Below are 57,671 nucleotides of genomic sequence, written 5' to 3'. Positions count from 1 at the left end.
CTTACTCTCACATACTAGAGGCTGAACCCTGTGATAGAGATATCCTTACTACTACCTTTATTATAGCCTTCAATTGTTGATTGGGCTCTTTCACCACTACCGTCCGGTACTACCCCTTTGTTCTCTTCGGTTGCTTGTGGATTATAAATTTGTTCGTTTTTCACTAAATTTACCGCTGTTCCTAACTTTGGATTATTTGAACAGGCGGTTAAACCTAAGATAAACAACATCACAAAAACGGGCTTAAAATTCATAACTTGCTCCTTGCTGTTATAAGGAATGTCCAAATTGACCTTCTGAGCCACCGCTTGCCGTAGAGGCTTGAACGCGTTCTGTTGATTGCTCCTGTTGTTTTGGTTTTACTCTTTCATTGTCTAAATAAGCACCCTTACCTAGTAAGTAAAACTCTATATCGGTAGGTTCCACAAACGCATCGGTAGGCAGAGCAATCTTGTCTCTATCCACAGGTTTTGCTAAACGAGGAGTAACTAAAATAACCAGCTCTGTTTCACCTGATACGTACTGCTTACTTTTGAAAAGATTACCCAGTACAGGAATATCCCCAACACCAGGAACTTCGTTGGCTACATCACGACTGTTCTCATTCAGCAAGCCCGCAATACCAATTGTCTGTCCATCGGCTAGCTCTATCGTTGATGACGCACTACGTTTTGTTAAAGGTGGCACGATATAAGCTGCATTAATATCGCCGGGGTTATAAGAAAGAGCACCCGAGGTTGCAACTTCACTGACATCCACTGCTAACTCTAGATTTATTTTCTTATCGCTGAGAACAACAGGAGTGAAATGAACACTGACACCGTACTCTTTATATTCAATACCAATACCATCATCGCTAGGGATAGGGATTGGAAATTCACCACCGGCTAAAAACTTAGCCTCAGAACCGCTTAGGGTTGTTAAGTTAGGTTCTGCTAGCACTTTAGCAACGCCATTTTCTTTGGCGATATCCAAAGCAAAAGTAAACAGCGTATTGCTATCAACTAAGCCACCCAGCAAACCGAAATCATTCACACCAACACTGTCGACGATAGGCAAAATACTGCCACCAGCTTCACCAATACCGCCTCCCGCACTCGTTAAGCCCCAAGTGAAGTCGCCACTTTGTTGGAAAAAACGAAAGTTAGAATCAAAACGACGCACTAATGAACGTTGCACCTCAGCAACCGTAACCTCTAGCATTACCTGCTGTGCTCCGCCAATAGTCATAAGGTTAATCACGCCTGACTCTGCTTGTCCTGCATCACCATCAGAAGCATTAACAGCTTGACCACCAGAGAAGGTTTGAGCAACCTTCACCGCTATATTCATATTTTCTTGGCTACTCACTAAACCACTAAGTATCAATTTATCTTGAGCACTATGAACTTTTATTTCTTCGTCGGGCAAGAAGTCATACAGCTTAGATTTTAAATTGTTAAGGTCATGCGTAACCTCAATATTTAAAGACTCAATCAATCGACCTTGAGCATCCCAGGCAGATAAATTAGTAGAACCTAATTTTTTACCAATCAGAAAAAGCTCATCAGCTTTAAGCATCACGATATCAAGAACCTCGGGATCTCCTAGTGAGACTTTTTTAGCCTTTCCAGAAATCTTCACATGAGTTGACTTGTGATGAGGAATAGTAATGGTGTTCCCCGACTGCGTGGTTGCTTGAACCGAAGGTACTAGCAAGGCAATCAAAGCAAATATTGCAAAAATCCGTTTCATGATAAGCCTCAATTATTTACGCGAACGTTAGATTGGGTTGTGCCTTTGATAATAGTGACGCTTGGAGGAGCAACGTACCGCCTAACTGGTGGATCTATAGCTTGAGGGTTACGAAGCGCTAGCTGTATCGCACCTCTACTGTTTTCCGATAACAGTTTTTCTGCTTCACGAGGAGTCACTTCTAAAGTCACTGCGCGCACAATAATAGGTTTGTTCTCACTGGTTTTAGCTGTCTGATCGACCGCAAGCACCTTAATATTTTTAAGAACCGTTTTAGTGCGATTATTAACGGTATTTAAAATATCGACTTTATTTCCAGGAAGTAGAAAACCTGCAACACCCACAACGTCATTAACACGTATTGTTACTGCGCGTTTATTCTCAGGAATCAATACCGCCAAACTGGCACCTTCGTTAGGGCCACCAAAGTGCGACTTGTGTATCAACTCGCCTTCAAATACTGGTGATTTGGCAACCATTCCCACTAACTCAGAATAATTCTGTACTTGATTCGCATTTTGCCATGCCGATTCAAGTTGCTTCTTAGTGAGATGCTTTTCTTCAATGACAGTGCCTTCAGGAATATCTACCGCAGCGATAACTGTAGGACGTCTTTCTACCGTCTCCACTTTAACCTGAGGCTTGGTTTGACCTTCCATCCACTGCTTAGCGACCATGACGGCCCCAAGGCCAAATACTACTGACAGAATTAATAAAAATATTACCGTTCCTTTACTCATAATACTGATTCTCCCTGTTCGTCAGCAGTGAAATAAAGATCCCATGCCCTTTGTAATATAGTCGAGTCTACCTGAGGTGCAATTTCTTCAAACTGAATAATATCTAGACTGATTCCCAATATATCTTTTGGAAGACAAGGAAAATAACCGACTTTATGTAAGCTATGCAGGTTTAATAAGGTCTCTACGGCACTTGGCAATATTTCTAATTTCTTACTTTTTGACAGATCCGACCATAAATTTAAATAATCGCTTTCAATAAGTGGTTGAAACTGAATTTTATAGCCTAAGCGTCTTAAAAAAGCAGGATCGGCAATCGTTTGTGGGTCTAAATTAGTGGAAAATGCCATTGTTAATACAAATGGGATAGTAATTTGCTGACCATTTGGCAGAGATAAATGATCGTAGCTATATTCCATAGGCACGATCCATCGATTGAGCAATGTAGCCACAGGCATAGGTTGACGCCCCAAATCATCAATAACGAGAATGCCGTTATTTGCAATCATCTGTAAGGGGGCAATCCAAATTCGGTTGTGCTCAGTATGGTTGACTTCCAGCATATCCATTGTCAACTCACCACCAACTTGAACATTGGGTCTTTCACACAATACCCAACGTTTATCGTAGTGACTCTTTAAACTGATCACATCTCTGTTATGACTACTATCAACAGGGGTATGATGCTGCTCAGAAAAGACTTTTATAATATTTCCTGCTGCATAAACAGAATGGGGAACGTATACAGAGGTATTAAGCGAATTGAGTATTCTAGCCGCAACAAAGCTTTTCCCTGTACCGGCATGTCCGTAAAGCAATAAAGCTCTTCCAGAGTTTATAGCAGGCCCTAATACTGGCACTAACCTTTCAGCACCATAGACATCATTTAATGCACGCTCGACATCAGGCCTAGTCACCAATTGCGCACGTAAGTCCTGAGCTTCAACCATGCTGTTGTAAGCCTTTAAAGACACAGGAACAGGACCAATATAAGCATCTTTTTTAAATGCTAAATCTGCTTTATTATGCCCTTGCTCCGATAATGCATATCTAACATGACTTTTCGCCGATTCAGAGAACAGAGATGTTGAAGATGGTTGAAATACTTCTACAAATGCTTTTTTTCTTAAATCTGCCAATATATCTTCGATTAAATGAGTTACGATCCCAAGATATTTAGCCAACTCTAAAATATCGGACTTAGGATAGGCAGCAAGATGCTTGAGTATCAGATTTTCAACAATGACCTGCGGTATTTCTAACTCATCAAATGATGAAATAATAGGAGGAGCACTGACCTGAGGGGTTAGCTTACAAAAATGTTCCTTTTTTTCTGCAATCGTCATTGCCTCCTCCTTTTAATTAAAATAGTAGAACAACGCCAGCCCTATCATTACTGATGGAGCAAATGGCATTGTTAATTTATCTCCATAGCGCCATGGATTTGTATTTCCTACATTACTATTAACTCTTGTGTATAACTTTGGTTCATTAATCAAAATCATAGGATTATTAATACCTAGAAAACTAAAGTTATACAGGACAAATAACCCACCAACTAAACCTGATGCAAGTATTATCCAAAATACGCAAGTACCTAAGCTATCAAATCCTACACAGAAACCAACCACCCCTAGCAACTTAACATCCCCAGGCGACATAGCACGTATGTAAAATAAAGCAAACGCACCACTAAATAGAACAACCCCACCTAATATGAAATTAAGTATTGATATTTGAGTCGTATATAGGGTCAGCACCTGAAAGGTAAATAATAGAATTAATAACACATTAGGTATCTTATTCTCTTTCAAATCAACTATTGCAATAAGAAAAAGTAGTGACCAAAAAAAAATATATATAGGCATAAAGACCATAAAACCGCACTAAGAATATCTTTAATGCGGTTATGTTTAGTAAAATTAAAATAAACCCTAACTTTATAAGTTATGAAATAGCAGTTTCTAGTTTATTCTGTAGTTTTGTACCTAAATTAGTAAAAATAACGCCTATAGCAGCAACCAACAACGCAGCACCAATTACATACTCAACAACAGTTAGTCCTTCTTCGTCTTTCGCGAAACTTTTAATGTTTGAAATAAATTTGTCCATAAATTAACTCTCCAAAAATGTAAGTACCTATAAAATTTAGGTGGCATTACTAAATGTAATGGTATGTTAGGTTTAGTGTTAGGATTATTTTGCCCATGTATTGCACTTTCATTACCTAGAATAAGGCATACTTATCCTATCCAACACTATCTATAGCATCATTAAACTTACTAGTTAAGCCGGTCTGCAACGTTAAGAAAACAGTCGAGATTACTGCCACCAACAATGCTGCAGCAATGACATACTCTACAACGGTTAATGCTTCTTCGTCGAAAAAGAATTCGATTGTAGTAGGAACCCATTGAGTGCTCATCTGCGTACCTCCATAGAATATACACCTTCATTCTAGTCTATGAACACGATAGACGCCTCACAAAGGTTAATTAAATGTTGCAAAATCATACCGTATGACTATACACTTTAGTAGCTAATAATTTATTAGCAAAAGTTAATATAGTAGTTTAAGGATTTAACATGCAGTCAAAAGGATATTGGCTCGGGAAATCTATGCAACAGTTGCCAGCATGTACCGCTGAGCAGGTTAAAATAGATTCAAACTTCTCCGAATTTGGTTCAGACATCTCTATTCTTAGTCGAAAAGAGGTGAAAGTAGCTCATTTTTATTACTCTGAAGAATTCAAATTCTTATTCGAGTTATCACTCAAGATCTGCCAAAACCTAGGTAAGAAGATTATCGCTATTTATGATAAAGAAAAGTCATTAGCCAATTATTACGATACCTCCCATGTGACCTTTGTTTGTAGCAACTCGGAATACCAAAAGGAAGCTTTTTTTCAAAGTCTATCTTATGATGAGAATGATGCTCTCACCTCTCCAACTTTAGACTATAGGATGAAAAAGATTGAAGAATATATCTCAGTAAATATTAACAGAGATATTAGAGAAGAAGAGGTAGCTGAGCTATCTAACTTATCTATTAATTATTTTTCAAGATTTTTCAGAAAACACCGTAAGGTAAGCTTTCAAGATTATATTACGTTAAAAAGAGTGAATATTGCTCAGCAACTTCTGGTTGATTCTCCAGCCGAAAAAGTATCTTCTGTCGCTTACCAAGCAGGTTATTCTGATGTTTCTTATTTTAACCGAGTTTTTAAGAAGCACACTACCATGACTCCCACTCAATATAGAAAGTTAAATATATAACTTATTTTAAAGAGTAAAATATTTACACAATGCTCATATTATTTTTAGCATTGTGTAATAACCCACAGTTATATGCTGTTGTTAATTTAAGAATTAATAGAATTTTTCTATACAAAATAAAAAACCTGCTAAGCTTCTGATAAATGTCACGCAACCAATGGAAGGCAGTTTATGGAGATAGCTTCAGGGAACGGAGCGCAGGAACACGTTTACACTAATCCACCTTGTACACTCCCCCCACCCAACGAGCTGATTTTGAAATGGGCTCAGGAACGACCAGACGAGGTTTACCTCAAACAGATCATTGATCGAGAGTTTGTCAGTTATACCTACTCTGAAGTCGCTGATATGGCGTTAAAATTTGTCGGAGCCTTAAAAGAATTAGGCTTAAAGCCTCGTGATAAAGTTGCCTTCATTTCTAAAAACTGTGTGGAATGGTTTATTACAGACCTTGCGCTCATGCTCGGTGACTTTATTAGTGTGCCTATTTTCCCTACCGCAGGGGCGGACACCATTGAATACTGCTTAACTCACAGCGAAAGTACTGTGCTGATTGCAGGTAAACTTGATGATGCAGCAGCCACTTCAGAGGTCATGCAACGTCTTCCATCCCTTATTACTATCTCTTTTCCTTACGATTCAGCACCAGAGTGTCAGTATAAGTTTGCCCAGCTGATTCATGACGCTCCAAATACGCAGGAACGGCCACAGCACCACGATGATAAGTTAATGTCCATTGTCTATACCTCTGGAACATCAGGCGTACCCAAAGGCGCTATGCTTACTTATGGGGCTTTTAGTTGGTCAGTGAAGAACCTTGTTGATCATATTGGCATACAGCCTGGTGATAGGATGTTTTCTTATTTACCACTGGCGCACATTACTGAACGAGTGTACATTTTTGGATCTTCAATTCAGGCGGGGCTTGAGACTGCCTTTCCGGAGTCTTTGGATACCTTCATTGAAGATGTCAAAATGCATCGCCCAACGTTGTTTATCTCTGTTCCTCGTTTATGGACTCTATTCCAACAGCGAATTCAAGATAAACTGCCACCGAAAAAGCTGAACTTACTATTAAAAATTCCAATTCTTAATTCCATCATTAAAAAGAAAATTATCGATGGTTTAGGATTAGATCAAGGGAGAGTCCTTGGTTGTGGTTCTGCGCCTATTAGCCCTGCAATACTTGAGTGGTATCACAAGGTTGGCATTGATATAACCGAAGCGTGGGGAATGACTGAAACATTCGCCTATAGCACCCTAAACTACCCATTTAACCCATCTAAAATTGGTTCTGTCGGTAAAGTAGGGCCAGGAATCGAGTTAAAAATTGCCGACGATGAAGAAATACTGGTTCGCAGTAAGGGGATGTTTTCAGGGTACTACAAAAATGATGAAGCGACCGCTCGTACCTTTAATGAGCAGGGTTGGCTACACACTGGCGACATAGGTTCGATAGATTCTGAAGGTTATCTCACCATTCAAGGGCGTAAAAAAGATACCTTTAAAACAGCCAAAGGAAAATTCGTTGCGCCTGTTCCTATCGAAAAATCGATTATAGAAGTTGCACGTGTCGAAATGCTTTGTTTAGTAGGATTGGGCATGCCGGGACCTATACTACTAATAGTTCCACATAACTTCCCTAACTTTGACAAAAAACGCTATGAAAAAAGTATTCATAGATCCATCCAAGGTATTAATGAAACTCTTGAAGGACATGAGAAAATCAAAGGTGTGCTACTCATAAAAGAGCCTTGGAGCATAGAGAACCAGATACTGACCCCAACCCTAAAGATCAAACGTCATATTCTAGAAAAGAAATATCATGACACTGGCGCTAATTGGCCAAAAGATCAATTCGTGGTGTGGGAGGAGTAACAAGCTAGTTTGCAGTACCTAGTTTGCAGTACATGGCAAGCAACGCTAAATAACAGGCTACACTACATAACAAAAAGCCCCGATAGTTTGCACTATCGGGGCTTTTTTAGCTATTTAAGAACAAACAATTACTTGTTGTCTTTCTCAGCTTTAGCTTTAGCAATAACTTCTTCAGCAACGTTCATTGGACATGCTGCGTAGTGTGAGAACTCCATAGAGAACTGACCACGACCAGAAGTGATTGTACGTAGGTGACCGATGTAGCCGAACATCTCAGAAAGAGGTACGTCAGCTTTAATACGAACACCAGTTACGCCAGCTTGTTGATCTTTGATCATGCCACGACGACGGTTAAGGTCACCGATAACATCACCAACGTGATCGTCTGGAGTAAATACGTCAACGTGCATGATAGGTTCAAGCAGTTGCGCACCAGCTTTAGGCATTGATTGACGGAATGCGCCTTTCGCTGCGATTTCAAATGCGATTGCAGATGAATCCACTGCGTGGAAGCCACCGTCGAATAGTTCAACTTCAACGTCTAGAGTTGGGAAGCCAGCAAGAACACCGTTTTCCATCATAGATGCAAAACCTTTCTCAACTGCAGGCCAGAATTCCTTAGGAACGTTACCACCAACAACTGTTGATTTGAAGCTGAAGCCAGAACCTGGTTCACCTGGTTTGATACGGTAGTCGATTTTACCAAACTGACCAGAACCACCAGACTGTTTCTTATGCGTGTAGCTATCTTCAATTGCTTGAGTGATAGTTTCACGGTAAGCAACCTGAGGAGCACCAACTGTTAGGTCAACACCGTAAGTACGCTTAAGGATGTCAACTTTAATGTCTAGGTGAAGCTCACCCATACCTTTCAGGATAGTTTCGCCAGTCTCTTCGTCAGTCTCAACTTGGAAAGATGGATCTTCTGCAACCATTTTACCGATTGCGATACCCATTTTCTCAGAACCGCCTTTATCTTTAGGAGATACAGCAATTGAGATTACTGGAGTTGGGAATACCATTGGCTCCAAAGTAACAGGATGCTTAGGATCACATAGAGTGTGACCAGTTTGAACATTCTTCATACCAACGATCGCAATGATGTCACCAGCTTGTGCGCTAGTTAGTTCGTTACGGTCATCAGCTTGCATCTCAACCATACGGCCAACACGCTCTGTTTTACCAGTGAATGAGTTCATGATGGTGTCACCTTTGTTCAATTTACCAGAGTAAATACGAACGAAAGTTAGTGCACCGAAGCGGTCATCCATAATTTTGAATGCAAGCGCTTTAAATGTTTCATCTGCAGAAACGATAGCGTGTTCGCCAGTTTCGTTGCCTTCTTCGTCCATTAGAGGTTGAGGATCAACTTCTGTTGGAGAAGGTAGGTAATCAACTACTGCGTCAAGAACGATTTGTACGCCCTTGTTCTTAAATGCAGAACCACAGAAAGTAGGGAAGAACGCTAGGTCACGAGTACCTTTACGGATACAACGTTTGATGTCTTCGATAGAAGGCTCTTCGCCATCCATGTATGCCATCATTAGTTCATCGTCTTGCTCTACAGCAGTCTCGATTAGTTCTTCACGGTATTGTTCTACGTCATCAACCATGTCCGCTGGAACATCTTTGATTTCGTAGTTTTCAGGAAGACCAGTGTCATCCCAAACGTATGCTTTACGGCTTAGAAGGTCTACAACACCCACGAAGTCATCTTCGCGGCCGATTGGTAGAACCATAACTAGAGGAGTCGCACCTAGAACGTTTTTAACTTGGTCAACAACGTTGTAGAAGTCTGCACCCATACGGTCTAGTTTGTTAACGAAGATCAGACGAGATACTTCTGATTCGTTAGCGTAACGCCAGTTAGTTTCTGATTGTGGCTCAACACCACCAGAACCACAGAATACGCCGACGCCGCCATCAAGAACTTTAAGAGAACGATAAACTTCAACTGTGAAGTCAACGTGTCCAGGAGTATCGATAACGTTTAGGCGGTGGCCTTTCCAAAAACAGCTTACTGCTGCTGATTGAATTGTAATACCGCGCTCAGCTTCCTGTTCCATGAAGTCAGTAGTTGATTCACCATCATGAACTTCACCAGTTTTATGGATCTGGCCGGTAAGCTTTAGGATACGCTCAGTTGTCGTGGTTTTACCCGCATCAACGTGCGCGAAAATACCAATATTTCTGTATTTTGATAAATCAGTCATCGTTTTACTCTATCAATAGGATATAAAATGCGCGCAGAGTATATCACAATCTGCATAGACTGATAGCTCTGTGTGCTTGTTGAGCGAAAATTTCGCCTTTTATTTTCAATCCAAGAACTATAGATGAGAATCAAGCCCGTGAAAAGAGCCTTTAATCACCTGTTGCGAATATATTTTTACAACTAATGATTACATCTCATCAAATGCCTGAATTGCTTCGGATAAATTTTTCACGGCATGTATCTGCATGCCAGCGATACCGCCCTTAGGCATATTTGCACTTGGTACGATAGCTTTTGTGAAACCATGCTTAAAAGCTTCGTTAAGACGCTCTTGACCACTAGGAACAGGGCGAATCTCCCCTGCAAGCCCTACTTCACCAAACACTACAACATCTTTTGGCAGTGGTCGGTCTCTAAAACTAGAGAGCAGTGCCATCAACAATGCAAGGTCAGCACTGGTCTCGGTGACTTTTACGCCGCCGACCACATTGACAAAGACATCTTGATCAGCCATTTGCATGCCGCCGTGCTTGTGCAATACGGCCAATAACATAGATAAACGGTTTTGCTCTAGCCCAACAGCCACGCGTCGAGGATTAGCCAATTGTGAGTAATCCACCAAGGCCTGAATTTCGACAAGCAATGGTCTTGTCCCCTCCCAAATCACCATTACAGAGCTGCCTGAAGTTTGCTCTTCACCGCGAGAGAGGAAAATAGCAGAAGGGTTAGAGACTTCTTTTAGTCCCTGTCCTGTCATGGCAAAAACGCCAAGCTCATTGACTGCGCCAAAGCGGTTTTTATGACTACGTAACGTTCTAAAACGGCTGTCCGCGCCACCATCGAGCAATACTGAACAATCGATAATATGCTCTAGCACTTTTGGTCCCGCTAAAGAACCGTCTTTAGTTACGTGGCCGACAATAAAGATGGCGACATTATTTTGTTTGGCATAACGGGTTAGCGTAGTGGCTGATTCTCTTACTTGCGCCACTGTGCCCGGTGAGGATTGCACATCAGACACATGCATTACCTGAATGGAGTCGATAACCATGATTTTAGGCTGCTCTTTTTCGGCAACCTGACAAATTTTATCGACATTCGTCTCAGATAGCATTTTCAGGTTATCTTTCGGCAAACCTAAACGAGATGCCCTCATTGCCACTTGTTGTAACGACTCTTCGCCCGTGACATAAAGCGTTGGCATATCTGCGGCAAGTCGGCACATGGTTTGTAGCAATACCGTTGATTTACCCGCGCCAGGACTGCCACCAATTAAAATAGCCGCTCCCGGCACAATACCGCCACCAAGCACACGGTCAAACTCTTTAAACGTACTGCTAAATCTTGGGACATCTTGTAAGTCGATATCGGCCAGCACTTGTACTTTTGACTGTTCGGCGTTGCCTGCATATCCCGTCAAACGCTCGTTACGAGCCACTTGCGGAGAAGCGGCTAAACGAACTTCTGTCACTGTGTTCCATGCACCACATGCGCTACATTGCCCTTGCCAACGAGGAAAATCCGCACCGCAATCGTTACATACGTAAGCCGTTTTTACTTTTGCCATTAATTATTCTTTATTTAAAGTGTGTAATACGTGGCTTGCCGATAAGATACATAGCACGCCACCAAGATCGGCATAGTTTACCGCAGCTTGGGCTTGCTCGACTACCTTAGGCTTAGCATGATAGGCAATGCCCAATCCCGCCACCGCCATCATAACTAAATCATTGGCACCATCACCCACGGCAATACAATTACTGCGCTCTAGCTGATACTCCACTCGAAGCTGCTCTAAAATATCCGCCTTAGTTTGCGCTGAGACAACTTCGCCCAACACGGCACCGGTTAATTTACCCGACTCTATTTCAAGTCGATTTGAGCGAGCAAAATCTAAATCTAACAGCTCTTTCAGATGATTAGAAAAATAAGTAAAACCGCCCGATGCCACTGCAACTTTCCAGCCAGCTTGTTTTAAGCCATCGATTAACAGCTTTGCTTCTGCCATCAAAGGCAGTTCACTACGCACTTCCATCAAAATAGATTCATCAGCATCAGCGAGCTTTGACACTCTTTGTCTTAGGCTTTGTTCAAAGTCGAGTTCACCTTGCATCGCGCGCTCAGTCACCTCGGAAACTTCTTCACCCACACCCGCCAGTTTTGCTATTTCATCAATACATTCAATCTCAATTAAGGTTGAATCCATATCAAAAAGAGCCAAACCCGGTTCCGCCATATTTGGCAAATCTTTAAGGTGCGCAAAATCGATATTAGCATTCGCCAATGCTGTAATGTGCTTTTCTATACTTACACTACTGGTGAGCAATACCTGATAACGCCCCACAGTCCAGCTAGCAAATAACTCTTCATTATTAAATACTTGGCTTAATTGCTCATTGCTTTGCTCAGCAAAAACAACCGCTAACTGCTGCTGAGATGCATTGCCTAAAGCACTGATGCGTTGTAATTCTTTAACTTCCATGAAAATTCAAATCCGTTTCGAAGAAAACATTCCCCTAAACTTACCCTATTGCAATTTGATTGCGCAAGTATCACTATGCAATGGCATACATTAATTACGTTTGGTGAAATGAAAGAATCTTTATTTTCTCTACGTCTGTTTATTAAAGTGATCTTTATCGGGTTACTAGTACTGATGCTTCTGACCATAGTGCGCAATAGCGTCAACATAAGCCAAGGCAATCAACAGATTCAAACTAAGCAACTGCAAACTCTAACCAAGCTTCTAATATCGCAAGCTGCGTTGAGTGCCAGTGACTTTCTTGTGACAGAAGATCAAGAAAAGCTACGTCATCTTGCAAACCAATTAGCCCGCGACACCTTAGTTGCAGATGCGACTGTCTATGATAATAGTGGGATAAAAATAGCCTCTAGTACCAACGCTAAGACAGTACGTGAATCCCTTGGTATGGATACACCACTGGCCTCAGCAGGAATAGGTAAACAACAACTTATTGAACCTATTTTCTCCCAAGATGCCATTATTGGTTATGTCAGAATCACCTTTGAAAAAGGGCGTGTCGTTGCCTTTTCTGATCATCATTATCGCAATAGCGATCGCACTATGTACCTGATGATATTGATGAGTTTTCTCTCTGGTGTATTGCTTACATTGGTTCTGAGAAGAAAATAATACCAATCACACTAAGTAAGTGATCAGTTATTTAGTACGATTGGTATAACTCCCATAAAAAAAGCTTGGTTCTTACATTAAGAGCCAAGCTTCTTTATTAAATAGAGATCCGAACGTAACAAACTATTCTGTAAGGAAATATGTTCTTATTCTGCATCACCCAACAAAACAGATTCTAATGCAATTTCCATCATTTCATTAAATGTGGTCGCACGCTCATCAGATGTTGTTTGGTCACCCGTTTTAATGTGATCCGATACAGTACAAATCGCTAATGCTTTTACGCCGTATTCCGCTGCCACACCATAAATGCCCGCTGCTTCCATTTCTACGCCCAAAATGCCGTATTTATCCATCACGTCAAACATCTCTGGATCTGGAGTATAGAAAAGCTCAGCAGAGAATAGGTTGCCCACTTTAGCTGCAATACCCAGTTTCTCAGCCGCACGCTCTGCATTGCGTACCATGCCGTAATCAGCAATCGCTGCAAAATCATGATCTTTAAAACGGATGCGGTTCACTTTTGAATCTGTACACGCGCCCATACCAATCACAACGTCACGCAGTTTCACGTCGCTGCGAACCGCGCCACAACTGCCGACACGAATTACTTTTTTAACGCCAAAATCTTTGATTAGCTCTGTGACATAAATAGAGCAAGATGGAATACCCATGCCGTGTCCCATTACTGAGATTTTACGGCCTTTATAAGTTCCAGTGAAACCATACATGTTACGGACATCACACACTTGAACTACGTTTTCTAGAAAGGTATCCGCAATGTACTTAGCTCGGATTGGGTCACCTGGCATCAATACCACGTCAGCAAAATCACCCATTTCTGCATTAATATGAGGAGTAGCCATTTTATCTTTCCTTTTCTGTTTTAATGAGGGTCTAAGCCCTATTAGCGCATTAATCTATTGACTTCTTTTATTTCAAGAAGCTAGTTCCATAATCCATCTCTGAAGTACCAAAATAGTGAGCTAAGCTCTGACCTATATCGGCAAATGTTGAGCGGCGACCTAATGAACCCGCTTCTATTTTATCCCCATACACCAATACTGGAATATGTTCACGGGTATGATCTGTACCTTGCCATGTTGGATCGCAGCCGTGATCGGCGGTTAAGATCAGGACATCATTAGGCTCTAATATCGCCAAAACCTCAGGTAGACGTTGATCAAAATATTCTAGTGCCCCCGCATAACCTGCCACGTCACGGCGATGACCGAATGAAGAGTCAAAATCCACAAAGTTAGTGAACACAATACTGTTGTCTGGTGCTTGTTTAACTTGCTCAAGAGTTAAATTGAACAGATCTTCAAGACCGGTAGCTTTCTCTTTTTTGGTAATACCGCAGTTGGCATAGATATCCGCAATTTTACCAATAGAGATCACTTCGCCTTGCTTTTCATCAACCAGCTTTTGCAGCACAGTTGCCGCTGGCGGCTCAACCGATAGATCGCGACGATTACCGGTACGCTTAAATTCACCGGCTTTATCACCAATAAATGGACGCGCAATCACTCGACCAATGTTGTAGTCCTCAAGTTCTTCTCGAACAATCTGACAAAGTTGTAACAGGTTATCTAAGCCGTAGGTTTCTTCATGACAGGCGATCTGGAAAACCGAATCAGCAGAGGTATAGAAAATAGGCTTTCCTGTCTGCATGTGCTCTTCACCGAGATCATCAAGCACTTGAGTCCCTGACGCATGGCAATTACCTAAGTAACCTTTAAGACCTGCTCGTTCCACGATTCGATCAAGCAATGGTTGCGGGAAGCTATTTTCTAGATCAGTGAAATATCCCCAATCAAATAACACAGGAACACCAGCGATTTCCCAGTGACCTGAAGGAGTATCTTTGCCTGATGAAATTTCCGCAGCATGCCCGTAAGCGCCAATAATGTCGGCATTGCTATCTAAACCAATAGGAAATGTTCCCGTTGATTCTTGAGCGGCTAACCCTAAACCTAAGCGAGACAAGTTCGGTAACGTTAAAGGACCACTGCGAGTGTCATTATCCGCTAACCCTTTTGCACATTGCTCAGCAATGTGACCCAAAGTATCAGAACCCACATCACCAAATTTATCGGCGTCTTGTGTTGCGCCAATACCAAATGAATCTAAAACTAAAATTATGGCTCGTTTCATTGTTGTATCCTTAGCCTATAAATCTTCGGCTCTTATCTGGGCATACACCACAGGTGTTGCTTGATACTGAGATGGGTCACCAATATGGATAGCGGCTTGCAAAGCATTTGCAGCCTCTTGCCACTGCTGCTCGTTACGCGCATGAATGAAAGCCAGCGGCTTTTCAGCATCCACGGCGTCACCAAGTTGTGCAAACTTATCAAAGCCAACGGCGTAGTCGATGCTATCTGTCGCCACCCGACGACCACCGCCCATGCCCACAACCGCCATACCAATTGCTCTAGTATCCATGTGAGTAATAACGCCGGCTTGTTTAGCAAACACAGGTTTGATGATCTCAGCCTCGGGTAAATATTGAGTATAGTTGCTCACAAAGTCTGATGGCCCGCCAAGACCCGCCACCATTTTATTAAAGCACTCAGCCGCTTTGCCGTTATCAAGCACTGTCATTAGCTTTTCGTAAGCTTGCTCAGTGGAATCTGCCAACTTACCAAGCACTAACATTTCACAGCAAGAAGCCATAGTCACTTCAAGCAAACGAGGGTTTCGATATTCGCCCGTTAAAAAGCGCACCGCTTCTCGCACTTCAAGCGCATTACCTGCCGACGAAGCTAACACTTGGTTCATATCCGTCAGTATTGCAGTGGTTTTTGTGCCAGCGCCATTCGCAACTGCCACGATAGAACGAGCTAACTCTTCTGATGCTTCGTATGTTGGCATAAATGCACCAGAACCCACTTTTACGTCCATGACTAACGAATCTAGGCCGGCGGCCAGTTTCTTAGAGAGGATTGATGCGGTAATCAAAGAGATATTGTCTACTGTTGCGGTAATATCTCGCGTGGCATACACGCGTTTATCGGCAGGTGCTAAGTCTCCAGTTTGACCAATAATGGCCACACCGGCATCTTTAGTCACTCGACCAAAAACTTCATTGTCTGGAGTAATGTTGTAACCAGGAATAGATTCAAGTTTGTCTAATGTTCCGCCGGTATGACCTAAGCCACGGCCTGAAATCATAGGAACATACCCGCCACATGCCGCCACCATTGGCCCTAGCATTAAAGAGGTAACATCGCCGACTCCGCCTGTAGAATGTTTATCTACAATCGGACCATCAAAATTCATATAGCTCCAATCAATCACCATCCCAGAATCACGCATTGCACAAGTGAGCGCGATACGTTCTGGCATGGTCATTTCATTGAAAAAGATAGTCATTGCAAATGCGGCTATCTGCCCTTCAGAGACAGTATCGTTCGCCACACCTTGAATAAAAAAGTTGATTTCATCCGTCGTGAGGGTTTCACCATCACGTTTTTTACGAATGATTTCTTGAGGTAAATACATAAGCCCTACCCTAAAATTTAATATTTAAAAATAAAGGCTTACCGTTAAGTAAGCCTTCTTTCAGACTATTAATATGCAGCAGGGTCTGCTTTTTCGTCAGTCACTTCTAACGTATTGAGTAGGTTTGTCAGTAGGCTTGATGCGCCAAAACGGTAGTGACGGTTATCCACCCAAGAATCACCTAAGATCTCATCGGCCATCGCAAGGTACAACGCCGCATCTTCCGCAGTACGTACGCCACCAGCAGGTTTAAAGCCAACGCTCTGTGCAACGCCCATATCGCGAATCACTTCTAGCATCATACTCGCGTACTCTGGTGTTGCGTTTTCTGGCACTTTACCCGTAGAGGTTTTGATAAAGTCCGCACCCGCTTTGATGCAGATTTCAGAGGCTTGTTTGATCAGTGCTTCTTCTTTTAGCTCGCCAGTTTCGATAATCACTTTAAGTAAGGTATCACCACATGCCGCTTTACACTGTTTCACCAACTCAAAACCCACTTCAGCATTACCTGCCATTAGTGCTCGATAAGGGAATACAACATCCACTTCGTCGGTGCCATAAGCAACCGCAGCTTTAGTTTCTGCAACAGCGATATCAATATCGTCATTACCGTGAGGGAAGTTAGTTACAGTCGCAACTCTAACGTCTGGTGTGCCTTGCTCACGCAATGTTTTCTTAGCAATAGGAACAAAACGAGGGTAAATACAAACAGCAGCCGTATTACCCACAGCTGACTTAGCCGCATGACAAAGATCAATAACCTTTTGATCAGTGTCGTCATCGTTAAGAGTGGTAAGATCCATTAATTTAAGTGCACGCAAAGCTGCAGCTTTCAAATCGCTCATTTTTTTCTCCGAAAAGTTTGAATAGTTTTGGAGGCAATTTACAAAGCACTTTCGTTATAGATAGGGCTTTTGTTATTGCGCATCCAGACTCAATGAACGGACTTGGTTCCATGAAGACTTGGTGAAATAACCAATTGCTTTCCTTGTCACCGCGCGGTTATAAATCCTAAACCGCAGACCGTTGTTTTTTGCAACGGAAGTACATCTTTATATTCATATCGATAAGTATTGAACTCTAGGTATTACCCAGTACCTCATACTTACCCACACAGATATTATTGAAAAAATCTCTCTACTAACCAGTGATAGCAATGCCCACCTAAGTACACACCAACAATCCCCATCACTCCAGACAACACCGGAGGCGCTGGAATTGGCAGTTTTATTGCTGAAAACAATACTCCGACGATAAAACCGGCAAATACGGCTAACAAAACCTCACTCATAATCATTGTCCATCCTATTAACTTCGTTGAATAGTATAGTCGGAAGTTAGATCTCCGTGGCATTAACAATGAACGCAAACGGTTTGCATCTCAAAAAAAAGTGATATTCAGCAAACCCGAGAGTAGAAAGAAAAAAACGCTCTAGTGAATATCACTAGAGCGTTTAATTACTTTGTTTCTAATTGCTTAGAAAGAAAGGAAGAAGCCAGCGATTGTCGCCGCCATTAGGTTTGAAAGCGTACCAGCAATAACCGCTTTAATACCCATGCGAGCAATATCACCACGACGTTTAGGAGCAATACCACCTAAACCGCCTAATAGGATTGCGATAGAAGAAAGGTTAGCAAATCCACACAATGCGAATGAGATAATTGCTTTCGTCTTCTCACTTAGAATAACCGGAGCAGCATCGCCTAGGTAAGGTGCGAAGTTAGCGTAAGCGACAAATTCGTTCGCTACCGTCTTCATACCAATGAACTCACCAGCAACTTGTGCTTCGTTCCATGGTACACCGATTAGGAATGCTAGTGGTGCAAACAACCAACCTAAGATCATTTCTAGAGTTAGGTGTTCAAAACCAAACCAGCCACCAACGCCAGCTAGAAGACCGTTGATAAGTGCAATAAGACCGATGAAAGCGATAAGCATCGCACCAACGTTTAGTGCTAGGCTTAGACCCGCAGATGCACCGGTTGCTGCTGCATCAATAACGTTAGCAGGCTTATCTTCACCTTCGCCATGTATATCAGGAAGTTGTTCAATAGGCTCATCTGTTTCAGGTTTCATGATCTTAGCGAACAATAGACCACCAGGAGCTGCCATGAATGATGCCGCAACTAGGTACTCAATAGGCACGCCCATTGATGCGTAACCCGCTAGTACACCACCAGCGATAGAAGCCAAACCACCACACATGATTGCGAATAGTTCAGATTGAGTCATGCGCGGCACAAAAGGACGAACTACTAAAGGTGCTTCCGTTTGACCAACAAAGATGTTAGCCGCTGCAGACATTGATTCTGCGCGAGAAGTACCTAGTGCCTTTTGTAGACCACCACCAAGAATGCGAATAACCCACTGCATAACACCCAAGTAGTAAAGTACAGAGATTAACGCAGAGAAGAAGATCAATGTTGGTAGCACTTGGAAAGCAAAGATAAATCCAATGCCATCTACTGAAAAGTTAACTAGGCTACCGAATAAAAAGCCACTGCCGTCGGCACCGTAGCTAATTACACTCGAAACACCATCTGAAATACTTTTCAGAAGATCTTTACCCCAAGGTACGTAAAGTACAAATGCACCCAATATAAACTGAATAGCAAAAGCACCCGCCACTGTACGGATGTTAATTGCTTTACGGTTATCTGATAATAGTACTGCGATAAGAATCAGTACCAGCATACCTACTATGCTCATAAACAGGCTCATAGTTTATGGCTTCCTTATTTTAAAATGTTTAAAAAAAAGTGTAAAAATGTTGTAGAAAATGTTCATAACGAAATGGATTATACAGTCCATCCCTTTGTAAAACTAGTTAATGATCACGTTTGAAGTAATTTTCAATGCAAACATTCATTTTATTAGTGATAACCGTCACATTTATACGTAAAAACCTTCATTTATCATAGATAAATGAAATTATCTACTAAACAAGTTAACACTATTTTTCCATATCCTATCAGCCAGTATAGAAGCACTTTCTTCTCTTAGTAAAACTAACTGATTAAATATTTTAGGTAAAAAATGAGGGGAATTAGGTAGTTGAGAAAAGCCTGTGATTCTCATATCAGGAGCATCAGTTTCTAGCACAATACAATCTAAAGGTAACTTTGCTATTGCTTCACGCGTTTTTTGTGCTGTTGGCCAAGTAATCACCCCTCCAACACCAATTTTTAACCCTAGATCGAGCAATGATTTTGCTTGTTGATAGTTACCACTAAATGCATGCACTACCCCAAGATTGTCGCGAGTCCTCATTTGTAACGATGCATGAATATTATGATGTTGCTGAACAGAATGGATAACTAAGGGAAGTTGTAATTGCTCAGCTAACTCTATCTGAAAATGAAAGGCCGATAATTGGGTGGCAATTGGGACATCGATACGCTTATCTAATCCGCACTCACCGATAGCAGAAAGAGAATTTTGATTTTGCAAAGCTAACGCATGCAACTCATCCAAACTCCGCTGTAAAATATTCTCATCAATAAGAGGCTGTAAAAAACAAGGGTGTATACCAAGCCCTACTTGATGATTACGCTGTTTTTTAAGTTGCAGCACATCCTGCCAATTATCAGGCCCAACACTAGGTACAAAAAAACGTGCAATCTCATGCTCAGCAAACAGTGCGTTGTATGCCTGACGATGAGAAGTAAATTCTGCAAAATCTAAATGACAGTGCGTATCAAACCACATTAATTGTATTCCTCACTACTTATCGTTAGAAAATAAGAAATACTATATCTAACGATAGCTCTACTCTATGCCATAGAATAGACAACAAAAAAGCCAGTTGCATGCAACTGGCTTCTCTTAATTACGCGTATTCATTGTGCTGTAAAGTGAATTAGTGCTCGCGAGTGGCGCGGAATTCAACTTCAGGGAAACGCTCTTTGGCTAGGTTTAGGTTAACCATAGTTGGCGCAACATAAGAAAGGTTGTCACCACCATCCAAGGCTAGGTTGGTTTGGTTCTTACGTTTAAACTCTTCTAGCTTCTTAGCGTCGTCACACTCAACCCAGCGAGCGGTTGCAACGTTAACGCCTTCATAGATAGCTTCTACGTTGTATTCCGCTTTAAGACGCGCTACTACCACATCAAACTGCAGTACACCTACCGCGCCAACGATCAAATCGTTGTTTTGTAATGGACGGAATACCTGCACCGCACCCTCTTCAGAAAGCTGTACTAGACCTTTGAGTAATTGTTTTTGTTTCAATGGATCTTTTAGGCGAATACGACGGAACAATTCTGGCGCAAAGTTAGGAATACCGGCAAATTTCAGCCCTTCACCTTGGGTGAAGGTGTCACCAATTTGGATGGTGCCATGGTTGTGTAGACCGATAATGTCACCCGCATACGCTTTTTCAGCGCGAGCACGATCGCCAGCCATAAAGGTAACTGCGTCAGAAATGCTGACGTTTTTACCAGTACGCACATGGTTCATTTTCATGCCTTGCGTGTACGTGCCTGACACGATGCGCATAAATGCGATACGGTCACGGTGTTTAGGGTCCATATTGGCTTGGATTTTAAACACAAAACCCGAGAACTTCTCTTCTGTGGCTACAACTTTACGCTCGTTGGCTTCACGATCTTGCGGGCCTGGTGCCCACTTAGTCAAACCATCAAGCATATGGTCAACACCAAAGTTACCCAATGCGGTACCAAAGTAGACTGGCGTCAGCTCGCCCGCTAGGAACAACTCTTGATCAAACTCTGGACAAGCACCAATCACAAGCTCAAGCTCTTCACGAACGCTTTCCGCTAGGTCTTCACCTACCGCAGCATCTAGCTCTGGGTTATCCAGACCTTTGATGATGCGCACTTCTTGGATTTCATGACCGTGGCCTGATTCGTACAAGATAGTTTCATCACGATGAATGTGGTAAACACCTTTAAACTCTTTACCACAACCGATAGGCCAAGTGATTGGTGCACATGCCATGCTCAATTCACTTTCCACCTCATCAAGCACTTCCATTGGATCGCGAACATCACGGTCTAATTTGTTCATAAAGGTTACGATAGGCGTATCGCGTAGACGGGTTACTTCCATCAATTTACGAGTACGATCTTCGACACCTTTCGCGGCATCGATCACCATCAAACAAGAGTCAACAGCAGTTAACGTACGGTAGGTATCTTCCGAGAAATCTTCGTGTCCCGGAGTATCGAGTAGGTTTACCAAACACTCATTGTATGGGAACTGCATTACGGAGGTAGTCACCGAGATACCACGTTCTTTTTCCATCTCCATCCAGTCAGATTTTGCATGCTGGTTCGAGCCACGACCTTTTACCGTACCTGCTTTTTGGATCGCGTTGCCGAAAAGCAATACTTTTTCGGTAATGGTTGTCTTACCCGCATCCGGGTGAGAGATAATCGCAAACGTACGGCGCTTGCTCACTTCTTGCTGAAATGGACTATTGGTCATATTCGAATTCTTTAGGTTGGTGCACTGGCGAAAATTGGCGCTATTTTCGCTGATTCTGCGCCATTTCACAATCTATCTATAAAATAAAGGCCCAACCTTAGGTTGAGCCTTCGTTAAATCAGTCTAAAAACTAGCCGATTTCGACAAACATATCATCTTTAACTTGGCTGGCACAGGCAAGGAAGTAACCTTGCTCTATGTCTTCTTCGCTAAGCGGGCCAGTTGTCGCGCTCACCAACTTATCTTTATCGCCTTTACAGCGACAGCTGCCACACACACCTGCGCGACAAGCGGCAAAAATAGGTAACCCTTCTTTTTCTAGCGCATCGAGCACTGATTCATCACCGGCAATAGACACTTCAGAGCCATTCACTGTCAAAGTGTGCGATTGTACATCCGAAGCATTCGTCGCTAAATCAATTGCTGCTTGAAACTGCTCGTTATGAACCTGAGTAGGTGCAATACCTAGCGCTGCAAACCATGCTTTTGCTGATTCCATATATGCTTCAGGACCGCACATAAGTACGGTTCTAGAAGCCACATCAGGCACGACAGACTGCAAAAGCGCTTGGCTTAAACGTCCATGATAAAGAGTTTGGTCATGCTCACGGCTTACCGCCCAAACCAGTTTTAAATTACTGTGCTTTTCCGCCAGTGCTTCAAGCTCTTGCACGTAAATGCGATCACTTGGAGTGCTTGCACTGTGAATGAACACGATATCAGCGTCTGCATCGGCAGCTAAACGAGCTTGCAGCATAGAGTAAACTGGAGTCACACCAGAACCGGCACTTAACATCAGCAAAGGTTGCTGATCGACAAGGTTAAGGTGGAAGTCACCCGCCGCATTGCTACAACGCAGTGAATCGCCTACCGCAAAGCTGTCTGCAAGGTAGTTAGATACCAGTCCACCCGCCACACGCTTAATGGTCAAACTGCACTTTTTTTCACCCGGCAAAGACGCTAGTGAGTAGCATCGCTGGTGTGTGGTACCTTCAATATCCACTTCCAAAGGCAGAAATTGTCCGGGGATAAAATCAAACGCATTGTCAGTTTCAAACCAGTAGGTGGTTACATCAGAAGTGTCGTGTCGAATATCAGTGCAGGTCAGTTGCATCTTTAAAACTCATTATTTGCAGTCAAAGAAGAGGAGCCTATGGCTCCTCTGTGTGATTGGTTTATTTAGGAATTAACCTAGGATGTCAGCAAGATCTTGTTCAACAGTTGTGATCAAACGTAGACCTGTTTGCTCGTGTAGGTGGTTCAGAAGGTTCTCAGTTAAGAACGCTGGAGCCGTAGGACCTACGCGGATATCTTTAATGCCTAGAGCAAGTAGAGTAAGCAGTACAGCAATCGCTTTTTGCTCAAACCAAGATAGGATCAGAGATAGAGGTAGTTCGTTTACACCACACTCAAATGTATCAGCCAGTGCAAGAGCTAGCTGAATTGCAGAGTATGCATCGTTACATTGACCCACATCTAATAGACGAGGAATGCCGTTCACATCGCCGAAATCTAAATCGTTAAACTTAAATTTACCACACGCTAGAGTCAGGATTAGTGTGTCTTGAGGTGCTGCTTTAGTGAATTCAGTAAAGTAGTTGCGCTCTTTTTTGTCACCATCACAACCGCCAACAAGGAAGAAGTGACGAATGTTGCCTGCTTTCACTTGCTCGATTACTGCAGGTGCCGCTTCCATTAGAGCGTTACGTGCGAAACCAGTGGTTGTGTAAAGAGGGATCTCATCAAACTTGAAGCCTTCACACTCAAGTGCTTTCTCGATAACTGAAGAGAAGTCATGACCAGTGTGATGCTCAACGCCAGGCCAGCCTACGATGTTACGAGTGAACATGCGATCCGCATAACCATTTGTTTCTGGGTTAATCAGACAGTTAGATGTCATTACGATTGCGCCAGGGAAGTTAGCAAATTCTTTTTGTTGATTCTGCCATGCGCTACCGTAGTTACCTACTAAGTGAGGGTGTTTACCACCAAGCTCTGGGTAGGCGTGTGCAGGAAGCATTTCACCGTGAGTATAAACATTGATGCCTTTACCCGCAGTTTGCTCAAGGATGTATTTAAGGTCGATTAGGTCGTGACCAGAAACTAGAATCGCTTTACCTGCGATTGGCTTCATGTTGACTTTAGTCGGTACCGGGTGACCAAATGCTTCTGTCTCACCTTGATCTAGCATTTGCATAACGCTGTAGTTCAAGTGACCACATGCCATTGCAAGTTCAAGTAGTTCGTTCATTTCAGTTGGGTTCTCACCCAGACGAGCCATGATGCGGTGGAATTCAGCCGAAACGTCTTCTTTTTGTTGACCAAGAATACGTGCGTGTTCCATGTACGCAGCTACACCTTTAAGGCCGTATAGTGCAAGTAGACGTAGACCAAGAATGTCTTCACCCACTTCAGTTACGTCGTGGTTTAGCGCTGCGTCAGCGGCTTTGTTTAGTAGCGTTACTTTTTCTGCTTCAATGGTAAATTGAGCCGCACCTTCAAGAACTTTAGGTTCTACGTTTTGCGTTAGACACGCTGCTTCATAAGCTGCTTTTAGGCGTGCTTTGTAAGAAAGCGCTTGTTCTGTGTATTCGATTAAACGTGCATCATCAAAGTTCACGTTTGTGAGTGTTGCAAAGAATGCTTGAGGTACGTAAGCATCGGCTTCTACATCAACCACACCTAAGCTACGAGCTGCATTTGCGTATGCGCTGACACCTTGAAGAATATAAATCAACACGTCTTGCAAGTCAGAAATCTCTGATGTTTTACCACACATGCCCATTGCATACTGACAACCACTAGCAACAGGAGTTTGCATTGTTTGCTCGCACTGAATACAGAACATTTAACCTTCCTTAAGTAATATTTAAAATATATGTTTACAGGCGCAAAATGTTAGTCGTAAGCGCCACTCAAAAGAAGCATTTAAATTGCAACTTAAAGATCACTTGATCTAGATCAAATAAATTCAGCAGTAGATGATAAGTGTTTGCATTTACTTACAAAAAATAGAAATGAGCAAGAAAAAAGTGGCGGATTTTTCAGCAATGAGAGAAGTGCTAAAGTGGCTATTTGTTGATGAATTTTAGAAAAGAAAATGGTGATTCAATATAAGAAAAAACAGGTGAATAAATTCACCTGTTTCATGTCATTTTGAGAAATATAAAAGCTCAATTACAAGCAGAGGTAGCTCATAATAATGGCATCTTCTCGACCACTCGCTGTTGGGTAGTAATTGGTGCGTCTATCAACTTCGTTAAAGCCTGCGTTTAAATACAGAGTTTGTGCTTTTTTGTTAGAATCTCGCACTTCTAGCCAGATGCTCTCTACATCTTGGCTTTCGCATAATTCAATGAAAGACTCTATCAACTGCGTACCAATCCCCTGCCCTTGTTTTTCTGGGGCAACCGCAATATTAAGTAGTGTCACTTCACCGACAATATTCTGCGCATAGAAGTAGCCAACCAACTGCTCATCGTTTTCAAAAGCAAAATGCATTGCGCCACGACTGGCAAGATCATCGATCATTGAGCGCTTCCACGGATGAGTGTGCGCTGTGGATTCTATCTGCCATACACTGTCTAAGTGTGTTGAAGCTAACGGGATAAGATTAGGCATTATTTTGTATTTGATTCCATAGTTGGCGACGGTTTTGGTTGTGACCATCAATCTCTGACAAGGCAGGAGAATGGATCTCCTTTACACCTTCAACAGCGATAGGGGCACAGGCACTAAACCACACCCACTGTAATTGGTGCTGGCTAAGTTGGGACACTTGATTGGGATAAAGGTGGCGACAATCACTCAGTTGCAACTGCATTGCCTTTAACACCTTTTGTAAGAATTCGGCGTCTTGAGCTGCTGGAATCAATGGTGAGACAAACAGCAGTTTCACCGAATCAGGCAAAGAGATGGCAGGTTGCTGATAACCTTCAAGGCGCTCAGCATGTTGTAATTGCCACTGCTCAATATCCATTTCGGCCAGTAGTTTTGCTCTTGAGTTCAAATTCGGCATAGTCTTAGAACTGATCAAACTCTTGGCAGTATTCGATAAGGCCAGATAAGCCTGCAAAGCTTTCTCCAGTTAAATCGAGCACTTGGAAAACATCTTCAGGTAAATCCCACTGACAGCGAAAACGCTTTCCTTCCGAATGGGCAAAACCAAAACGAGAGTAATAAGCGGGATCGCCTAACACGACACAAGCGCTATAGCCAAACTCTAGTAGCGAGTCTAAGCCTTCTTTAATCATGCGCTCCGCAATGCCTTGATTGCGATAATCTTCATGCACAGCAACCGGAGCCAGCCCTTGCCAGCCGTAATCATTACCAGACAAAGTAACAGGCGAAAATTGCGCACAACCAATCACGCGGCCTTCATCATCGCTAGCCACAATACTTAAAGTAATATTGCCGTTCTCACGCAATGTGTTGACTAAATTTGCTTCAGCATCAGTAGGAAACGCATGCTTTAACAGTGCAAGAATTCCTAAATTATCTGCTGGTGCTTCTGTTCTAATAAGCATTTTCAGTCTCTCTTGCCGAAGTGGTCGCGTTGGCAGTAGTCTGCACCCCTTTTGCTACAAAAGTGGCTAATTGCTCTAAGGCCGTTTTCACCGCTTTCGGTAGTGCATCAAGATCAACACTGTCCATTAAGTTCTTAACTTCTAACCCTAGTTCAGTATCGCCTTCAATGCTCAAGCGACGTTGGAAAAATAGCGTGTCAGGGTCTTCTTTTCTGCCCGCAATGAGAACAAGATCATTTAATGAACCACTAAAGCTCACCTGATGCTCTTTTGCCTCAGTGCTCACCATTAAGTCACCTTCTTCACAGCTAATAAACCAACTTAAGTCCATATCACTAACAGAAACTTTCAGCCATTTACCTTCAAGAAACTCAAAATCGCCATCTTCTAATGCTTCTTTAAATACCAGTTTCAAACCTTCTAGTAAGGTGAAACTCTGCAGTTTAGCGGGCATTAACTTGGCAGGAATACGAAAGATATTCGCGGCATTCACTACTAATTGTTGTCTTACTTTCTCAAGCACAGTTATGTCTCTCATCCGTATAATGTCGCTCATGATACTGAATAAATGACAGAAATGAACTGAGTTTAGTCAAACTCCAAGATATGCCGTTCAAAAAACAACCAACTGGCTATTAAAACTGCCCCATATCAATTCTCATTCCGCCATCAATCGTTACACTGCTCTACTATTTGCTCAGTGAATTACTCAGAATTATGGAACTACTCTGCCCTGCCGGTAACTTACCGGCACTGAAAACTGCTATTGATTGCGGTGCTGATGCGGTTTATGTCGGCTTCAAAGACGACACTAATGCACGCCACTTTGCCGGACTCAATTTCAACGGAAAAAAGTTTGAAAAAGCTGTTCAATATGTGCATAACGCCAACAAAAAAATTCATGTTGCCTTAAATACCTTTGCTCAACCCTCTGGTTTTGAGCGTTGGACTAATGCTGTCGATATGGCTGCGCAAAATGGCATTGATGCCCTAATTGTTGCAGATATCGCCGTATTGGAATATGCCGCCACTCACTATCCAGAATTGGAGCTACATCTCTCTGTACAGGCGTCTGCCACCAATGTAGCTGCAGTGGACTACTATCACAGCAACTTCAATGTGAAACGCGTGGTATTGCCGCGTGTATTGTCGATTCATCAAGTGAAACAGCTTTCTCGTAACCTCACCTCAGATGTAGAACTAGAGGTGTTTGCCTTTGGCAGTCTTTGCATCATGTCCGAAGGTCGCTGTTATCTCTCTTCCTATTTAACTGGGGAATCTCCTAATACAGTGGGCGCTTGCTCCCCTGCCAAATATGTACGCTGGCAAGAAACGGACTCTGGTCTTGAATCACGCCTCAATGAGATCTTAATTGATCGTTATGCCGCAGGCGAAAACGCAGGTTACCCAACCTTATGTAAAGGCCGTTTTAATGCCGAGGTTGACGGCGAGAATAAGCTGTATCACGCCTTAGAAGAACCCACTAGCCTGAACACTTTATCGCTATTGCCAGAGCTGTTTGCCGCAAACGTCGCATCGGTAAAAATTGAAGGTCGTCAACGTAGCCCAGCTTATGTAGAGCAAGTTACTCGCACTTGGCGCGCGGCAATTGATGCTTACCAAAGAAACCCAGAAAACTATCAAGTACAGCCTGAGTGGGACAGAGCATTAGCCAATGTCTCAGAGGGAACACAAACCACCCTTGGTGCCTACCATCGTAAATGGCAGTAGTCGGAGAATTAATATGAAATATTCATTAGGGCCACTACTCTATTTTTGGCCAAAACAAGACGTTGAAAGCTTTTATGAGCAAGCAAAGCAATCTAGCGCGGATATCATTTATTTGGGTGAGTCGGTGTGTTCCAAACGCCGCGAACTCAAACCGCAGCATTGGTTTGATATTGCTAAAGATCTTTCTAACTCGGGTAAGCAAGTGGTGCTGTCAACCATGGCATTGCTAGAAGCGCCAAGCGAAGTCAATATCATGAAAAAGTACATCGACAATGGCGACTTTGCCATTGAAGCCAACGATGTATCAGGCATTCAGTTAGCGCACGAAAAAGGCGTACCTTTCGTCGTTGGCCCAGCGGTCAACACTTACAATGCACGCACCCTTAATCTATTCCTAAAACAAGGCATGATTCGTTGGTGTATGCCGGTAGAGTTATCTCGTGATTGGCTAAACAACACCTTGTTGCAATGCGATGAGCTAGGTATTCGCAATAAGTTTGAAGTGGAAGTCTTCAGTCACGGCTATCTGCCACTAGCGTATTCCGCACGTTGCTTTACCGCTCGCGCCGAAAACAAAGCGAAAGACGACTGCCAGACTTGCTGCATAAAATACCCAACCGGTCTTAAAGTAGATAGCCAAGAGGGTCAAACCGTATTTAATTTAAACGGCATCCAGACTCAGTCAGGCTATTGCTACAATTTAGGCAATGACATTCCATCAATGCACGGTTTGGTCGATGTGGTGCGTTTGAGCCCACTAGGCTTAGACACTTTCGACAATATCGACGCCTTCAAAGCCAATGAGCAAGGCTCTAAACCTCTGCACATTCAAGACCGTCAATGTAACGGCTACTGGCATCAAATTGCCGGGCTTGAACTGCGCTAATATTCAGCTTCAATAGAGAATAAAATGCTTAAATAAAAAATACCGCCCTCATTAATTTGAATTGAGGGCGGTATTTTCATATTGAGCTTGTTTTTTTGAAGCTTAGTTTTTTAGCTTAGTCTTCAAACTAAAACTATTCTTTCTCGCTTTCTTCTTTTAACTGCTCTTGCCTTTCAGCGCGTACCTCTGAAAAGATGCGACCTAGCTCCAAGAAAGCGTATCTATGTTCAACATATTCATACACGTTAAAGCTCAAAGACAATTTATACAAACTGACAGCTTCGTTATATTCGCCGGCTAATTGATAACGCTTCGCCATATAGAAATAAGTTTCTGTTAGACGTTGCGCCAACATGACGTTGTCTTTGGCACCAGAGGCTATGTCTAAAATCACTTCATCATTGGAGATTTTATTTAGCATCATTGCCACTAAAGCCCAGCCCCATTGCTGATCTCTTTTAGCGTAACGTTGTTCAAGTTTGGCTAGCGCATCCTGTTGGTCAGACTTCATTTCGATGATGTACAACCACATAGCGCTGAAAGGATCGCTAGGATCATCCTCATAGTGCTTGGTCATATCATCCAGCGCTAAATCAATTCTATCCCCATAGTAGAGTGCAATCGCTCTGTTACGCTCTGCATATTGGTTTCCAGGATCTAACTCCAGTGTAGAATCAAATGCTTCGTAAGCGGCGTCATACTGCCCTATCTGGGTAAAGTACACACCAAGCAGATTAAATATCTCAGCTTGCGCGGGGTTAATGGATAAGCTCTGATTAAAGTCATAACGAGCCAGTTCACGTAAGCCTAAGCTGTCGTAGTACACACCGCGTTGTAAGTGCAGTTCAGCTCTTTGCTCTTCGGTAATATCACTGCGCAGCAGTAACTGTGAAGCGCGAGCAATTTGCACTTCTTGTTGAATTGATGGCTGTAAGGGGACGGCCATTGGTGGCGGTGCCCATTCTTTATCTTTACCGCCCATGCTTGAACAGCCAGACATAATCAGCACTAGCCCTGCTATTAGCACACTAAACCATTTCACTAAATACTACCTCCCTGTGAGCCATCGAATTCGATGGGGATTCCTTTAGCATAGAAAAAGAGGAGCTAAAAAGCTCCTCTTTATTTATGCATTTATCGATTTTTTCTTAAAAATCAATATTATTCAGCTGCTGGTGCTGCGTCATCTGCTGCAGGAGCTTCAACCGCTTCCTTCATGCTTAGACGTACACGACCTTGACGGTCGATTTCTAGAACCTTAACTTTAACTTCTTGGCCTTCAGTTAGGTAGTCAGATACTTTCTCAACACGCTTGTCAGCGATTTGAGAGATGTGTACTAGACCATCTTTACCAGGAAGGATAGTTACGAATGCACCGAAGTCAGCTAGACGAGCAACTTTACCCATGTAGATAGTACCTACTTCAACTTCAGCAGTCAGTGCTTTGATGCGGTCGATTGCATCTTGCGCTTGCTCACCAGAAGTTGCAGCAATTTTCACTGTACCGTCATCTTCGATTTCGATAGTTGTGCCAGTTTCTTCACAAAGTGAACGAATTACTGCGCCGCCTTTACCGATAACGTCACGGATCTTCTCAGGGTTGATCTTCATTTGGTGGATACGTGGAGCGAATTGAGAAATCTCTTCACGAGCACCAGAGATAGCGTTATCCATTACAGATAGGATGTGCTTACGTGCACCTTGCGCTTGGTTAAGAGCAATTTGCATGATCTCTTTAGTGATACCTTCGATTTTGATATCCATCTGCAATGCAGTGATACCGTCGTTAGTACCGGCTACTTTAAAATCCATGTCACCAAGGTGATCTTCGTCGCCTAGGATGTCAGAAAGAACAACAAAGTCGTCGCCTTCTTTAACTAGACCCATTGCGATACCCGCAACAGACGCTTTGATTGGCACACCTGCATCCATAAGAGCAAGAGAAGTACCACATACAGAAGCCATAGAAGAAGAACCGTTAGATTCTGTGATTTCTGATACTACGCGAACTGTGTATGGGAATTCTTCAACAGAAGGCATTACCGCTGCAATACCACGCTTAGCCAGTTTACCGTGGCCGATTTCACGACGCTTAGGAGAACCAACAAAACCAGTTTCACCTACACAGTATGGAGGGAAGTTGTAGTGCAGTAGGAAGTTGTCTTTACGCTCGCCTGTTAGCTCATCGATGATTTGTGCATCACGTTGAGTACCAAGAGTTGCAGTAACGATAGCCTGAGTTTCACCACGAGTGAACAGTGCAGAACCGTGTGTACGTGGAAGAACGCCAGTGCGTACGTCTAGCGCACGAACCATGTCTTTTTCACGGCCATCGATACGTGGGTTGCCAGCAATGATGCGGCCACGTACAACTGTTTTTTCTAGGTCGTGGAAAATAGTGTGAATCTCTTTTGGATTCAGTTCAGCGTCTTCAGCAAGTAGCGCCGCGTTTACTTCATCAGCGATAACATGGATGCGGTCATAGCGCGCCATTTTCTCAGTGATTTGGTAAGCTTCAGTCAATTTAGCTTCAGCTAGCTCAGCAATTTTTGCTTTAAGCTCAGTGTTTTCAGTAGGTGCTTCCCAGTCCCAAGACGGAGTAGCCACTTCAGCTGCAAATTCGTTGATTGCTTGGATAGCAACTTGTTGTTGGTCGTGACCGTAAACAACAGCTGCTAGCATTTCTTCTTCTGTTAGGTTGTCTGCTTGAGATTCAACCATAAGAACAGCGCCTTCAGTACCAGATACAACAAGATCTAGCTTAGAAGATTCAAGTTCAGTCATTGAAGGGTTAAGCACTAGCTCACCATCAATATGACCAACACGTGCCGCACCGATAGGACCGTTAAAAGGAACACCAGAGATAGACAGTGCCGCAGAAGTTGCAAGCATAGTCACCATGTCTGGTTGAACGTCAGGGTTTACAGACATTACTGTCGCGATAACCTGAACTTCGTTTTTAAACGCGTCTGGGAATAGAGGACGGATTGGACGGTCGATTAGACGAGCCGTTAGTGTTTCGCCTTCTGAAGGACGACCTTCACGCTTGAAGAAACCACCAGGAATTTTACCTGCAGCGTAAGTACGCTCTTGGTAGTTTACTGTTAGAGGGAAGAAATCTTGGCCTTCTACTGCTTCTTTCTTAGCGACAACTGATACAAATACAGAAGTATCGTTCATTGTTGCCATTACTGCTGCAGTAGCTTGACGTGCGATTACGCCTGTTTCTAAAGTAACGGTGTGGTTACCGTACTGGAAAGTCTTAACAACTGGTTTTTCGAACATTCTTGTTTCCTTGTTCCATGACGTTACGCCATAGAATTATCTAGTGAAAATCCAAAACATTACCAATCGCGACTAGTAAAAATAGACTGAGCTTTCACCTTAATCTACTTGTAATAGTCGCGACCTAGTGGCCGACATCTGTGACTGTAATGATTTTGGATCGATAGTTATACCAATCGTACTAAATAACTGGTCATTCTAGCTTGTTAAAATGCTCGATAACGGCGTTAGAATTTTTGATTGAATAACCTTATCAAAAAATTCTGCCTTGTTCTCGAGCATTTTTCCTGCGCTAGCTCTGATCACTTACTTAGTGTGATTGGTATTATTTGTGAAAAAACAAATAACGAGGCGTAGTATAAACTACTTGGGTTAGATTTTGTAATCTAGAGAAGAAAAAGCTATGCAATCCCATAGATTGGGATAGGTTTTTGACTTTTTTTAGCCATTTTAAATACAAAAAAAGGAGCCATAGGCTCCTTTTCATTCAAACTGCTTAGCGCAGTCGCTTAATTAGCGACGTAGGCCTAGACGTTTGATTAGGTCTTGGTAGCGAGCTAGGTTTTTACCTTTAAGGTAATCTAGAAGCTTACGACGACGAGAAACCATACGTAGAAGACCACGACGGCTGTGGTGATCGTGTTTGTGGTTAGCAAAGTGACCTTGAAGGTGGTTGATAGAAGCTGTAAGTAGAGCTACTTGAACTTCTGGTGAACCTGTATCGCCTTCAGCTTGTGCGTATTCTGCAACGATTGCTGCTTTAGTTTCTGCATTCAGAGACATAATTCTCTCCTGATAAGAGTAAGTTTAAAAGTTGTAGCGCCAATCTCTGATTCAGCCGCTACGCGAAGCGCGAATTATACGGATAAGATTTGAGTAAAGCAAGAGCCAAGTTAATGAAAGCTTAACGCTTACTTTATCGTCCGCTATTAGCTCTGCTCTTCGTCTCTAAAAACCACTAAACGCTTAGGTGCAATACGCCCATCATCATCGATGTCGGCAATACCGATAAAGGTTCTTTCTTCACCTGAAGTCATGCGCACAATACCTTCAGTTGGTGCGCCAAACACTTGTACTGGCTGACCATGCTGAACCATATCAGTCAACTCAGGAAGCAAGTTTACTTCCGGTAAGTCTTCTACCGCAGTATCCATTGGGAGTAGCAACTCGTCGAGTAATTCTTTCGGTGCGATCTCTTCGGCATTGGCTTTATCGAGCAACTCTTGCAGCTGTTCTAATGTCACCATTTTTTCGTACGGGTATTTTGCGACGCCAGTACGACGAAGGTAACTCACATGCGCTCCACAACCGAGCATCTCGCCAAGATCATCAACGATTGTACGAATATAAGTACCTTTAGAGCAGTGTACTTCTAATTCAACTTCGTCACCTTCAAAACGGATAAGCTCAATCTCAAACACAGTAATGCGACGAGATTCACGCGGCACTTCCACACCTGCGCGAGCGTATTCGTACAACGGTTTGCCTTGATATTTTAAGGCAGAGAACATAGATGGCACTTGATCGGTTGTGCCACGGAAAGAGGCGATAGCGTCAAGGATTTGCTCTTTGGTCACCGCAACAGGGCGAGTCTCAACTACTTCACCGTCTGAATCAGAGGTGTTGGTACGCTGACCCAGTTTAGCAATGGTGCGATAGCGCTTATCAGAATCTAATAAAAACTGCGAAAACTTGGTCGCTTCACCTAAACAAATAGGCAGCATACCGGTTGCTAGAGGATCAAGCGCACCAGTATGACCTGCTTTTTCAGCAAAGAAGATACGCTTTACTCGTTGCAACGCGCTATTAGAAGAGATGCCCGTAGGCTTATCCAGCAGAACGACGCCGTTGACTGGACGACCTTTACGACGTCTTGCCATTACTCTTCGTCCTCGCGACCTGACTGTGCTTTTTTCTGCTCATCTTTAGACACAACTTCACTCACAAGGTTAGACATACGCATACCTTCAACAAGTGTGTTGTCATACACAAAGCGAACTTCTGGAGTTAGGCGAAGGCGAATGCGCTTACCTAGCATCATGCGGATCTCAACTTCGTGCTCTTTAAGCGCTTCTAGGCTAGATTCAGGAGTTTGATCGCCCACACAGAAGAAGGTTACAAACACTTTTGCAACGGCTAAATCACGCGACACTTCCACATCAGAAATGGTCACCATTCCGATACGAGAATCACGAACTTCACGCTGTAGTAGAACAGCCAGTTCTTTTTGTAGTTGTTGCGACACACGTTGTGTGCGGCTAAATTCTTTTGACATTTCTTTTCTCACTTTAGAAAAAATAATGAGGGGCATAAGCCCCTCATGGTGTATTCAACAACCATCACCTTCAAAGCTAGATTCGAAGGTGATTTTAGTCAACATGTTGATTAGTCTAGCGTACGCTGGATTTCAACAATTTCGAATACTTCGATTTGGTCACCAACGCGAACATCATTGTAGTTCTTAACGCCGATACCACACTCGTAGCCATTCTTAACTTCTTGTACGTCATCTTTGAAGCGGCGTAGAGATTCTAGCTCACCTTCGTAGATTACAACGTTTTCACGAAGTACGCGGATTGGGTTGCTACGCTTAATCACGCCTTCAGTAACCATACAACCAGCGATAGCGCCAAGTTTAGGAGACTTAAATACGTCACGAACTTCAGCAAGACCAATGATCTCTTGCTTGAATTCAGGAGCAAGCATACCGCCCATCGCTTGTTTCACTTCGTCAATCAATTGGTAAATGATTGAGTAGTAACGAAGGTCTAGGTTTTCATTCTCGATAGCGCGACGTGCAGAGGCATCAGCACGAACGTTAAAGCCAAGAATGATAGCGTTAGATGCTGCTGCAAGTACTGCGTCAGTTTCAGTGATACCACCTACGCCTGAACCTACGATGTTAACTTTAACTTCGTCAGTAGACAGTTTACGTAGTGAATCAGCGATAGCTTCAACAGAACCCTGTACGTCAGCTTTAAGCACAACGTTAAGCTCAGCAACTTCACCAGCAGTCATGTTAGAGAACATGTTCTCTAGTTTAGATTTCTGCTGACGAGCCAGTTTAACTTCACGGAATTTACCTTGACGGTAGTTCGCAACTTCACGCGCTTTACGCTCATCACGTACTACTGTTGCTTCATCACCTGACGCAGGAACACCAGATAGACCGATGATTTCTACAGGGATAGAAGGACCCGCTTCTGTGATTTCTTTACCGTTTTCATCGCGCATTGCACGAACACGGCCGTATTCTTGACCACAAAGAAGGATATCACCTTTGTGAAGAGTACCAGAACGAACCAGAACAGTTGCAACAGGACCACGACCTTTATCTAGGCGAGATTCTACAACTACACCAGATGCCATGCCTTCTGCTACTGCTGTAAGTTCAAGAACTTCAGATTGTAGAAGGATAGTTTCTAGTAGAGCGTCAATGTTAGTACCTTGTTTCGCAGAGATGTGAACAAACATGTTCTCACCGCCCCACTCTTCAGGGATAACATCGTATTGAGCTAGCTCATTCTTAACGTTGTCTGGGTTTGCACCCTCTTTATCAATCTTGTTCACAGCAACAATCAATGGTACTTCAGCCGCTTTTGCGTGCTGGATAGCTTCGATTGTTTGTGGCATTACGCCATCGTCTGCCGCTACTACTAGTACTACGATATCTGTCGCTTGAGCACCACGAGCACGCATTGCGGTAAACGCTGCGTGTCCAGGAGTATCAAGGAAAGTGATCATACCGTTGTCAGTTTCAACGTGGTAAGCACCGATATGCTGAGTAATACCACCCGCTTCAGCGTCAGCAACGTGCGCTTTACGAATGTAATCCAGTGTTGATGTTTTACCGTGGTCAACGTGACCCATGATAGTAACAACAGGAGCACGAGGCACAGCTTCAAGTGAGCTATCACGATCAGACAGTACTGCTTCTTCAAGTTCGTTCTCTTTACGAAGAACGACTTTGTGACCCATTTCTTCTGCAACTAGCGCTGCAGTTTCTTGGTCGATAACTTGGTTGATAGTCGCCATAGCGCCCATCTTCATCATTACTTTGATAACTTCTGTTGCTTTCACTGACATTTTGCTAGCCAGTTCAGAAACAACAACCGTTTCGCCGATAACAACGTCTGCTTTCGCAACAGTGGCTGTTTTATCAAAGCCTTGCTGCATAGAAGTTGGTTTAGCTAGCTTGCCTTTACGACCACGACCACGTTGGTTACGACCACCGCGAGCGTTTGCATTAGCGTTAGCATCAGCTGGCTTTTTCTTTTTCTTCTTACGAGCACCGCCACCATCTGCACGACGGTCAGCAGCATCTTCAGCTTCACGAGCGTAAGTTGAAGTTGTTACGTGATAATCTGTGGTTTCAGTTTTCTTGCTTTGTTCTTCTTTTGCCCAACGTTCTGCATTTTCTTCTGCAAGCTTACGAGCATCTTCAAGAAGTTTTTCCGCTTCTTGTTCTGCTTTACGTTTGGCTTCTTCTTCTTGGCGACGTTTTAAGTCAGCCGCATCTTTCGCTGCTTGATCTTTCACTTTACGCTCTTCAGAGTCTGGTTGTGGAGCTTCTTTTGATTCAGCTTTTGCTTTAGCAGCAGCTTCGCGTTTTGCTTTTGCTTCCGCTTCACGTTGTGCTTTTTCTTCAGCATCACGTTTTGCTTTTTCTTCCGCTTCCTGTTTCGCTGCAGCTTCTGCTTCTAGGCGTGCTTTTTCCTCAGCTTCAAGACGAGCTTGCTCTTCAACAGAGCTACGTTTCACGTAGGTACGCTTTTTGCGTACTTCTACGGTTACATCCTTGCTCTTACCGCCGCCTGCTGCAACACTTAGTGTGCTACGTTTCTTACGTTGTAAAGTTAGGCGGGTTGGTTCAGACTCGCCAGACGTATCACCATGTTCTTTTTTCAGGTGTGACAACAATGTCTGCTTTTCTTCGTCAGATACATTGTCGTTAGGGTTCTTTTTAAAACCCGCATCTGTTAATTGTTCAATTAAGCGCTCAACCGGCGTACCAATTTCTTCACTCAGGGCTTTAACTGTAAGTTTTGTCATGCCGCTACCTCCGTGCCGGATTATTCTTCGTCACCGAACCAACAAATGTTACGTGCAGCCATGATAAGTTCACCAGCACGTTCTTCTGTTAAATCGTCGATTCCTTCAATATCATCTGTGCCTTGGTCAGCAAGATCTTCTAGCGTCACAACACCTTTAGCCGCTAGTTTGAACGCCATTTCGCGCTCTAAGCCTTCTAATGCTAATAAATCATCAGCTGGCTGTAAGCCTTCAAATGTCTCTTCTTGCGCTAGGGCAAGAGTAGTAAGTGCATTTTTAGCTCGACTACGTAATTCTTCTACTAGGTCTTCATCAAGGCCATCAATTTCTAACAACTCGTTCATTGGCACGTATGCCACTTCTTCAAGAGTAGAGAAGCCTTCTTCTACTAGCATTTCTGCAAAATCTTGCTCTAGGTCTAGATGCTTTTTGAAGTTTTCAATTGCTTCAGTTGATTCTGCTTCGTGCTTTTTCTGTAGATCTTCTACAGTCATTACGTTCAGTTCCCAACCAGTCAGTTGTGATGCTAAACGTACGTTTTGACCACTACGGCCAATAGCTTGCGCTAGGTTATCAGCTTCAACAGCGATATCCATAGAGTGTGTATCTTCATCAACGATGATAGATGCCACATCAGCAGGAGCCATTGCGTTGATAACAAATTGTGCAGGGTTATCATCGTATAGGATGATATCGATGCGCTCGTTACCTAACTCACCAGAGACAGCTTGTACACGTGCACCACGCATACCTACACATGCACCTACTGGGTCGATACGACGATCGTTTGTTTTCACTGCGATTTTTGCACGAGAACCAGGATCGCGAGCTGCTGCTTTAAGCTCAATGATATCTTCAGCGATTTCTGGCACTTCGATGCGGAATAGTTCAGTTAGCATTTCAGGCTTAGAGCGAGTAATGAATAGCTGGAAACCACGCGCTTCAGGGCGAACAGAATAAAGAAGACCACGTACACGGTCACCCGGACGGAAGTTTTCACGAGGAAGCTGGTCATCACGAAGAATAACACCTTCAGCGTTATTACCCAGATCTAAAACCACTGTTTCACGATTTACTTTCTTAACAACACCAGTGATTAGCTCACCTTCGTTATCAATAAACTGTTCAACGATTTGCTCACGCTCTGCTTCGCGAACTTTCTGCACGATAACTTGCTTAGCAGTTTGCACAGTAATACGGTCAAATTTAACCGAATCGATTTCATCTTCAACGAAATCACCTAAATCTAGGGTTTCATCGTCGAACTGTGCTGCTTCAATTGACATTTCCAATGTTGGATTTTCAACTTCAGTTACCACTTCCCAGCGACGGAAAGTCTCGAAGTCACCGCTCTTGCGATCGATCTCAACACGTACTTCGATTTCCATCTCGTACTTTTTCTTTGTCGCAGTTGCAAGGGCAATTTCTAGCGCTTCAAAAATACGCTCGCGAGGAACAGCTTTTTCGTTTGAAACCGCTTCAACTACAGCTAAAATTTCTTTATTCATTCTTATAGCCTCTTTAAATAGACTTAAAACTTAGGGATCAGATTGGCTTTTGAGATGTTGCTAATAGCAAACTCGTTGTCTTGGTTGTCAGTTTCAACAGTGACTAACTCACCATCGACACCTTTGATAACGCCTTTCCATTTGCGGCGATTCTCAATACCCATCTTCAATACAATACTGACCTCTTGGCCCACAAACTGCTCATAGTGTGCGGCTTTGAAAAGCGGTCGCTCAAGTCCTGGTGAAGACACTTCAAGGTTATAAGCAACAGAAATTGGATCTTCTACATCCATTACTGCACTCACTTGGTGGCTTACTTCAGCACAATCGTCAACATTAATACCGTTCTCACTGTCGATAAAAATGCGTAATGTCGAATATTCGCCTGCGCGAATAAACTCAAGTCCAACTAACTCATAACCTAAAGCCTCTACCGGCGCTTCAAGCATCTCAGTTAGTTGTCTTTCTAAACCAGTCATTATTCAACCACTCCAGAAACAAAAAAAGGGCATAAAGCCCATTTCATTTACCAAGCACACATCCGCAGTGATAAACCGCAGATAACAAAAAACCCCGATAGTGTCGGGGTTTTATGCTGCTGGACCCTGATATCACTAAGCTAAGGAAAGCTTAGCTCATAACCGAAAAAATTCAGTTATGATGTTTGAAATTCAGACTCACAAACTGATGTTTAGCATCGAATTAAATCGATAAGCAATATCAGTTGCAAATTGGTTGCGGGGGCTGGATTTGAACCAACGACCTTCGGGTTATGAGCCCGACGAGCTACCAAGCTGCTCCACCCCGCGTCCGACTATCGAACATTATACGTTCAATAGATTGATTTTCAAACAATATATGGTGCCGAGAGAGGGACTCGAACCCTCACACCAAAGGCACCAGCACCTCATGCTGGCGTGTCTACCAATTTCACCATCTCGGCAATAAGCATTACAACTTATTCAGGAATTTCTTCACCCTTTTGGGCTGGAACTTCCTTCACTACATCGTCAGTTTTCTGAATGGTTTGACCTTCTGCAGGTGCAACCCATTGTGAATCGGCTTTATGTGTAGACATACGACCAAGAATCAGACAAACAACGATAAAAATAAATGCAAAAAATGCAGTCATTCGGGTTAAAAAGTTACCAGAGCCGCCAGCACCAAATACTGTATTTGATGCACCTGCACCGAATGAGGCTCCCATATCTGCGCCTTTACCTTGTTGAATCAGAACTAGGCCAATCACACCAAGCGCAGCCAACAGGTAAATCACAAGTAGAGTTGTTTCAAACATCTTTCCACCTATGTTCCAAATTGTTGAGCCAGCGCGTCATAATCGTGATTTTCATTAGATTACAACAAAGCTAGCGCGCCCTTTATAGGGCGGACGCAATAGTAGCGAAACCTTGTAGCGGTGACAAGCAAAAATTACACCAACCACAGCTAAGTGTTCACTTATCGAACACTGGTTTTACCACAATTACTTCTGTGTAGATTCAACAGAATTGGATTTATTATTAATAAAGCTATCTAAAATAACCATTGCGGCGCCAATACAAATTGCACTGTCCGCTAGGTTAAATGCTGGCCAATGGTAATTGCCAACAAAGAAATCAAGATAGTCCACGACAAAGCCATGAATAACACGGTCGAATACATTACCTAGTGCGCCACCAATAATGAGGGCATAAGCAATGTTGTTCCACTTTTCAGTTTTCGGCAGTTTGCGCATCCAAAGAGTCAACATACCGCATACTGCAATTGCAATACCGGTAAAGAGCCATCGTTGCCAACCGCTTTGATCGCCAAGGAAGCTAAACGCCGCACCGTAGTTATGTACATAGAGCAAGTTAAAGAAAGGCAAAACCTCAATGCGATTTGCCCAGCCATACCCCATGCTGTTCATGACCACTAATTTTATTGCTATATCAACAATAAAAATAAGGGCCGCTAGCCATAGCCAGCGTAACCCAGTCTGTTTAAACAGATTCATATTAGGCAAACTTACGAACCTCGCCTTCGCCTTCCACATTAGACACACAACGACCACAGATAGTTTCATGGCCTTCAATAGTGCCTACATCTGCAGTGTGGTGCCAACAACGGTCACATTTTTCTAGCTCAGTTGCATTAACTTGAACAAACAAACCGTCGATTTCTGTCTCGTGTGCTGTGGCCGGTTTCTCTGATAGAGCAACCACGTCCGCGCGAGAAGTCAGCATAATGAAACGCAGTTCATCACCCAGTTTGTTCAACTTAGCCGCTAGAGCATCATCAGCATAAAGCGTCACTTCAGCTTGTAGTGCGCCACCGATTAACTTCTCTTTACGAGCTTCTTCAAGCAGTTTGTTCACTGAAGCACGAACATGCTGAATTTCACTCCAGAATTCGTTATTCAGTTCTTCGCCTTCTGCAAGACCAAATAGACCATCGAACCACTCACCAGTAAAGACGAACGTATCGCGTTTACCCGGCATTTGGTTCCAGATTTCATCGGCAGTGAAAGACATAATAGGAGCCATCCAACGAACCAGACCTTCTACGATGTAGTAAAGCGCAGTTTGACAGCTACGTTGAGCATGGCTGCCCTGCTTCGCTGTGTACTGACGGTCTTTAATCACGTCTAGGTAGAAAGAACCCATTTCGATTGAACAGAATTGCATTAAGCGCTGAGTAACCGCATGCGTGTTGTACTCTTCGTATGCTTTCACAATTTCTTGTTGCGCTTCTTGTGCACGACCTACAGCCCAGCGATCCAATGCCACCATTTCGTCAGCAGGTACTAAATCAGTTTCAGGGTTGAAGCCGTTTAGGTTTGCTAGGAAGAAACGAGCGGTGTTACGAATACGACGGTATGCGTCAGCACTGCGTTTTAGGATTTCATCAGATACGGCAACTTCGCCAGTGTAATCGGTAGAAGATACCCATAGACGCAAGATGTCAGCACCCAGCTTATTAGTCACGTCTTTAGGCGCCACTACGTTACCGATAGACTTAGACATTTTACGGCCTTGTCCATCGACTACGAAGCCGTGTGTAAGCACTTGCTTGTACGGGGCTTTATCTTTCATGGCAATGGATGAGATAAGCGATGATTGGAACCAGCCACGGTGTTGGTCAGAACCTTCTAGATACAGATCAGCACTTGCGCCGTGGAACTCTTCACGAGCATCAACAACTGAGTAGTGTGTTACACCAGAATCAAACCATACATCAAGTGTATCGAGTGTTTTCTCGTAGTTGGCTGCGTCTTCTTCGCCTAGTAGCTCAGCTGCATCAACATCCCACCATGCTTGAATGCCTTTTTCTTCAACCAGCTTAGCAACTTTTTCAATGATCTCTTGAGTATTAGGGTGCAGCTCAGCTGTCTCTTTGTGTACAAACAAAGTGATTGGCACGCCCCAAGTACGTTGACGAGAGATACACCACTCAGGGCGACCTTCAACCATACCTTCGATGCGGCTTTGACCCCACTCAGGCATCCACTCAACACCTTTAATTGCTTGCAATGCATTGGCACGCAGACCCGCTTGATCCATAGAGATAAACCACTGTGGAGTCGCGCGGAAAATAATCGGTGTTTTGTGACGCCAGCAATGTGGGTAGCTGTGCTCGTAAGCGTGATGGTGTAATAGCGCACCTTTTTCTTTTAGAGTTTCTACTACTACATCATTAGCTTTAAATACGTGTTGACCTGCAAACAGTTCGGTATCAGGTAGATACACACCATTAGAACCTACTGGGTTAGCAATTTCTAAGTCATATTTTTGGCCTACCACAAAATCTTCTTGACCGTGACCCGGTGCGGTGTGAACGATACCAGTACCAGACTCAGTGGTTACGTGGTCGCCCAATACAGCCGGTACAGTAAAGTCGTAGAACGGATGTTGGAAGTTAAGCAGTTCTAAATCGGCACCTGTCGCGAAGCCAAGGTTGCGATAGTTTTCAACGCCAACACGATCCATCACTTCTTTTGCAAGATCAGAGGCAAGGATCAAACGTTGTGGTTGCTCACCTTCGATTTGAACAAGAACATACTCAAGATCATCACGTAGACAAACCGCGCGGTTTGCAGGCAGTGTCCAAGGAGTTGTTGTCCAGATAACTACTGAGATATCACCTTCACCTGCGTTGTCGCCAGTCAGTGAGAATTTACTTAATACCGCCGCTTCATCAGCCGCTTTAAATTTCACATCAATTGATGGTGAAACTTTGTTTTTGTATTCAACTTCCGCTTCCGCTAATGCACTTCCACAGTCAGTACACCAGTGAACCGGTTTAAAGCCTTTTAGTAGGTGGCCTTTGTCAGCAATTTTGCCTAGTGCACGAATGATGTTGGCTTCTGTGCCAAAATCCATTGTGCGGTAAGGTTTGTCCCACTCGCCCATAATACCAAGACGCTTGAAGCTCTCTTTCTGACCTTCAACTTGACCGGCAGCGTACTTACGACACTCTTCACGGAATTCAGCCGCAGAGATCTTATGACCCGGCTTGCCTTTTTTCTTCTCAACCATCAATTCGATTGGAAGACCGTGACAATCCCAACCTGGGATATACGGCGCGTCATAGCCAGAAAGGGTCTTAGATTTAATAATAATGTCTTTAAGAATCTTATTTAGCGCGTGACCAATGTGGATGTCACCATTTGCGTATGGAGGGCCATCGTGCAAAACAAAAGGCTTATTGCCTTTTTTAGCTTCACGGATAGCACCGTAAAGATCTTCTTTATACCAACGCTTAAGCATTTCTGGTTCACGGTTCGCCAGATTACCGCGCATTGGAAACCCTGTTTCTGGGAGGTTCAGGGTATCTTTATAGTCAGTCATCGATTCTTATTTCCGTAATATTGGGCGAAGTTAGATATTTTGGTAAACATACACTTGTTGTACTTTCTATTACGCGGTTAAACGTAACATCCGTCGTTAAGTCAATGCTTCCCTGTGCTGCTGCAACCACACCCGAGCTGCCTCAGCATCTAATTCTATTTGAGTTTTAAGTGCTTCGAAGGAAGGAAATTTCACTTCTTCTCGCAACTTGTGTAATAAGCAAACTTCTAATTGTTTGCCGTATAAATCTTTTGCTAGTTCAAAAAAATGAACTTCGAGTTGTTGTCGTACGCCGTTTACCGTAGGTCTTTGACCGACATTGGCAACGCCACCAACCATTTTTCCATCAATGTTAGCTTCAACGACATAAACGCCAGAGACAGGTGACACGGTACGTTTTAATGGGATGTTAGCGGTAGGAAAACCTATGGTTCTTCCTAGCTTACGACCGTGCGAAACACGTCCACTAATACTGTAATGTCGGCCTAGCATGGATTTGGCTTGTGTTAGTTCGTCTTGCCCTAAAGCCTCACGAATTGCTGTGCTACTGACCCTTTCTGTGTTCAAACAGAAACTTTCAGTACTCACAACCTCAAATCCATACTCTTTTCCTGCTTGTTGCAGCATAGAAAAGTCACCTTGTCGCTTACGTCCAAAGCGAAAGTCATCACCTACCACGAGAAACTTAACACCAAGCTTATCCACCAGCAGATCTTTAATAAACTGTTCCGGTGGAAGCCCCGCAAAGCGTTGACTAAAATTCACACAAAGAAGACGTTCAAGATTGAGCTTACTCAACTGCACATATTTATCGCGCAAACGAGTCAGCCTAGCCGGCGCCTTGCTTTGCAAGAATAGCTCTAAAGGCTGTGGTTCAAAAGTCATCACCACAGCCGGAAGACCAAGCGCTTCAGCTTTTTGTTGTACTTGCTTCAAGACCGTCTGATGCCCTAGATGGACACCATCAAAGTTACCTATGGTCAAGACACATCCCTGATGTTCGGGACGTATGTTATGGCTACCTCGGATAAGATGCATGTAACGCGTTAAAACCTAACCTTCTTAGTCTACAGGGTCTAAAATCCCTAAACTGGCAAATTATATACCGAAAACTCTTATATATGCTAGCAACGCGAAGAGTAGATTTATTTTGCGTTCTTTTACATGGTCGCTTTCAAGTGTTTCAGACGTATTCCAAGCACTAATGCGGTAATTAAATACGCCAATGCCCCTACCCCAATCATAGTGACGAGCTCTATCACTCTTTGGGTTAAAGACATCGCCAGCCAAGCGTCTATCGGTTTTAGTAGGTAGCTAATCGCGACTACCATAGCGATACCGGCCAAGGCCACTTTCACTATATACATCACGGTTTGACGAGTAAGTCGATACACTTGCGCTTTATGCAGGCCGCGATATAACAGTCCCATATTAATAAGAGCAGACAGCGCCGTTGCCATTGCTAAACCAACATAACCGTAATGCCATGCAAAAATAACGTTAAACACCATATTAGTGGTCATTGCGATAATGCCGTAGCGCACAGGAGTTTTAGTGTCTTGGCGAGAGTAGTAACCCGGAGCCAGTACCTTAATCAACATGAAGTTCAGCAAGCCAGAAGCGTAGGCAATCAAAGAGTATGACGATTGCAATACTTCATGAATGCCAAACTCACCGCGCATAAAGAGCACCATCAACATAGGTTTAGCCAGCACGATTAAGCCAAGCATGGCAGGTAGCCCAAGCAATAACACCATACGAATGCCCCAATCCATAGTGGCGGCAAAACCTTGGCTGTGAGCATCAACGTGCTTGCGTGACAGGGCAGGCAAGATAACTGTAGCAATGGCAATACCAAACAAGCCTAGAGGGAATTCTAGTAATCTGTCCGAGTAATAAAGCCAGCTGATAGAGCCGGTTTGTAAGAAACTGGCAATAAAGGTATCCAGTAATAGGTTTATTTGACTGACCGATACCCCAAATAATGCTGGGATCATTAGAGTGCGGATTCTGACTACGCCGGGATCTCGCCATCCCCATTTAGGCTTAACCAATACTCCTTCTTTAATTAAGAAAGGTAACTGGAAGAAAAACTGCACTAAACCACCCAGAAAAACACCGATGGCTAAACCAATTTCTGGATTGGCTAAACGTGGCGCGATCATAGTAGCGGCAAAAATGATCATCACATTCAAAAATACAGGCGTAAAAGAAGAAACCGCAAACTTGCCTAAGGTATTTAATATGGAGCCTGACAGCGCCACAAAGGTGATGAACCAAAGATAAGGAAAAGTGATTTTTAGCATTAGGCTTGCCATTTCAAACTTTTCAGCTGACGGACCGCCATTTAACCAATCTAAAAACCAACCTGTACCAAAAATGGCGGTCACTACACCTGAGCCCAAGATACCGCACACGGTCACTATGGTGACAATAACCCCTAAAGTACCGGATACTTTAGCGATGAGTTGTCGGGTTTCATCCATATCACCTTTAGAGTGATATTCGGTAAGAACAGGAACAAAGGCTTGCGAAAATGCCCCTTCGGCAAATAAACGTCTTAAAAAATTAGGGATCTTGTTGGCAAAGAAAAACACATCAGCACTTGCTCCCGCCCCCATAAGGTTGGCAACAACAACGTCCCGAACCAACCCCAACACACGAGAAACTAATGTCATGGCGCTTACAATAGCACCTGACTTGAGAAGGCCTTTACTCACTTTTATTCCTTAATTATATAAAACTATGTCTTTAGCGTGCGCTTAGCAAAGGCACAGCCTATCAGAATCAGACTCTAACACACTGACTGTAACACATTGATAAAAGCAGTTTACTTGAAGTAACTTAGGTTGAGTGTAGATCTACTATCAAAATGCTGTTAGAATCCCCGCCATCTTAACCGTGTTAACCTATCTAAACAAAATTACATTGTTTTAGATGAGTTTTCGCACAAATCAATTGACTTTCGGTTATCAAAAAGGCATTCTCCACGACCTTATATTGTTACCGAACAAGTTTTGGGAGTTAGACCCTTGGCAAACAGTAAATCTGCTAAGAAGCGCGCTATCCAGGCTGAGAAACGTCGTCAGCACAATGCTAGCCGTCGTTCTATGATGCGCACTTACATGAAAAAAACTATCGCAGCTATCGAAGCTGGTGATAAAGAAGCTGCAACTGCTGAACTAGCAGCTGTTGCACCGATCCTAGATCGCGCAGCGACTAAAGGCCTTATTCATAAGAATAAAGCTGCACGTCATAAAGCACGCTTCTCTGCTGCAATCAAAGCTCTTTAATTAGAACTTCGATTCAGAAATAAAAAACCGGCTTCTGCCGGTTTTTTTGTCTCTTTTTTTTGAGCCTGTCAAAAACAACCTTTCCTCACCCTCTCTGGTGATTCTGATTATTCAGAGCAATACATCTCATGCAGCAGATGAATCATACGCTTCACTTCAGTACTGCTTAACGAGTAATACACTGTTTGTGCTTCTTTACGAGTGGCCACCAAACCATCGCGTCTTAGCCATGCTAAATGTTGAGATAATGCAGACTGGCTAAGATCCAATTGTTGGCATAGTTCTCCTACAGACAACTCTCTATCGTGCAACATACACAAAATAAAAAGACGTCTCTCATTCGCCATCGCTTTTAATAGCAACACGGCTTTAGGAGAGTTTTTTTCCATTGCTTTCAAATTCATAAGATATTTGTAGTCATACATTTTAGCGAATAGATAAAGCCTACGCCTGACACAAGCAAAGTTAAACCTCTACTCTTGAAATTAATGAAAAATTTTGGAGAAATCAGCATCACAAACACTTTTTACTGCAGGGTGTTGAATCATTCTCTCTGCAAATATGACGTAGTACTCTTCTTTTAAGGCTTCTATTTCAGCAATGCGGTGAAATAAAGGCACTCCCGATGGATTACCTTTGTAAGGATAACGAGTTGGCGCAATGAATACCGTTTCTGGATGTGTTTCAGCAAATGCCTTCATTAAGGCAAAGTCATCAAACTCACCCAATATCGTTGGCTGAAAACCTTGTCTGTCGCACCATTCGGTTACTTTTCTGCCCATTGAAGTTCTTGAACCAGGGATAAGTAACCGATAGTTTTCCAAGTTTGGCCAAAACTCGGCTTCATCTAACGGTGTTGCAGAACAAAAGCTCATTCCACACTCGCCTAATTTTTTACTGTATAAGCCTGCATTTTGCGAAGAATCGATAGGACAATCTGACAGAATCATATCCAGCTTGTGTTGTGATAACTGCTCCAACAATAATTCATGAGTTGATTCATAACATCGAAGGTGGATATTGCCATCATCAGGGACGGTAGTAGAAAGGATTTGGCTGACTAAGCTTTTAGAAAGCGCATCTGCAACCCCTACTTCAAACAATAAGTTCGCTCTTTGACTATAATTAACGATATCCAGCATTTCATAACTCAAGTCATACATTCTATCTGCATACTTAAACACTAACTGGCCCAACTCAGTGGGCTCAATGCTTCTACCATTACGTTTGGTTAATTTGCCATTAAGACGTTGCTCTAATGCTTTTATTTGCCCAGTAACGGTTTGCGGAGTCAAAAATAGCGCATCAGCGGCTTTTGTTAACGAGCCTTGTTTGCAGACCATCCAAAAATAGTAGAGATGATTGTAATTGAGATGCGACATATCCGATCCTTTAGCTACATTAATAATTAAGGGTAAAAAGCGTTAAATTTCGATAATACCGAAGTAAAATTAAAGCAAGATGACAATCTTGTCACATTAATATTTGGAACAGATCAATATTTAACACTAAAGTTGTTCAAGAAAGTGTCATAACCCTATTTAGCCTTAAAATAAATTCAATACAAAACAATGAGTTAACCAAGTAGCACGGCTACGCAAACGCTTGCGTAGACATAAATGCAAAAAAGCATTTTTTTACTGAGCTGTAATATAACTGAAATATAAGTTATCTAAACTCGCCAACAGTTGATTAAAAGCCTAGATAAAGGCCCGGAGAAAACAAATGAACAACCAAGCACCTTCAGTTTCAGCACTATCCGCTAGTAAGACTAGTTGGCTACGTTGGGCTAACTTGGCTTTCATGCTGTACCTACTTCTTGTATCAGTTTCCATGGTAGGCAGCGGCTTTAAAATGGCTTCTGGTGAACATGCAAAAACACTATTTGATTTTGCTTCACACCCAGTAGCGGGTCTAATGATTGGTCTAGTTGCAACAGCACTTATTCAATCATCAAGTACAGTAACCTCCATCATCGTTGGCTTAGTGGCTGGCGGACTTCCAGTTGGCATCGCGATACCTATGGTTATGGGTGCAAACATCGGTACCACTGTCACCAATACTTTAGTTAGCCTTGGTCACCTGCGTTGTAAAGAAGAGTTCAAACGCGCGTTTGCTAGTGCAACCGTACACGACTTCTTTAACTTACTGGCCGTCTTTATCTTCCTACCACTTGAAATGATGTTTGGTATCTTTGGTAAGCTATCAGCTTGGCTAGTAGCGCCTCTAATGGGCACTGGCGACCTAAACATGGGTGCATTCAACTTTATCAAGCCATTAACCAAACCTCTTATAGGCATGGTTCAAGAGCCTCTGACAGCTTTCGGTCCTATCGTGGCTGGTGTAAGCATGATTATCTTAGGTATCGCAACCATCATCATCTCTATTACCATCATGGGTAAACTGATGAAGAGCCTAATGGTAGGTCGTGCTCGTGAAATTCTTAAAAATGCCATTGGACGTGGTCCACTACACGGTATTTTCTCTGGCTCTGTAGTGACGGTTCTGGTTCAGTCTTCTTCAACAACAACCAGTTTGATGGTTCCTCTAGTGGGCTCTGGTGTATTGAAAGTACGTGATGTTTATCCATTTACTCTAGGGGCTAACATTGGTACTTGTATTACCGCACTGCTAGCCGCTACAGCTGTGACGGGTGAGTTTGCGATATTTGCTCTGCAAATTGCACTCGTGCACTTGCTATTCAACATTGCAGCGACTGTATTTATTTTCGGAATTCCATTCTTGCGTGAGCTACCTCTGAAAGGTGCCGATTGGATTTCAACAATGGCGATTAAAAACAAAGCCGTTGTGGCTGGATACTTAATTGCCGTGTTTGTTCTTATGCCAGGTACAGTGATTGCGCTAACTTCATAACAACAGATTACTCAGCTATTAAAAACGGCTTACTTCCTCTTGATATCAAGTTGAAGTAGGCCGTTTTTTTATTTGGCTTGTATCAACAGCTACTCATTGTAGAAAAATACTAAAGCGCCGCCTTTCAAAGAGCTGCCATAGTTAAGGCTAAGCCCGATCCCTACGTTATAAACCAATGAAGAGTAGTCACTGGTATCAATCACCCACCCCACGCTGTATTCCCCATAATGTGTGGTATCTAGAGGATCTCTTAAATCTCCGCCAACATCGATGCGCCGAGCTCGAAAGAGCAGATCTTGCTTTCGATTTCCCCATGGGCTGAGGTGATACTTATATTGCAAACCGTTCATAATGCGCCAGCCTTCCGGCGTTGCATTGGCAGTGCCTATGCTCCCGCCAAAACTGCGTCCCCAAAAGTAGTGATATTCACTATTAAAACGAAGCTCGCCCCCTCCAAGCGCTTTGGTATAAATAACATCAAGTTGTGGCTCGGCTACCCACGCATTGGAAGAGCCATTAATCACTGAGGCAATACCTTCTTCCCTAATGAAGTCACTGGCTGGGCTATTTGCGGTAAACTCATTGTTGTAGTGCATCAAGTGCAAGCCTGAACCCACAAAGAGCTGCCATTGTTCAGACAGCTGATAACCTAACGAATACTCCGCATAACCTGCTAGCACTTTATCCTTGTTTTTATCCGTCTCCCAATCCTGCAACCCACTGAATCGCTCATAGGAGATATCTCGACTTAGCTCCAAATAAGCAGCACGCAGCTTTAAACGATGTAACCAAAGGCTATTATCGTCTTTAAATAAAAAAGAAATGGGCAGAGAAGTCGCAGCGATTCTACGACGAGTATCTATCGCTTCTTGGCCGCCAAAGTCTGGATTATTGGTGCCAAATATCTTATTAGGATCAAAATTACCAAACCCTATGGTAATTAATTCACTGTCGGTAAGGACTAAGGTCGTTGAGTAAATATCAGATAAGTATTTATCGGGATCAATAAGACTGGCAAGTGCCACTTCCGAGCACGCGAGCGCACTAATCGTAATAGGGATGCAACGTCCATATTTCATATTCAAATAACTCTATCCACTGAGTGATTGACGTAAAAAAGGGCTAATACCTAAATATTAGCCCTATATGAAATAATTTTTTAAATTCAGAGAGATAAAATCAAATCTATGCTCTTTTTACACAGAGAATGGATACTTGATGGCAGGGTGTGATTCATACCCTTCCACAGAGAAGTCATCCATTGTCACCCAAGTTTCTAAATCTTCTAACGTTTTGATCTCAGGGTTAATGATGAATTTAGGTGCATTAAGAGGTTCACGATGCAACTGAACATCACGCATCAACTCCAGTTGATCCTCATAAATATGCGCATTCACTATTTTGTGATACGCCACGCCGGCTTTCTTGCCTGTGATTTGAGCCATGATAGCCAAAAACGCATATACCTGAACCATATTAAAGTTCAGCCCTAAAGGGACATCACAAGAGCGCTGAGTGCTGTTTAAATACAGAGTATCACCAAGCAATGAAAAGTGATGGCTGTACATGCACGGACGCAAACAGCCCATGTGGAATTCACCTGGGTTGTAAAAGTTAAGGATCTCTCCTCGGTCGTCCACGCCTTTAGTTAAGTCATCAACAATTTTACGTAATTGGTCAATGTGCCCACCATCTGGTTTAGCCCACTGACGACCTTGCACGCCATACACGCGCCCCATGTCGTCTTCACCTTTACGGTATTTATTGTCTAACCAAGCTTGGTTAAGGTTGGCGTTGGCATCCCATGTTTTAGTGCCAATAGCGCGGAACTGCTCAGCATTATCGTAGCCACGAATATAACCGATTAACTCAGCAACAGCCGCTTTCCAGAAGCTCTTACGAGTAGTCACCAAAGGAAACGCATTGTTAGCAACATCATAAGTTAAATCAGCATTAATCACCGTAAGGCAGCGTTTACCTGTACGTTCATTTTCAATCCAATGACCTTCATCAACAATGCGACGACATAAGTTTAGATACTGTTTCATTACTTATTATCCTTAGCTTCGTTGGCAGAAGTGCTCTCCAAAGATTTAGAGTTGTACTTGTATGCCCAGAAGATCATAGCCGCACCAATAAGAATCATTGGCGACGATAAGATCTGTCCCATTGAAATCCAGTCACCAAACAGTCCAAGTTGCGCATCAGGTTCTCTGAAGTATTCAACAATGAAGCGGAACGTACCGTAGCCCATCAAGAATAACCCTGACACTGCGCCTGCCGGTCTCGGCTTGCGGATAAAGAAGTTCAAGATAAGCAGTAGCACAAAGCCTTCTAGGAAAGCTTCATAAAGCTGAGAAGGGTGTCTTGGTAAGTAGCCACCTGATGGGAACATTACTGCCCATGGCACGTCTGTTACTCGTCCCCAAAGCTCATCATTCATGAAGTTACCAATGCGACCTACCCCAAGACCAAATGGGATCAGCGGCGCAATGAAATCAGCCACACCAAAGAAAGTGCGTTTGTTACGATAGGCGTAATAAGCCATCGCAGAAATAACGCCCAGCAGACCACCGTGGAAGGACATGCCTCCGGTCCACACTTCAAATAGATACAATGGGTTATCAAGGAACAAACCGAAGTTATAGAACACAACGTAACCGATGCGTCCACCAACCACTACCCCTAGAAAACCTAAGAATAATAAATCGGATACCTGTTCACGGTTCCAGCCACTGTTCGGCTTATCTGCGCGACGATTGGCAAGCCACATAGCGAAAGCAAAACCAATCAGGTACATCAACCCATACCAGCGAATCGAAATTGGACCAATGGCTAGTAACACAGGATCAATATGAGGGTAAGTGAGAAATCCTTGATTCATAAAATCTTCTTAGCGTTAATCATTAAAAGAAAAGCATTCGTATCGCTATCACTAATAGCAATACGGAAAATATTTTTTTGAGCGTTGGTGTCGGTAAGACATTGGTTAACCGAACACCAATCCTACTAGTTAGCACAGAGCTAGAGGCAATAGCAAATAATGCAGGCAAATACACGTAACCGACACTGTGCGCTGGCAGTACATCAGAGCCTGAGCCATGCAAGATAAAACCTAGCATTCCAGAGGCCGCCAATATCATACTGCAAAACGATGATGTGCCTACCGCCTTGCGCATTTCTATCCCTCGTCGGTTTAGAAACGGCACTAATAATGAGCCACCACCAATACCAGCAAGGCTTGAGATAGTACCGATCGTAGCTCCAGAGATAAAGGTATTTGTTACGCCAATGTGGCCTTTAGCGGCCGTGGCTTTGATTGATGTAAACATACGAATCGACAAACACAAAACAATACAGCCAAATATTGGCGGCAAGTAATCACTTGGCACTCGCTCAGCAATAAAGCTGCCACCAAAACCACCAGCAATGACGCCGGGAATAAGAAACTTTGCGACAAACATATCGACGTTGTTGGCTCGATAATGATTGAGAGCTGATGAGCCAGAGGTGAGAATAATACAAGCTAAGGAAGTAGCTAACGCCATTTGCATCGCAATCGCCGCTTTAATGCCAAACATTGGCAGTAAAAACAGCAAAGCAGGCACGATAATCAAACCGCCGCCTATGCCAAGTAATCCCGCTAACACTCCAACAAATGCACCAATCAGCACCAATACTGCAATTAATTCAATGGTAATCATTAATGTTTTCCAGGGCGCACAAAACCGGCTAAGCCTCGATGTTCAAGGTATTCAAAGGCCAACTTGTGTACCTCTGACGCGTAAGATTGACTGGTCGCGACATTAGCCAAGGCCTTTAGATCCTCTAAATTAGATTGTCGAATAACATACTTTATGTTGGCGACGTTTGCAGAGCTCATACTCAATTGTGTAAATCCTAATCCTAGTAGCATCAGTACCCCAATCGGGTCCCCTGCTAATTCGCCACACACTGAAACCGGTAGATTGGCATCTTCACACGCGACTTGTATTTGCTTTAATGCCAACAACACCGCAGGGTGAACCACTTCGTACAGTTCCGATACCTGACTATTATTACGATCAACAGCAAGTAAGTATTGAGTGAGATCATTGGTACCGACAGAAACAAAGTCAATTCGCTTCGCAATCGCCGGTAATAAGTAAATCATGGACGGTACTTCGAGCATTATTCCCACTTTAGGCTTTTTCACCTGCGGATAAGTCAAAGCAACCTCATGGTAAGCTTGCGCTATCAAGGAAAGGGAAGAATCCAATTCTGGCGTACCCGAAACCATAGGCAGTAAAATATTGAGCTCATTTTTCTGCCCAATACTGGCCCGCATCATCGCCCGTACTTGGATTAAAAAGATATCTGGATGATCTAAGGTAAAACGAATCCCCCGCCAGCCTAAAAATGGGTTTTCTTCTTCCATCGGAAAATACGGCAATGACTTATCACCACCAACATCTAAGGTGCGCATGACCACAGGCTTATCTTGTGAGTAAGCCAACACCTTTTGATAGGTTTCCACTTGCTCATCTTCAGAAGGGAAAGCTTGTTTCACAATGAAGGAGATTTCGGTGCGGTATAAACCAATACCATCAATGACATCATTTAAGAAGTAACTGACATCAATGCCTAATCCTGTATTGAGCAAGATGGTGATCGGCGCTTTGTCTAAAGTAATCGCTGGCAGGCAGACTTCAGATTCAACCATAGAACGAACTTCTTGCTCTTCACTCAATAGTTGTTGGTACTCGGACATCTCCTGATAGGTCGGATGAATCAGCACCTCACCGTTATACCCGTCTAAGATAATTACTTTGTCATCGTCAATCCCTTTCAGATTTGGACCGATAACCGAGGGAATGCCTAAAGCGCGCGATAAAATAGCTGCGTGTGAGTTCACGCCACCCTGTACTGAAACCACACCTAATAGCATTTCCCGTGGTACAGAAGCCAGCAAAGTTGTAGTGAGTTCATTCACCACAAAGATCACTGGCTTATCAAGTTTCACTTCCTGAACCTGAGAATGATTAAGGAAGTACAACAGACGCTGACCTAACTCACGCACATCTTGCGATCGTTGCTGCAAGTAGATATCACTCATGCGAGCAAAATGATTAGAATAACGTTCAATCACTTGTCGCAAAGCCCAATCTGCGGTATCCCCTTTTTCTATTTGCGAGAGTAAATCCCCTCTTAATTTGGGATCATTGAGCAAGTGGGTAAATAAATCAAAAATAGCCAGCGCATCTTTATTGAGATCGCTATCGAGTTGTTTTCTAAGGCGGCGAAACTCTTTTAACGCACTTTCAACCGCAACTAATAGCCATTCTTTGTCTTTTTCAACATCTACCGCAGAGGCTGGAGATACATCGCTCAGCAAAGGCTCATCGTTACCGCGCCAAATAGGACCAATCGCAATCCCATTACACGCCGATAAACCAGTCACGATATTGCCGGCACCTCTACGCTCTTGCAGTAACCAGTTCCCCTGTTGCTGCTCACTGACAATCAACACCGCCAATTGCGCAGCCAGAGTCACTAAGAAAGATTCTTCGATATCACTAAATAGGCGTGGCTTTTTTTGTTGAATCACCACAACACCTAAAATGCGTTTGCGGTGAACAATTGGCGTGGCGAGAAAGGCTTGATAAAGCTCTTCGCCAAGTTGCGGAAAATATTTAAAATCGGGATGCAGTGAGGCTTTAGCAATATTTAAAGGTTCAGCGGTTCTATGAACTAAACCCACTAAGCCTTCTTGAAAACCAATATGTAAGCGTTCACCAGAAAAAGTCAGCCCCTTGGTTGCCATTAACTCAAGGCGCTGCTTTTGATGATTAGAAAGATAGATAGTGCAACATTCGCTATTTATCGCATCACAGGTGCGTTTAACAAACACCTCAAGTGCTTGATGTATGTCTTCGACCCGAGATACGTGCTCAACTATATCCCTTAGTTGATTCAGCATTATAGTGCCCTACTACCCTTTTCGGTTTTTGCGTTTTCGGTTCTGCTTTCGATCTTTGAACGGCATCGCAAATGAAGCAAATTCCTTCATTGCTCTACGGTAGACATCTCTTTTAAAGGAGACTACTTGTCTCACTGGATACCAAAAGCTTACCCAGCGCCATCCATCAAATTCTGGAGTTGGTCCTCTTTGCATATTAATTTGCGACTCATCGCATGTTAACTGCAATAAAAACCATTTTTGTTTTTGTCCGATACAGACAGGTTTGGAATCCCAACGCACTAATCGTTTTGGCAAGCGATAACGCAACCAGTGACGACTCGTAGTGACAATTTTTACATCTTCTTTGGTTAACCCGACCTCTTCATACAATTCTCGGTACATCGCCTGTTCAGGGGTTTCACCGTCGTCTATTCCACCTTGTGGAAATTGCCATGAATGTTGTCCGTATCGTTTAGCCCAGAGCACTTGACCGTGGTTGTTACATATTACGATTCCCACATTTAAGCGGTAACCATCGCCATCGATCACTGGCTAACCTCTACTGATAAATTTTATATGAGTCGATTTTTCCACAGATCCCCCAGTTGAGCAAATGCAACCTGAGTAAAAGTTGCGAAACTATGAAGCCAGAGGCGTCACTTTGGATAAAATACAATCAAAACTGGGTTTATCAACAGCCCCATTGAAATTAAGTGAGTTTATTCACTATATCTGTGAGTAACTTTGTGAGAAAAACTGAAACAATCGCTATTTGGATTATTTTTCGATCTTAAAGATAAGATAACGACATAGGTCACACTTTGATTATTTCCTTTAAAAACAACAATTAAGATTGCTTTTTCACCGACAAATACGTTTATAAAAATTGTTCATTATTTGATCCTTGAAGATCGAGCGAATATTAACCACAAATGCATTTATCCACACACCCAACGCATTCAGGCATAATTGACAGGCTAAAACAAGCAAAAAACGTGACCTAAAAGCCTGTTTATTTATACATGATAATACCTTATTACAGATATTATTTCACAGCCTGTGGATAACCTTTAAATAAGCCCCTATTTGGTTTATAATTGCGCATTCCAATATCCTCAAATGATCTTTAGTCATTTAAGATCTTTCATCAGTTGGAGATCACCGTGCAGATAGCACCTCCTAAAAGCGAGCAAGAGTTACTCAATCGAGCACAATCACTGGCTGGATACTCATTTTCAGAACTGGCAGAAGAAGCAGGTATTGCAGTACCAAAAGATCTTCGTCGTGATAAAGGTTGGGTCGGACAGTTAATTGAAAGGCATCTTGGCGCTGAAGCTGGCAGTCGTCCTGAACAAGATTTTGCCCATCTTGGCATTGAGCTAAAAACCATCCCTCTTAGCTATACAGGTAAACCTTTAGAAAGTACCTTTGTCTGCGTGGCGCCATTAACCGGGATCCATGGCCTCACTTGGCAACAAAGCCATATTCGACAAAAGCTGAGCAAGGTATTGTGGGTGCCAGTGGAAGGAGAAAGAGAACTGCCGCTCGGTGAACGCCACGTAGGTTTTCCAAAACTGTGGACACCAACGCCAATTCAAGAAGATCTATTGCGTGAAGATTGGGAAGAGCTAATGGAAATGATCGCAACGGGCCGCATCAATGAGATAAGTGCTAAACATGGACAAGTGATGCAAATCCGCCCTAAGGCAGCAAATAGCCGAGCGTTAACGGATGCCTATGGAGCAAGTGGTAAACATATAAAAACATTGCCAAGAGGGTTTTATCTTCGCAG

The 57,671-nt window shown here is 43.1% G+C and carries 53 protein-coding genes and 2 tRNA genes (1 of these 55 cut by a window edge); 8 read left to right on the top strand and 47 right to left on the bottom strand.

The window, feature by feature from the left end; all coding sequences use genetic code 11:
* Positions 1-14: 14 nt before the first annotated feature.
* The 7 genes from OCU38_RS02745 to OCU38_RS02715 form a co-directional block, all read right to left on the bottom strand.
* Positions 15-254 (bottom strand): hypothetical protein, encoded by a 240-nt coding sequence (locus tag OCU38_RS02745; protein ID WP_261823661.1) that lies wholly within the window; start codon positions 252-254, stop codon positions 15-17.
* A gap of 16 nt (positions 255-270) precedes the next feature.
* A complete protein-coding gene (locus OCU38_RS02740; RefSeq protein ID WP_021714698.1) occupies positions 271-1,734 on the bottom strand; it encodes a type II and III secretion system protein family protein in 1,464 nt (487 codons plus the stop codon).
* An 8-nt stretch (positions 1,735-1,742) separates the two neighbouring features.
* Positions 1,743-2,474: a Flp pilus assembly protein CpaB gene (gene cpaB, locus OCU38_RS02735; protein ID WP_021714697.1), complete on the bottom strand. Its 732-nt coding sequence runs from the start codon at positions 2,472-2,474 to the stop codon at positions 1,743-1,745.
* A complete protein-coding gene (locus tag OCU38_RS02730) occupies positions 2,471-3,820 on the bottom strand; it encodes an AAA family ATPase (protein ID WP_261823660.1) in 1,350 nt (449 codons plus the stop codon). The genes cpaB and OCU38_RS02730 overlap by 4 nt, the downstream gene beginning before the upstream one ends.
* A gap of 12 nt (positions 3,821-3,832) precedes the next feature.
* Positions 3,833-4,342, bottom strand: coding sequence for a prepilin peptidase (locus tag OCU38_RS02725; protein WP_261823659.1), 510 nt, complete (start codon positions 4,340-4,342; stop codon positions 3,833-3,835).
* 79 nt (positions 4,343-4,421) lie between these two features.
* Positions 4,422-4,586 (bottom strand): Flp family type IVb pilin, encoded by a 165-nt coding sequence (locus tag OCU38_RS02720; RefSeq protein WP_261823658.1) that lies wholly within the window; start codon positions 4,584-4,586, stop codon positions 4,422-4,424.
* A gap of 136 nt (positions 4,587-4,722) precedes the next feature.
* Positions 4,723-4,899 (bottom strand): Flp family type IVb pilin, encoded by a 177-nt coding sequence (locus tag OCU38_RS02715; protein ID WP_261823657.1) that lies wholly within the window; start codon positions 4,897-4,899, stop codon positions 4,723-4,725.
* Positions 4,900-5,060: 161 nt separating this feature from the next.
* Here OCU38_RS02715 and OCU38_RS02710 point away from each other — a divergent pair, with 161 nt between their 5' ends.
* Both OCU38_RS02710 and OCU38_RS02705 read left to right on the top strand, forming a co-directional pair.
* The gene (locus OCU38_RS02710) at positions 5,061-5,750 is read left to right on the top strand and encodes a helix-turn-helix domain-containing protein (RefSeq protein ID WP_261823656.1); all 690 of its coding nucleotides are present in this window, start codon (positions 5,061-5,063) and stop codon (positions 5,748-5,750) included.
* Between the two features lie 171 nt (positions 5,751-5,921).
* Complete coding sequence (locus tag OCU38_RS02705) at positions 5,922-7,628, top strand: AMP-binding protein (RefSeq protein ID WP_261823655.1); 1,707 nt, start codon at positions 5,922-5,924, stop codon at positions 7,626-7,628.
* A gap of 128 nt (positions 7,629-7,756) precedes the next feature.
* Here the strand turns inward: OCU38_RS02705 and fusA are convergent, their stop codons facing one another.
* The 3 genes from fusA to serB form a co-directional block, all read right to left on the bottom strand.
* The gene (gene fusA, locus OCU38_RS02700; protein ID WP_152822559.1) at positions 7,757-9,841 is read right to left on the bottom strand and encodes an elongation factor G; all 2,085 of its coding nucleotides are present in this window, start codon (positions 9,839-9,841) and stop codon (positions 7,757-7,759) included.
* A 189-nt stretch (positions 9,842-10,030) separates the two neighbouring features.
* Complete coding sequence (gene radA / locus OCU38_RS02695) at positions 10,031-11,410, bottom strand: DNA repair protein RadA (protein ID WP_021714689.1); 1,380 nt, start codon at positions 11,408-11,410, stop codon at positions 10,031-10,033.
* A 3-nt stretch (positions 11,411-11,413) separates the two neighbouring features.
* Positions 11,414-12,325, bottom strand: coding sequence for a phosphoserine phosphatase SerB (serB, locus tag OCU38_RS02690; RefSeq protein ID WP_021714688.1), 912 nt, complete (start codon positions 12,323-12,325; stop codon positions 11,414-11,416).
* A 108-nt stretch (positions 12,326-12,433) separates the two neighbouring features.
* Between serB and OCU38_RS02685 the strand changes: the two genes are divergently transcribed.
* Positions 12,434-12,997, top strand: a complete 564-nt coding sequence (locus OCU38_RS02685) for a YtjB family periplasmic protein (protein ID WP_040891062.1) — start codon at positions 12,434-12,436, stop codon at positions 12,995-12,997.
* A 146-nt stretch (positions 12,998-13,143) separates the two neighbouring features.
* Here OCU38_RS02685 and deoD read toward each other — a convergent pair whose 3' ends face one another.
* The 14 genes from deoD to ubiT form a co-directional block, all read right to left on the bottom strand.
* The gene (gene deoD / locus OCU38_RS02680; RefSeq protein WP_021714686.1) at positions 13,144-13,863 is read right to left on the bottom strand and encodes a purine-nucleoside phosphorylase; all 720 of its coding nucleotides are present in this window, start codon (positions 13,861-13,863) and stop codon (positions 13,144-13,146) included.
* A gap of 67 nt (positions 13,864-13,930) precedes the next feature.
* Positions 13,931-15,154, bottom strand: coding sequence for a phosphopentomutase (locus tag OCU38_RS02675; protein WP_021714685.1), 1,224 nt, complete (start codon positions 15,152-15,154; stop codon positions 13,931-13,933).
* A 15-nt stretch (positions 15,155-15,169) separates the two neighbouring features.
* A complete protein-coding gene (deoA, locus tag OCU38_RS02670) occupies positions 15,170-16,504 on the bottom strand; it encodes a thymidine phosphorylase (protein WP_261823654.1) in 1,335 nt (444 codons plus the stop codon).
* A gap of 68 nt (positions 16,505-16,572) precedes the next feature.
* Complete coding sequence (deoC, locus tag OCU38_RS02665) at positions 16,573-17,349, bottom strand: deoxyribose-phosphate aldolase (RefSeq protein ID WP_261823653.1); 777 nt, start codon at positions 17,347-17,349, stop codon at positions 16,573-16,575.
* 275 nt (positions 17,350-17,624) lie between these two features.
* A complete protein-coding gene (locus tag OCU38_RS02660; protein ID WP_039970857.1) occupies positions 17,625-17,795 on the bottom strand; it encodes a XapX domain-containing protein in 171 nt (56 codons plus the stop codon).
* Between the two features lie 186 nt (positions 17,796-17,981).
* Entirely contained in the window at positions 17,982-19,226 is a 1,245-nt protein-coding gene (locus tag OCU38_RS02655) for a NupC/NupG family nucleoside CNT transporter (RefSeq protein WP_261823652.1), read from the bottom strand.
* Between the two features lie 210 nt (positions 19,227-19,436).
* The gene (locus tag OCU38_RS02650) at positions 19,437-20,213 is read right to left on the bottom strand and encodes a TatD family hydrolase (RefSeq protein WP_261823651.1); all 777 of its coding nucleotides are present in this window, start codon (positions 20,211-20,213) and stop codon (positions 19,437-19,439) included.
* A 151-nt stretch (positions 20,214-20,364) separates the two neighbouring features.
* A complete protein-coding gene (gene prfC, locus OCU38_RS02645; RefSeq protein ID WP_021714895.1) occupies positions 20,365-21,954 on the bottom strand; it encodes a peptide chain release factor 3 in 1,590 nt (529 codons plus the stop codon).
* Between the two features lie 130 nt (positions 21,955-22,084).
* A complete protein-coding gene (locus OCU38_RS02640) occupies positions 22,085-23,068 on the bottom strand; it encodes a hybrid-cluster NAD(P)-dependent oxidoreductase (protein ID WP_261823650.1) in 984 nt (327 codons plus the stop codon).
* 72 nt (positions 23,069-23,140) lie between these two features.
* Positions 23,141-24,802: a hydroxylamine reductase gene (hcp, locus tag OCU38_RS02635; protein ID WP_261823649.1), complete on the bottom strand. Its 1,662-nt coding sequence runs from the start codon at positions 24,800-24,802 to the stop codon at positions 23,141-23,143.
* A 329-nt stretch (positions 24,803-25,131) separates the two neighbouring features.
* Entirely contained in the window at positions 25,132-25,575 is a 444-nt protein-coding gene (gene rimI / locus OCU38_RS02630; RefSeq protein WP_261823648.1) for a ribosomal protein S18-alanine N-acetyltransferase, read from the bottom strand.
* Positions 25,568-25,972 carry a DNA polymerase III subunit psi gene (locus OCU38_RS02625; protein ID WP_261823647.1) on the bottom strand — a complete coding sequence of 135 codons (405 nt, stop codon included), beginning with the start codon at positions 25,970-25,972 and terminating at the stop codon, positions 25,568-25,570. Before OCU38_RS02625 ends, rimI begins: the two co-directional genes overlap by 8 nt.
* Before the next feature lie 4 nt (positions 25,973-25,976).
* Positions 25,977-26,480: a GNAT family N-acetyltransferase gene (locus OCU38_RS02620; protein WP_023404708.1), complete on the bottom strand. Its 504-nt coding sequence runs from the start codon at positions 26,478-26,480 to the stop codon at positions 25,977-25,979.
* Positions 26,470-27,003, bottom strand: a complete 534-nt coding sequence (ubiT, locus tag OCU38_RS02615) for a ubiquinone anaerobic biosynthesis accessory factor UbiT (protein ID WP_261823646.1) — start codon at positions 27,001-27,003, stop codon at positions 26,470-26,472. Before ubiT ends, OCU38_RS02620 begins: the two co-directional genes overlap by 11 nt.
* A 194-nt stretch (positions 27,004-27,197) precedes the next feature.
* Here ubiT and ubiU point away from each other — a divergent pair, with 194 nt between their 5' ends.
* Both ubiU and OCU38_RS02605 read left to right on the top strand, forming a co-directional pair.
* Positions 27,198-28,211 (top strand): ubiquinone anaerobic biosynthesis protein UbiU, encoded by a 1,014-nt coding sequence (gene ubiU / locus OCU38_RS02610; protein WP_261823645.1) that lies wholly within the window; start codon positions 27,198-27,200, stop codon positions 28,209-28,211.
* Positions 28,212-28,224: 13 nt separating this feature from the next.
* Positions 28,225-29,097: a U32 family peptidase gene (locus OCU38_RS02605; protein WP_261823644.1), complete on the top strand. Its 873-nt coding sequence runs from the start codon at positions 28,225-28,227 to the stop codon at positions 29,095-29,097.
* Positions 29,098-29,230: 133 nt separating this feature from the next.
* On the opposite strand, the gene nlpI is transcribed toward OCU38_RS02605, so the two are convergent.
* From nlpI to murJ, 15 genes are all read right to left on the bottom strand, one after another.
* Positions 29,231-30,139 carry a lipoprotein NlpI gene (nlpI, locus tag OCU38_RS02600; protein WP_261823643.1) on the bottom strand — a complete coding sequence of 303 codons (909 nt, stop codon included), beginning with the start codon at positions 30,137-30,139 and terminating at the stop codon, positions 29,231-29,233.
* Between the two features lie 119 nt (positions 30,140-30,258).
* Entirely contained in the window at positions 30,259-32,382 is a 2,124-nt protein-coding gene (gene pnp, locus OCU38_RS02595) for a polyribonucleotide nucleotidyltransferase (protein ID WP_261823642.1), read from the bottom strand.
* Positions 32,383-32,895: 513 nt separating this feature from the next.
* Positions 32,896-33,165 carry a 30S ribosomal protein S15 gene (gene rpsO, locus OCU38_RS02590; RefSeq protein ID WP_021714883.1) on the bottom strand — a complete coding sequence of 90 codons (270 nt, stop codon included), beginning with the start codon at positions 33,163-33,165 and terminating at the stop codon, positions 32,896-32,898.
* A gap of 146 nt (positions 33,166-33,311) precedes the next feature.
* Positions 33,312-34,262 (bottom strand): tRNA pseudouridine(55) synthase TruB, encoded by a 951-nt coding sequence (gene truB, locus OCU38_RS02585; protein WP_261823641.1) that lies wholly within the window; start codon positions 34,260-34,262, stop codon positions 33,312-33,314.
* Entirely contained in the window at positions 34,262-34,657 is a 396-nt protein-coding gene (gene rbfA / locus OCU38_RS02580; RefSeq protein WP_039970871.1) for a 30S ribosome-binding factor RbfA, read from the bottom strand. Before rbfA ends, truB begins: the two co-directional genes overlap by 1 nt.
* Before the next feature lie 110 nt (positions 34,658-34,767).
* A complete protein-coding gene (gene infB / locus OCU38_RS02575; RefSeq protein WP_261823640.1) occupies positions 34,768-37,434 on the bottom strand; it encodes a translation initiation factor IF-2 in 2,667 nt (888 codons plus the stop codon).
* Between the two features lie 20 nt (positions 37,435-37,454).
* Positions 37,455-38,942 carry a transcription termination factor NusA gene (nusA, locus tag OCU38_RS02570; RefSeq protein ID WP_261823639.1) on the bottom strand — a complete coding sequence of 496 codons (1,488 nt, stop codon included), beginning with the start codon at positions 38,940-38,942 and terminating at the stop codon, positions 37,455-37,457.
* Between the two features lie 23 nt (positions 38,943-38,965).
* Positions 38,966-39,421, bottom strand: coding sequence for a ribosome maturation factor RimP (gene rimP / locus OCU38_RS02565; RefSeq protein ID WP_021714878.1), 456 nt, complete (start codon positions 39,419-39,421; stop codon positions 38,966-38,968).
* Positions 39,422-39,674: 253 nt separating this feature from the next.
* Positions 39,675-39,751, bottom strand: a tRNA-Met gene (locus OCU38_RS02560).
* A gap of 50 nt (positions 39,752-39,801) precedes the next feature.
* Positions 39,802-39,885, bottom strand: a tRNA-Leu gene (locus OCU38_RS02555).
* Between the two features lie 15 nt (positions 39,886-39,900).
* Positions 39,901-40,239, bottom strand: coding sequence for a preprotein translocase subunit SecG (secG, locus tag OCU38_RS02550; protein ID WP_261823638.1), 339 nt, complete (start codon positions 40,237-40,239; stop codon positions 39,901-39,903).
* Positions 40,240-40,425: 186 nt separating this feature from the next.
* Positions 40,426-40,938: a signal peptidase II gene (lspA, locus tag OCU38_RS02545; protein WP_390625234.1), complete on the bottom strand. Its 513-nt coding sequence runs from the start codon at positions 40,936-40,938 to the stop codon at positions 40,426-40,428.
* Between the two features lies 1 nt (position 40,939).
* On the bottom strand, positions 40,940-43,771 hold the full coding sequence (ileS, locus tag OCU38_RS02540; protein WP_152822520.1) for an isoleucine--tRNA ligase: 2,832 nt from the start codon (positions 43,769-43,771) through the stop codon (positions 40,940-40,942).
* A 96-nt stretch (positions 43,772-43,867) separates the two neighbouring features.
* Complete coding sequence (ribF, locus tag OCU38_RS02535) at positions 43,868-44,809, bottom strand: bifunctional riboflavin kinase/FAD synthetase (RefSeq protein ID WP_152822517.1); 942 nt, start codon at positions 44,807-44,809, stop codon at positions 43,868-43,870.
* Between the two features lie 122 nt (positions 44,810-44,931).
* Positions 44,932-46,491, bottom strand: a complete 1,560-nt coding sequence (murJ, locus tag OCU38_RS02530) for a murein biosynthesis integral membrane protein MurJ (protein WP_261823637.1) — start codon at positions 46,489-46,491, stop codon at positions 44,932-44,934.
* A 312-nt stretch (positions 46,492-46,803) separates the two neighbouring features.
* Here murJ and rpsT point away from each other — a divergent pair, with 312 nt between their 5' ends.
* Positions 46,804-47,064, top strand: a complete 261-nt coding sequence (gene rpsT, locus OCU38_RS02525) for a 30S ribosomal protein S20 (protein ID WP_021714872.1) — start codon at positions 46,804-46,806, stop codon at positions 47,062-47,064.
* 107 nt (positions 47,065-47,171) lie between these two features.
* On the opposite strand, the gene OCU38_RS02520 is transcribed toward rpsT, so the two are convergent.
* Positions 47,172-47,468, bottom strand: coding sequence for an ArsR/SmtB family transcription factor (locus OCU38_RS02520; protein WP_023404751.1), 297 nt, complete (start codon positions 47,466-47,468; stop codon positions 47,172-47,174).
* Positions 47,469-47,549: 81 nt separating this feature from the next.
* Positions 47,550-48,446 carry a transcriptional activator NhaR gene (nhaR, locus tag OCU38_RS02515; protein ID WP_152822514.1) on the bottom strand — a complete coding sequence of 299 codons (897 nt, stop codon included), beginning with the start codon at positions 48,444-48,446 and terminating at the stop codon, positions 47,550-47,552.
* A gap of 343 nt (positions 48,447-48,789) precedes the next feature.
* Here nhaR and OCU38_RS02510 point away from each other — a divergent pair, with 343 nt between their 5' ends.
* Entirely contained in the window at positions 48,790-49,938 is a 1,149-nt protein-coding gene (locus tag OCU38_RS02510) for a Na/Pi symporter (RefSeq protein ID WP_152822511.1), read from the top strand.
* A gap of 89 nt (positions 49,939-50,027) precedes the next feature.
* Here OCU38_RS02510 and OCU38_RS02505 read toward each other — a convergent pair whose 3' ends face one another.
* From OCU38_RS02505 to rppH, 6 genes are all read right to left on the bottom strand, one after another.
* Positions 50,028-51,017 (bottom strand): Solitary outer membrane autotransporter beta-barrel domain, encoded by a 990-nt coding sequence (locus OCU38_RS02505; protein WP_261824223.1) that lies wholly within the window; start codon positions 51,015-51,017, stop codon positions 50,028-50,030.
* A gap of 117 nt (positions 51,018-51,134) precedes the next feature.
* The gene (locus tag OCU38_RS02500; RefSeq protein ID WP_021714867.1) at positions 51,135-51,986 is read right to left on the bottom strand and encodes a thymidylate synthase; all 852 of its coding nucleotides are present in this window, start codon (positions 51,984-51,986) and stop codon (positions 51,135-51,137) included.
* Positions 51,986-52,822 carry a prolipoprotein diacylglyceryl transferase gene (gene lgt / locus OCU38_RS02495; RefSeq protein WP_152822501.1) on the bottom strand — a complete coding sequence of 279 codons (837 nt, stop codon included), beginning with the start codon at positions 52,820-52,822 and terminating at the stop codon, positions 51,986-51,988. The genes OCU38_RS02500 and lgt overlap by 1 nt, the downstream gene beginning before the upstream one ends.
* 22 nt (positions 52,823-52,844) lie before the next feature.
* Positions 52,845-53,639: a sulfite exporter TauE/SafE family protein gene (locus OCU38_RS02490; RefSeq protein WP_261824222.1), complete on the bottom strand. Its 795-nt coding sequence runs from the start codon at positions 53,637-53,639 to the stop codon at positions 52,845-52,847.
* A 2-nt stretch (positions 53,640-53,641) separates the two neighbouring features.
* Positions 53,642-55,897, bottom strand: a complete 2,256-nt coding sequence (ptsP, locus tag OCU38_RS02485) for a phosphoenolpyruvate--protein phosphotransferase (RefSeq protein WP_152822496.1) — start codon at positions 55,895-55,897, stop codon at positions 53,642-53,644.
* Between the two features lie 12 nt (positions 55,898-55,909).
* On the bottom strand, positions 55,910-56,428 hold the full coding sequence (rppH, locus tag OCU38_RS02480; protein WP_023404758.1) for an RNA pyrophosphohydrolase: 519 nt from the start codon (positions 56,426-56,428) through the stop codon (positions 55,910-55,912).
* A gap of 614 nt (positions 56,429-57,042) precedes the next feature.
* On the opposite strand from rppH, the gene mutH reads away from it, so the two are divergent.
* Positions 57,043-57,671, top strand: the 5' portion of a protein-coding gene (mutH, locus tag OCU38_RS02475) for a DNA mismatch repair endonuclease MutH (RefSeq protein WP_390625233.1). 49 nt of this gene lie beyond the right edge of the window; 629 of the gene's 678 nt are visible here — the first part of the coding sequence; the start codon lies at positions 57,043-57,045; the stop codon falls past the right edge of the window.

The organism is Vibrio neonatus (assembly GCF_024346975.1).
GTDB lineage: Bacteria > Pseudomonadota > Gammaproteobacteria > Enterobacterales > Vibrionaceae > Vibrio > Vibrio neonatus.
This window is presented reverse-complemented; position numbering and strand designations above follow the sequence as displayed.

What these genes read in the sequence shown, in the direction of transcription:
- OCU38_RS02745 (WP_261823661.1), bottom strand. Translation starts at nt 254, where the DNA reads ATGAATTTTAAGCCCGTTTTTGTGATGTTGTTTATCTTAGGTTTAACC.
- OCU38_RS02740 (WP_021714698.1), bottom strand. Translation starts at nt 1,734, where the DNA reads ATGAAACGGATTTTTGCAATATTTGCTTTGATTGCCTTGCTAGTACCT.
- cpaB (WP_021714697.1), bottom strand. Translation starts at nt 2,474, where the DNA reads ATGAGTAAAGGAACGGTAATATTTTTATTAATTCTGTCAGTAGTATTT.
- OCU38_RS02730 (WP_261823660.1), bottom strand. Translation starts at nt 3,820, where the DNA reads ATGACGATTGCAGAAAAAAAGGAACATTTTTGTAAGCTAACCCCTCAG.
- OCU38_RS02725 (WP_261823659.1), bottom strand. Translation starts at nt 4,342, where the DNA reads ATGCCTATATATATTTTTTTTTGGTCACTACTTTTTCTTATTGCAATA.
- OCU38_RS02720 (WP_261823658.1), bottom strand. Translation starts at nt 4,586, where the DNA reads ATGGACAAATTTATTTCAAACATTAAAAGTTTCGCGAAAGACGAAGAA.
- OCU38_RS02715 (WP_261823657.1), bottom strand. Translation starts at nt 4,899, where the DNA reads ATGAGCACTCAATGGGTTCCTACTACAATCGAATTCTTTTTCGACGAA.
- OCU38_RS02710 (WP_261823656.1), top strand. Translation starts at nt 5,061, where the DNA reads ATGCAGTCAAAAGGATATTGGCTCGGGAAATCTATGCAACAGTTGCCA.
- OCU38_RS02705 (WP_261823655.1), top strand. Translation starts at nt 5,922, where the DNA reads ATGGAGATAGCTTCAGGGAACGGAGCGCAGGAACACGTTTACACTAAT.
- fusA (WP_152822559.1), bottom strand. Translation starts at nt 9,841, where the DNA reads ATGACTGATTTATCAAAATACAGAAATATTGGTATTTTCGCGCACGTT.
- radA (WP_021714689.1), bottom strand. Translation starts at nt 11,410, where the DNA reads ATGGCAAAAGTAAAAACGGCTTACGTATGTAACGATTGCGGTGCGGAT.
- serB (WP_021714688.1), bottom strand. Translation starts at nt 12,325, where the DNA reads ATGGAAGTTAAAGAATTACAACGCATCAGTGCTTTAGGCAATGCATCT.
- OCU38_RS02685 (WP_040891062.1), top strand. Translation starts at nt 12,434, where the DNA reads ATGAAAGAATCTTTATTTTCTCTACGTCTGTTTATTAAAGTGATCTTT.
- deoD (WP_021714686.1), bottom strand. Translation starts at nt 13,863, where the DNA reads ATGGCTACTCCTCATATTAATGCAGAAATGGGTGATTTTGCTGACGTG.
- OCU38_RS02675 (WP_021714685.1), bottom strand. Translation starts at nt 15,154, where the DNA reads ATGAAACGAGCCATAATTTTAGTTTTAGATTCATTTGGTATTGGCGCA.
- deoA (WP_261823654.1), bottom strand. Translation starts at nt 16,504, where the DNA reads ATGTATTTACCTCAAGAAATCATTCGTAAAAAACGTGATGGTGAAACC.
- deoC (WP_261823653.1), bottom strand. Translation starts at nt 17,349, where the DNA reads ATGAGCGATTTGAAAGCTGCAGCTTTGCGTGCACTTAAATTAATGGAT.
- OCU38_RS02660 (WP_039970857.1), bottom strand. Translation starts at nt 17,795, where the DNA reads ATGAGTGAGGTTTTGTTAGCCGTATTTGCCGGTTTTATCGTCGGAGTA.
- OCU38_RS02655 (WP_261823652.1), bottom strand. Translation starts at nt 19,226, where the DNA reads ATGAGCCTGTTTATGAGCATAGTAGGTATGCTGGTACTGATTCTTATC.
- OCU38_RS02650 (WP_261823651.1), bottom strand. Translation starts at nt 20,213, where the DNA reads ATGTGGTTTGATACGCACTGTCATTTAGATTTTGCAGAATTTACTTCT.
- prfC (WP_021714895.1), bottom strand. Translation starts at nt 21,954, where the DNA reads ATGACCAATAGTCCATTTCAGCAAGAAGTGAGCAAGCGCCGTACGTTT.
- OCU38_RS02640 (WP_261823650.1), bottom strand. Translation starts at nt 23,068, where the DNA reads ATGCAACTGACCTGCACTGATATTCGACACGACACTTCTGATGTAACC.
- hcp (WP_261823649.1), bottom strand. Translation starts at nt 24,802, where the DNA reads ATGTTCTGTATTCAGTGCGAGCAAACAATGCAAACTCCTGTTGCTAGT.
- rimI (WP_261823648.1), bottom strand. Translation starts at nt 25,575, where the DNA reads ATGCCTAATCTTATCCCGTTAGCTTCAACACACTTAGACAGTGTATGG.
- OCU38_RS02625 (WP_261823647.1), bottom strand. Translation starts at nt 25,972, where the DNA reads ATGCCGAATTTGAACTCAAGAGCAAAACTACTGGCCGAAATGGATATT.
- OCU38_RS02620 (WP_023404708.1), bottom strand. Translation starts at nt 26,480, where the DNA reads ATGCTTATTAGAACAGAAGCACCAGCAGATAATTTAGGAATTCTTGCA.
- ubiU (WP_261823645.1), top strand. Translation starts at nt 27,198, where the DNA reads ATGGAACTACTCTGCCCTGCCGGTAACTTACCGGCACTGAAAACTGCT.
- OCU38_RS02605 (WP_261823644.1), top strand. Translation starts at nt 28,225, where the DNA reads ATGAAATATTCATTAGGGCCACTACTCTATTTTTGGCCAAAACAAGAC.
- pnp (WP_261823642.1), bottom strand. Translation starts at nt 32,382, where the DNA reads ATGTTCGAAAAACCAGTTGTTAAGACTTTCCAGTACGGTAACCACACC.
- rpsO (WP_021714883.1), bottom strand. Translation starts at nt 33,165, where the DNA reads ATGTCTCTGAATGCAGAAACTAAAGCAGCAATCGTTGCAGAATACGCA.
- truB (WP_261823641.1), bottom strand. Translation starts at nt 34,262, where the DNA reads ATGGCAAGACGTCGTAAAGGTCGTCCAGTCAACGGCGTCGTTCTGCTG.
- rbfA (WP_039970871.1), bottom strand. Translation starts at nt 34,657, where the DNA reads ATGTCAAAAGAATTTAGCCGCACACAACGTGTGTCGCAACAACTACAA.
- infB (WP_261823640.1), bottom strand. Translation starts at nt 37,434, where the DNA reads ATGACAAAACTTACAGTTAAAGCCCTGAGTGAAGAAATTGGTACGCCG.
- nusA (WP_261823639.1), bottom strand. Translation starts at nt 38,942, where the DNA reads ATGAATAAAGAAATTTTAGCTGTAGTTGAAGCGGTTTCAAACGAAAAA.
- rimP (WP_021714878.1), bottom strand. Translation starts at nt 39,421, where the DNA reads ATGACTGGTTTAGAAAGACAACTAACTGAGATGCTTGAAGCGCCGGTA.
- secG (WP_261823638.1), bottom strand. Translation starts at nt 40,239, where the DNA reads ATGTTTGAAACAACTCTACTTGTGATTTACCTGTTGGCTGCGCTTGGT.
- lspA (WP_390625234.1), bottom strand. Translation starts at nt 40,938, where the DNA reads ATGAATCTGTTTAAACAGACTGGGTTACGCTGGCTATGGCTAGCGGCC.
- ileS (WP_152822520.1), bottom strand. Translation starts at nt 43,771, where the DNA reads ATGACTGACTATAAAGATACCCTGAACCTCCCAGAAACAGGGTTTCCA.
- ribF (WP_152822517.1), bottom strand. Translation starts at nt 44,809, where the DNA reads ATGCATCTTATCCGAGGTAGCCATAACATACGTCCCGAACATCAGGGA.
- OCU38_RS02520 (WP_023404751.1), bottom strand. Translation starts at nt 47,468, where the DNA reads ATGAATTTGAAAGCAATGGAAAAAAACTCTCCTAAAGCCGTGTTGCTA.
- nhaR (WP_152822514.1), bottom strand. Translation starts at nt 48,446, where the DNA reads ATGTCGCATCTCAATTACAATCATCTCTACTATTTTTGGATGGTCTGC.
- OCU38_RS02510 (WP_152822511.1), top strand. Translation starts at nt 48,790, where the DNA reads ATGAACAACCAAGCACCTTCAGTTTCAGCACTATCCGCTAGTAAGACT.
- OCU38_RS02505 (WP_261824223.1), bottom strand. Translation starts at nt 51,017, where the DNA reads ATGAAATATGGACGTTGCATCCCTATTACGATTAGTGCGCTCGCGTGC.
- OCU38_RS02500 (WP_021714867.1), bottom strand. Translation starts at nt 51,986, where the DNA reads ATGAAACAGTATCTAAACTTATGTCGTCGCATTGTTGATGAAGGTCAT.
- lgt (WP_152822501.1), bottom strand. Translation starts at nt 52,822, where the DNA reads ATGAATCAAGGATTTCTCACTTACCCTCATATTGATCCTGTGTTACTA.
- ptsP (WP_152822496.1), bottom strand. Translation starts at nt 55,897, where the DNA reads ATGCTGAATCAACTAAGGGATATAGTTGAGCACGTATCTCGGGTCGAA.